Below are 57,671 nucleotides of genomic sequence, written 5' to 3' on the forward strand. Positions count from 1 at the left end.
AGTTCCGCGAAAACTTTGGTGATTTCGTTTGTTGGTATGCAAACCCAAGAAGTAACGATTAAACCTCATGTAAAGGTAATTTTGAAATCCGATTCTGAGCTGCTTGAAGAGGTTGTGGTTACCGGTTACGGTACATTTAAAAAAGCATCATTTACTGGAGCTGCTTCTACTGTAAACACTTCCACCTTGGAAGATGTACCTGTTCTTTCTGTTGCCGACAAACTTTCTGGTAATGTCGCTGGTGTTACTTTTGGCTCAAGTTCAAGTAATCCGGGTTCTGTAAGCAGTATCCGTGTACGTGGTATGGGTTCCATCAATGCCGGAAACAATCCGCTTTATGTTATTGACGGAACACCGGTCACAAGTGGAGACTTATCCGAGTTCACTTATAGTGATGCAGGAACTGATATTTTGTCTTCACTCAATACCAATGACATCGAGTCTATCACAGTTATCAAAGATGCGGCGGCTGCCTCTCTTTACGGCTCGCGTGCTGCTAACGGTGTTGTGGTCATTACGACGAAAAGCGGAAAACAAGGCAAAACAAATGTAAGTTTCCGTTCCGACTGGGGTTTCTCAAACATGGCAATAGATTATCGTCCTATGCTCGACGGTGACTCGCGCCGCGAACTCTTATGGACCGGTCTCAAGAATTACGGGTTATACACCGGAAACATGTCTGATGCAGATGCCGCAACTTTTGCAGACCAGAACATCGAGGACTTTGCTTCAAAACCCTCGACCGGATGGACGGATTGGAAAGACCTGCTTTTCCGTAACGGTTCTCATCAGAACTACCAGTTGAGCGTATCTGGCGGTAACGACCGTACCAAGTTCTACACCTCAGCTGCTTATACCAATCAGGAAGGTATCATTTATAAACAAGGTCTGGAACGTTTCACTGGTAATGCAAACCTCACTCATAAGTTTGGAGACTTTGAAGTTCAGGTTACAAGCCAATTCTCAAAAGTAAGACAAAACAAAACTAATGAAGCTACCTCCTATGATGGACCTGTGGCCAATTACGCATTCTTCCAAAGCCCCTCATCAACCCCTTATAATGAAGACGGCACATTAAACAATGGTTGCGGCGTATTTGGAGTCAATCCCTTGTATGAAAGAGAACACAGCTCTGACGTTTATACCCTGATGAAGGCATTCAATACAATCAAGTTGACCTATAATATTTGGGACAAGTTGAATTTAAGTGAAAAGATTGCTTATGATTACGCACAAGGTACCAATGATGTCCTTTGGGACAGACACTCAAACAATGGTGCCCCCGGTGGTGTCATGCAGCGTATCGTCAATCGTAATGACCAGCTGAATACACAAACCCAGCTCTCTTACATCAACTCTTTCGGTCTGCACAATATTGATGCCCTGCTTGGTTTTGAAACACAAGATACGGAATATGCTTTCAACTACATGGCAGGCCAAGACTATCCGGGTGATTTGTACGAATTGACAAATGCCGGTTCAACAAGTGCCGAAACCAACAGACAGAGCTATCGCATGACTTCGTTCCTCGGACGTGCCAATTATAACTACGCAGACAGATATTATCTCGGTCTCAGCTATCGTACCGACGGAAGTTCACGTCTGGCAAGAGAAAACCGTTGGGGAAGTTTCTGGTCGGTTTCCGGAGCATGGAGATTCATAGACGAAAGTTTCCTAAATCCCGTCAAGAGTGTATTGACAGATGGAAAGCTCCGTGTGTCATACGGTGTAAACGGAACGCAACCATCAGACTATTACGCTTATATGAATCTTTATAAATATGGAATCATATACAATGGACAGTCAGGAATGTCAATCGTCGGAATTGCAAACCCAGACCTGAAATGGGAAAAGAACAAAACATGGAATATCGGTCTCGACCTTTCATTCATTGACCGTATCTCTGTAACATTCGACTACTATCAGCGTAAAACCAGCGACCTTATATACGACCTCCCCGTATCACAAGTTGGCGGATATTATGATGGCAATTATGGATATACCACTCCGCAAAACATCGGTTCACTGAAGAACTCCGGTTTTGAGTTGACCATTACATCAACCAATTTCAGAAACAAGGATTTCACGTGGACCACTTCTCTGAACATGGCACACAACAGCAACAAACTGACCAAATTGGATGGCCAGCAGAATGAAATCGTATCAGGACCGCTGATTCACCGTGTAGGCGAACCTTACTATTCATACTATGTTTATGAATACGCCGGAGTCGACACCGAGACCGGTAAAGAAATGTTCTATCTGAATGACGGAACAGAGAATGCCCGCAAGACAACTACAAATATCTCTGAAGCCAACAAAACTATTGTAGGCAAGCATCAGGCTAGTATAGAAGGCGGTCTTACCAACAACCTCAAATGGAAGTTTATCGACTTGGGCTTCACTTTCACTTATTCATTGGGTGGTGATGCTTTTGACTACTCCACTTGGCAGCACTCCAATGGCGGTTCATATCTATACGGTGGTGCCGTACCGACATACTATGACATCTCAAAGATGTGGACCGGCCCGGGCGACACGAATGCCACATTGCCTAAATTTGAATATGGAAGCGCAGCTTCACTGTCTTCACGCTGGCTGATGCCTACTGATTATCTACGTCTGAAGAACCTCACATTAGGTGTAAGCATTCCGCAAAACTATATCAGCAAGCTTGGACTCAGCAAGGCCAGAATCTACTTCTCTGGTTCCAACCTGCTTACATGGAAGTCTAAAGACTTATTTGTAGATCCGGAAATGCGTGTAGACGGACTATGCACATTTGAGACTCCGGCTTTGAGAACATATACATTCGGAATAGAATTGAATTTCTAACTAATAAAGATACGAAAATGAAAATATTAAAGACATTATACACAGCAACGCTTTGCGCAGCTATGGCAGTCAGCACTTCATCATGCCTCAACAGTTGGCTGGATCAGTCACCCGCAGACGGAATAGACGCTGAAACCGCAATCAAGAACAGCGATGATTTGGCCAATGTGCGGACGGGACTTTATGCTGCCGTTAAAGGTAACAGTAGCCTGATTAATTATTATGGACGCCTCATGTTCGTATACGGTGACATGAGAGGGGAAGATATCCAATATGAATATAACGGTGGAAGTGGAAGAGCAAACTTCTACTATTATATGGAATATACAACTGCCGACAATTTCACCACCTCAACAGCCGTATGGCAGATGCCTTATGTAGTCATAGCACGCGCCAACCGTCTGATTCAGGCAGCAGAAAGTGGCAACCTGACCGACGCGGCAGAGGCAAAAGCCACTATTGACCAATATGATGCAGAAGCAAAAGTTCTGCGCGCCATGGCACTGTTTGACCTTACACGTATCTACGGTAAACCTTATACGGTAGATCAAGGCAGCTCACTCGGTGTGCCCATCGCTACCTCCCCGCTGGAATCGACAGAAAAGCCAAGCCGCAGCACGGTAGCCCAATGTTATGAGGCTATTGAAAAGGATTTGACAGATGCAATCAACTCAAATGCACTGCCCAAAACCAATGAAGTGGGTTATGTCAACCTTTGGGCTGCCAAAGCCTTGCAGGTACGTGTATATATGACAAAAGGCGAATGGAGCAAGGCTTTATCCGTAGCAGAAGACATCATATCAAACTCGTCTTACAAACTTTGGGAACCGTCAGAATATGTTGCTGCATGGAGCAAAAGTGATGCCAATCATTCAAAAGAAATCATGTTCGAGATTTCCATCAACAACAATACTGACTGGACAGACCGTGAAGGCATTGCCTACTTATATGCCGACAAGGCTGGCGCTTCTCCCGGATATGGAGATGTAATTGTCACAAAAGACTTCTCTGACATGCTTACATCCGACCCGGCAGACATCCGTAACGACATATTATTGGCTGCGGCAGCAGGAGGATTTGACAAACGCAAAGTTTACATCAACAAAATGCCTGCTGTAAACGGAGATGTACGTTACTCCAATGTCCCATTGCTACGCTTGTCAGAAGTTTACTTGTCAGCAGCAGAAGCAGCTTTCCAAGCCGGAGACAAGAACAAGGCTGCCAACTTGCTGAATGATATCATCTCCAACCGTACAACGGATGAAAGTAAACAAGTAACCAGCGGAAACATCACATTAGACCGCATCTACATTGAACGCCGCAAGGAACTTGTAGGTGAGGGACAGCGCTATTTCGATGTTATGCGCCGAGGTGAAACTGTTACACGCTACACAGACGTTAATGCCAGAGGATGGCACGACGTATTGAGCGAAGAAGCGCGTACATTCAATCGAGATTCCAAGAAAGCGCTCCCATTGATTCCCGTAGGTGAAATCAATGCCAATCCGAACATAGAACAAAATCCAGGCTATTAATCAATAGTAGCCTAAAGAAACTTGGGAATTTTCCCAATGTGTTTTTATAAATAAAGTGTTTAGAGGAGGTGTGCCAGTGATGGTATGCCTCCTTCTTTCAATATATCCACCAATATCGGTTTCACTCCGCTGACAAAACACTCAACGGCAATAACCATCAGAATAAGCCCCATCAGACGCATCATCACATTGTTTCCCGTCTCACCCAAGATTTTGACCAGCCGTGTGGAAGCACGCAATATGAAAAAGGTAATCAGATAAATAAAGGCAATCATTCCTATAAGAACTCCTTTCATCTGAATGGTATGGGCATCCTGCATCAGCACAATGGCATTGGCTATGGCACCTGGACCACAAAGCATCGGAATTCCAAGAGGAGTAATGGAAATATCATCGGCATAAGTCTTGATTTCCTCGTCTTTCAGCTTCATTGGGGTATAACGGGCTTGCAGCATATCGAAGCCAATCTTAAAGATAATAACTCCACCGGCAATACGGAAACCATTGGTAGAGATACCGAAGAACTTAAAGAGGAACTGTCCCGCAAACGTAAAAACCATAATCGTAATAAAGGCAACCAAAGTGGCGCGCGATACTACCGACTGCCGTTCACGGTCTGTCATTCCATGCGTCATGGTCAAAAACACCGGCATGGTGCCGAGAGGGTTTGTCAACGTAAAGAAGGAGGTAAAACAAAGTAAAGCGAAAGGTAAGATTGTGTCCATAGCTGTATAATATACGTTTCTGCAGACAAAAGTACAACTAAAAATTTCAATGTCACAAAATCTGCATCAATTCTTTCAGATTACTGATATGATAAGTCGGTTGGAAAGGCAGTTCTTCCTTCCCTGTTACATTATAAAACACTTGGTGCATGCCCACTCCTTTGGCTCCTGCCACATCATTCTCCCAACTATCGCCTATCATCAAAGAATCACGCACTTCGGATTGTGTGGCAGAAAGTGCAAAATGAAAGATTTCGGGCCAGGGCTTCAAGACACCGATGTCATCAGAGAGAACAATCTTCTTAAAAAAGCGGTCGATATCCGCCGAACGCATCTTATGACATTGCAGCTCTTGGAAACCATTGGAAAGGATATAGAGGTTGTATTTCTCTGCCAAATATTCCAGTACCTCATACGCATGCGGCATCAGCCTGCTTTTTGTGGGAATGACCGAAAAGAAATCATCAGAAAAAGCCTCGGCCAAAGCTGCATCCCCCGCCCCTACTGCCTCCAGAGGATATAGGAAACGCTGGCGGTTCAACTCTTCCTTACTGACCTGCCCCCTACCGTATTCTTCCCATAGCTCTACATTGCGATACTGATAAAGTGTATAGAAATGCTGGAAAGACCGAAAGAAACGGTCATAATCATACTTCTGATACATCTCTTCGAATGTATCGCGTGCATTAAGGGAAAATGCCCAAAGCGTATCGTCCAGGTCAAAAAATAGGTTCTTATATTGGGATGCCATAATTTAAAGGAAAGGGATATATAAAAATAGACGCAGATTATCAATTCCAATAACCTGCGTCCGTTCTGTATCAGTCTATAACAGTATTATTTTACCTGGATTACCAAATACTTGGACACACTCCAGAAGTCTTTCGGATTTGTAATCTTCAAAGTCAACTGTCCTTTATCATCCTTCTCCAACGCATAAGAGCCAGCAGGATGAGTAGTCAAGATATCAGCATCTTTAGAGTATAGTTTAATCTCTTTTGTCGTACGGATATCCACTTGTGTAAAGTAGTCCTTGTTGATATCAGAATCTTTCAGCACTTGGCCTTTTTTGAAAAGGCCGGTATTTGTCAATATCTTCTGGTCTTTCAGCTCCTTCTTTGTGCCAAACACAAACCAAGCTGTGTTAAGTGCCTTATCTTGCTCGGCAACGGTTTTGGCCTTCGCCTCATTTTCGGCAGTCAATTCCTCCTTCTCACTAGACAAGCCGGTTACGGCAGCATCCAGTTCCTGGATACGGATATTCTTGGAAGCCAGCTCAGCCTGCAATTCTTCAATACGCTGGGTCTTTGCCACCAACTCCTGAGTCAAAGATTCTACAGCCCTCTTCAACTGGGCAGAGTTATTCTTACTGTTCTTCAACATAGATTGCAGTTTGGCAATCTGTTCCTTGTTCTCTTCCATCTGTTTACGGATAAATTCAATGTCCGACGCAATCTGCTGCTTGGCATTCAAAGAGCCTTCTGCCACAGCACCACGCTGCAAATCCACACGGCTCTCTGCTGCATTAATCTGGCGGAATCCCTCTGAAATATCATTGAAAGTGCCCATCATCTCGTCCAATTCAGCATTACGCTGAGTCAGTTCCATCAATAAAGAATCATTTTCAGCTTTCAGCTGGTTCTTACTGCCACCAGAAAAGCTGTCACACGAAGCCATTACAGCCGCGCATACAATTAAAACTGCTAACTTTTTCATACGCTTTCGTTTTACGTTTGGTTAATGAAGTTATTTAATCGTCTATTCCTGCTACTACAATCACAATTTCACCGCGCGGTTCGTTCGCCGTGAAATGTTCAATCAATTCTGTAAGCGTTCCACGCACCGTTTCTTCGTGCATCTTTGAGATTTCCCGCGAAACAGAAGCCTGACGTTCGGCACCGAAATGTTCGGTAAACTGCGTCAAAGCTTTTACCAATCTGTGGGGAGACTCATAGAACACCATGGTACGACGCTCCTCGGCCAATGCCTTCAGGCGGCTCATCCTTCCTTTCTTCTGTGGAAGGAAACCTTCAAAACAGAACTTCTCATTCGGCAGTCCGGAAGCCACCAATGCCGGTACAAAAGCTGTCGCTCCCGGCAGGCATTGCACTTCGATGCCGTTACGCACACACTCTCTGACTACCAGAAAGCCCGGGTCGGATATACCCGGCGTACCTGCATCCGAAATCAAAGCTACAGTTTCTCCCCCCTTTATTCTATTAATAACACTTTCAACCGTTTTATGTTCATTAAATTTATGGTGAGATTGCATCGCATTCTTTATTTCGAAGTGTTTCAGCAATATGCCGGAGGTACGTGTATCCTCAGCAAGTATCAAATCCACTTCTTTCAGAATCCGGATAGCACGGAATGTCATATCTTCCAAATTTCCTACCGGGGTAGGTACTACATAAAGTTTTCCCATACTTATCGGTTGTTTAGCTGAAATATTTTTTGAGGAGTTCCATAAAATCGACGGCGGCTTCATTTTCTTCATCCGGGTACACTTCCGAAGCAAAAATATCCATAGCCTTGTCCAAAGAAGGAGCCTCACCCAAACGTCGTACCACTTCATTCATCCGTGCAGCATCGCCTGCGAACAGTTCGCGGACAAAACGGAATGAATCGTTCAGACTGATGGCATGTTTCAAATCCTTGGCAGGCTTGATACGTTCTGCCAAAATAGGAACTGTTTCCGGTTCCTCACATACCATCTTCACTGTATCAGGAACGACTGGTTCGACCGGAGAAATCGGTTCGGTCAAAGGAGTAGTAACAGCAGGGGAGTCCTCCAGGGGCGACACAACAGCCGTTGGCGCCTCCTCAAGCAGTTCTTGCAACGCCTCCAAGCGTGCCTTCATCTGCTGGATATTCCGTTTTGCCACAATCTTCAATGTCGGATTGGCATCACTTGAAATGGCCTGCATCAAACATTTCAATTCCTGAATATCTAATTCTATGTCGTTTAATAGGGTTTGCATATCCTTTACACAGTCCGTGTTAGCGCTACAAATGTAGAAATAAATAATGAAAAAATATCGGAAAGCAAACAAAAGTGTTACTTTTGCGCTTAAATATAACACTCAAAAACATGGTATTATTTTCAGAAGATCATATACAGGAAACCAAACGCAGGGGAAGAATTGAGGTCATTTGCGGTTCCATGTTCTCCGGCAAAACCGAAGAGCTGATAAGGAGACTGAAACGGGCAAAATTTGCCAAACAACGCGTAGAGATATTCAAGCCTGCCATAGACACCCGTTATTCCGAAGCCGATGTCGTATCGCATGACAGTCATTCCATAGCCTCCACTCCCATCGACTCGTCTGCCAGCATTCTGCTCTTCACTTCAGAAATAGATGTAGTGGGCATTGACGAAGCCCAGTTCTTTGACAGTGGCCTGATTGATGTATGCAACCTGCTTGCCAACAATGGTATACGCGTCATTGTAGCCGGACTGGATATGGACTTCCGCGGTATTCCATTCGGCCCTATGCCGGGACTGTGTGCCATTGCAGACGAAGTTTCCAAAGTACATGCCATCTGTGTGAAATGCGGACAACTCGCCTCTTTCTCCCACCGCACCGTCAAGAACGACAAGCAAGTGCTGCTGGGAGAAACCGAAGAGTATGAACCGCTATGCCGGGAGTGCTATCAGCAAGCCATCCAAACCGACCAAAAGGAAAGCGGTCATTAAAGAATACAAAAAACAGAGCATTATGGAACGCAAAAAGATTACATTCGACAGTTTTATCCGCGGTGTCATACTCGGTGTCATCATTATCGGCATCCTTATGCTCTTCAAGCGTCTGAGCGGCGTATTGCTGCCATTCTTCATCGCATGGCTCATTGCCTATCTGATATACCCCCTGGTCACCTTCTTCCAGTACAGATTAAGGCTCAAGAACCGGGTCATATCCATCTTCTGCGCCTTGTTCAGTATTCTGATTGCAGGAGGAGCCGCGTTCTATCTGCTTGTGCCTCCCATGATGGACGAATTCGTCAGGGTAAAAGATTTGGTAATAGACTACTTTTCCAACGGAACCCACGACGGCAATGTACCCAAAACACTCTCTGAATTCCTTCGTGAGAACATAGACACCCAGTTCGTCACCCAATTGTTCAAGGAAGAAAATATGCTGAACGCCATCAAGGAAACCGTTCCCCGACTCTGGTCCTTGTTGTCAGAATCCGTTAATCTGCTGTTCAGTTTCTTCACTTTCTTCCTCATTCTTCTCTATATAGTTTTCATATTGCTGGATTACGAAAGCATTGCCGAAGGATGGACCCACCTGGTACCGCAAAAATACCGGCCTTTCGTAGTCAGTGTGATGAACGATGTAAAAGACGGCATGAACAGGTACTTCCGCGGACAAGCGTTCGTGGCATTGTGTGTCGGTATTCTGTTCAGTATAGGTTTTCTGATTATTGATTTCCCACTGGCCATTGGGCTCGGCTTGTTCATCGGCGCTTTAAACCTAGTGCCTTATTTGCAGATTATCGGCTTTATACCTACCATTGTACTGGCCATACTGAAAGCAGCGGATACGGGAGGGAACTTCTGGATTATCATTGCATCGGCCCTTGCTGTATTCATAATAGTACAAGTCATTCAAGACGGATTCATCGTACCGCGTGTCATGGGGAAGATTACGGGCCTGAACCCTGCCATCATCCTACTGTCTTTATCAATTTGGGGCTCATTGATGGGTATGCTGGGTATGATTATAGCACTTCCGCTTACCACCCTTATGCTCTCCTACTATCAACGTTTCATCATAAACAGAGAAAAAATTCATAAGTTTGAACAGACTGATAATCAACAAGAAGAGTAAAAGCAGAAGTCGTTCCCAAAACTTTTTCCCTTAATCCATTTGTTTTTTAAACAAAAGTACCTATCTTTGCACCCGCTTAACAGCAATAAGGTCTGAATCGCTAGCTCAGCAGGTAGAGCACAACACTTTTAATGTTGGGGTCTTGGGTTCGAGCCCCAAGCGGTTCACTTGAAAATCAAGCAGTTATCTAAATCAGATAGCTGCTTTTTTCGTTTAAAACACTATATTTTGCTACGTTTGTGTAAGCGGGGAGCAGTAGAAATCTGTGTGTAAACCGGAAACCGAATGAGCGAAACAATTAAAGTTCTGTGTTACAAGTCTAAAGCTCTTAATAATGGAGAATATCCACTTATGTTATGTTTCTGTAAAGACCGCAAAAGTAAGTTTCAAAGTCTTGGTATATCCATAAAAGCGAAATTATGGGATTTCAAGATAAACCCGCCAAAAACTAAATGCCCGAATCGTGAGAGAATAACCATTCTCATCAACGAAAGAATCAATGAGATACAAAAGGCCGCTTTGGATAAGAGAATAGCAGGTAAGGACTTCCCTATTACAAGAATCTACGGTTATCTGCGATTGTTATCAGTCCCATTCACATAAAGTTACCAAGCTAAGCAAGCAGACCGCCCAAAGAGCACTCCACAAAAAGGAGATACTGAAAATCATGCAATATAAAGGCAACTCCCCTATGAAATGTATTACAGTGGACTTATTTGTGTTTTCATGCCTCACCGCCGACATTAATTTTATAAACATAGTTAATAGAAAAAAACGAAAAAAGGCACTATAAGATATTTTGCATTTACACAAATATCTTACAGTGCCTTTTTCTTAGAAGACATCTACAACATTATGAACCGAACCGAAAGTTTAGAAGCTGTCAACAAGCCCGATTTAAACTTAGTTCTTTGGCTATTCTGCAATTATACCGACGCTACAGAACACAAAACAGTACCAACAAAGTTTTCGAACCTCTAAAAACTCAATACTCGCTTTTCTGCTTTGCCATATTGCTTTAATAGTACATCCACCTTACCTTTCAATAAATCAGGAGATGCTTCTATCCTAATTTCTTTCTTTTCGCCCGGCATAAGCGTGATATAATTATCAGACATTATGATAGGGAGTATGCGCTGTCCACTTGTTCCATTTACCAAACGTAAACGATTAGCAAAAGACACAGTTTGCGAATGATTCTCCAGAACAAGAGTCATAGTTCCTTTTGAGATTAAGGCATTACGCAATGTACAAATTAAATTTGTTTCTGGCAATGCATTGAAATCTTTATAATCCAAATCATTCATTCCATTTCTCCAATAAAAATTTTCAGACAACAAATAGCCCTTATCATCCAATAACTGCAAACGGATAAAATGAAGGGGAGTCAACTCATGAGAGGTTGTAAAATCCAAAACAAAAGCTTCTGCCGTATTACTAGCCGATATATCTAGCCATTTTGTCTGACTACACTCAACGGCTTCATCTCCATTCAGACTGTATACAGCCGCCTTAGCACAAATATTCTTTAAATCTTTAGCTGTTGTATTGATGACCTTAATGCTATTATTAGAAGCATTCCACTGAATATGTAAATGCTCACAAGCCTTTTTAGCTCCCCAATATGCACCAGTAAGATCATAATAGTAATCATATGTTTGCCATACAAAAGATGGATAAGCGGGATGACTCATCCAAAGTAGCAATCCAGAAGCATCATTCCACATCTTATCATTCCAAGCCTCATACATGCCTTTCACCACTTCTATATTCAGCAACTGAGCTTTTTCGCAAAATTCTTCCAAATTATCAGATTCCCCGAATTGCTCATTTACAGCTTTCTTATAATCTGTAGGCTTGGCATTCCAAGCCTCTTTTCCAAAAAAGTGTTTATTCCATATTGTATTAGGATCATTCTGCAACTGCTCATCTGTAGGCAACGGCCACCAGTCTTTTTCAGGAATAAATTCACGTACACTTTCGAAAGTAGGAAATGTAGCTGTCCCTATTTCTGAGCGTAACCCATATCCATGATCCATTCCATACGGATAAGCAGGTTGCGCAAATGCCAAGTTACTAGCAGAAGTTTCAAAATGATGTTTCGGAGGGAAATTTGCCCACCAACCACTACCGGACAAACCATCTTTATTGGAACAAGATTTATACAAACGGTCATTGTTGTCTTCCCGTGCAATCATTTCGCGCAAATAACTATCCAAATCAGGATTAGGGTGCGTTTCATTGGCTCCACACCATAAGGCTATGGAAGCATGGTTGCGCAAACGCCTCACTTTATCAAGTGCGTTAGCTTTAAAAGCCTCGGGCTGCGCCACATTATTGTATGCCACATATATCCAAAAATCATCCCAGACCATAATACCATATTGGTCACAATAATCGTAAAATTCATCATCAGTTACACAACCAGTCCATAACCTAATCATATTATAATTCAAATCTTTGTGCAATTTTATAACGGTCTCGTATTCTTTTCCATGACGACGAAGTAAATATTCGCTCATCCCCCAATTACCACCTTTAAGAAAAATACGCTGTCCATTAATATAAAAATGCATCACAGGATAACCTACAGAATTATCCACCATTCTGTAATCATATTTACGAATACCAAAAGTTATATTCTGTTTATCGGATACTTTTCCGTCTATTTTACAAGTTAACTCACAATTATAAAGATTAGGTTCTCCATAACCATTAGGCCACCACAATTTGGGAGTATCTACAACTAACTGTTTAAATTCACTTGCAGAAAAACTAATATTCTCTATTGTATCAGCTGCCAATTGAATCGTTTTAGAAAAACGAATATTACCAGGTTTAATTATTCCAGATAAGGTAACATCTATAGGAGAATCGGATGTATTTTTCAAGTTTGTTGAAATAGACAACTTCGCCCGTTGCAAGGATGGCAAATCTGAACGTACCCAAGGATCCACCATCACTACGTCACCTGTAATAGCCAAATAAACATTCCCCGTTATGCCGGCCAAACGTCCAGGTACATAGGGCATCCAATCCCAACCGGCACCAGCCAAATAACTAGGACTACAAGCTATTCCATAAGGATCTTTAGCAGTGCGGGTTTTCTTTTGATCAGCATCGGCAATTAAAACAGCTACTACATTTTCACCATTTCGGTTCAATAATTCCGTTACATCAAATTTGGAACGCAACATGTGTCCACTCACATCTTTTGTAGATGTTTGGCTACCAGAAATCTTGATTCCATTAAAATAGAAAGTTGCAAAACGGTTTGTATTATCAAAACATAACCAAACCCGTTGTCCTTTAGAATAACTTTTAGGAAGCTCAAATTTTGTACGATACCAAAAAGGTCGATTATAAAATGTTTCATCCACTTTATAAATGTTATCTGCATAGTTAGGATCCTGCTCCTTGCCAGATTCAACATATGCAGTAAATATAATACCTGGTACAACTCCTTGTACACAATCCTCCATTTCAAACTCTGATGTAGATATATGTTCTCCCTTTACCCCCTCTAAATCTGCTTGAGGTTTTACTTGCCAAACGATCTCATCAGAACTGTTAAGAGACATTTTTATTACTTGAGCAAGTGTAGGCTGAAGAAATAAAAACATACTACTCAAAATTAAAATTAAATCTTTTCTTTTCATATTTACATTCTAAATATCACTTAACACATAAATTCTTTATATACAAAGTCTTAAATCCAAACGATGGAATAGTTAGTTGAATTTCATCCCCCAACTTGACAACTTTGGTAGAACGTCCATCCAGCTCTACCCATCGCAAATCTTCATAGTTACCTCTTATCCGCAACTCTGCGATTTTATTTCCAATTCCTGTATTGGCAATACGAAGGCATGTATTGTCTTTATCTATATAGCAAGCCATGATTTCATATCCTTGTTGACTAAATTCAAATAAAGAGGCTGAAGCTTTTTGAACATTGGAAACATTCAATGTAAGCAAAGGCTCATTCCAGCGAATATTATGTTGAGGAACATCAGCAGATCGCCAATCCCCAGAATGAGGAAGAATCGCATAATGAACAATTGTAGGCTCTGCTATTTTGTAATTACGTCCCCATAAGCCTATCCCTGAATACTGGACTGTCAATCCTAAAGGATAGTTTTTGCCATGCAAATAACTCGTCGTATGATCGGAAAAAAGAGAGATTCCATTTTGTGCAGTTTCATCAATGTTATCTACCCAATTCAAAATAATATTATGCTTTATTTCATCCCATGAATTAAAAAATGTATCTTCTTCCCGACTTCTGCAAACATCCAGTGGAGCATTTTTATCAAGAATACCTCCATTCACTATAGAAGGAAAAAGCAAATGAAGCTTATACTTATCATTATAGAAAGCCTTCACTGGATTTTCAGCTTTAAATTCCCCTATAGTCTCTTTTCCAATCTGTACATTGCTTTCCCAATTAATATGTAACTCACAGTCTATCAAATCTCCATCTTTAGTAAAAGAAAGAATTTGCGAATACGGTTGTCCTGCTATTTTACTATCAATTTGTACTTTTGCCTTGAAAGGATTATCAACTAGAATTGTTACTCTAGCCATTGTAGAAGAAGAACTTATAAACTTTTTTTGTTCTGCAAAATATCCGCGCAAAGTATTAAAAAAGTAAGGTGATGATTTATCAATAAATTCTTTATTGCCCAAGTACTTGACCTTCAAGCTTTCAATAGCCCCCCCACATCTAGGATTAATAACAACACAATATTTCTCTGTATCTATTACATATTTCCCATTTTTTTCGGAAATCATGCCACCTTTAATATTCTGAGATTGATTTATTATCTCTTCCCATAGATAAATGGTATAGCCCATTGCCGGAACCTCAGCATCAAATGTGTACTCTTTATGAGTTTTAGGGTGACTAACTGTTACAATTTCCTTTCTTGGATAACCAAGTGTATTAAATATCAAAACGCCATCAGTCCCAATGACATTATCACAAAACGAATGCGCAGAGCTATTTATGATTTTGTTTCCATAATTCTCCGAAACAGAAGTCCAGTCACGAACTTTATCTGCCCAAGTCTCTCCTTTCCCACCATTATAGGGCACTATCCAACAGTCGTGATGTTGGGAAAGTAATAAGCCTCTCCAAGCTTCCCTAAATTTCCAATAATCCCAATTTAAACCTTTCCACAAATGCGCCATTGTAGCTATTTTTTCGGATTGAGGCAATAAATTCTCTATATAACGTACGCGCTGAGCTATTTTTTGTAACACTTGTGCTCCCCAAACCAAACTAACCCGAATATCTTCTTGTGACATTCTCCATTCTTGAAGCTGAGTAGTAGGTTCATATTTCTTAAAATAATCACTCCACAGAGTAAACTCTACCGGCATATAATGCCCTGACATCTTCAACCAAGGTCCTCCACGCCATCCAGCATCTTGCAAGCACATTCCAATAGGATATTTCACTCCCGATTTAAAAGCATCTCGTACATATTCCTTAGAATGTCTCCAAGCATTGGTTTGCCAAGTAGATTTTTTTTCTAATTTTTCTGATTCATAACGAGGTACACACAAAACTTCGCTTCCATCTGCCGCTTTCCAAACTATAAAATTCTGATTTCCAAAGGCTGTTGTATATCCTCCCCAACAAGTATTTGGATTTTTAGAAGATGCATATTTTACACCAAATGAAATTAAAATTGCAGGTAAAGCAGCTGTAAAACAAGGTTCTTCACTTGAGTAAGTGTGAAAAAGAACATCAGGAAAATGTTCTCTCACCTTTTCCAGCCCTATTGAAAATTGACGAATTGTACTTTCAGCAGAACAATTGAATAAATAACTCTGAGCATAACTTGGGTTGACATATTCAATGCGTGAAATCGAATCTTGTATGATTTCAGCAAAGGCATTATAATATAATGGATCTTCTATTCGCTCTTTGTCCCATGTTTCTGGTTCTATTTCCAGATTAATTTTCCAATTTGAATGTTTCTGTAATTGCTTCACTATAAAACGGGTATACCCTTTTGGATAGTGACCATAAACTCCCCCATGATACCCATCTATAAAATAACTTTGTTGGGCCTCCAAAGTCATTGTTATCAATAAAAGTCCCAAAAGCGGCAATGCTTTCCATTTATTCTTCATAAAATTATAAGTTATAAGTTTACAATAAAAATATCAATATAGCCAAACAGTCTTTTAGTTTTACACGTAACTTTTTTAATGCAATACCAATTTGGTTATCTACTGTGCTGACAGACAAATGGAGTTTTTCTGCTATTTCAGAATATTTCAAACCTTCAACTCTACTTAACATAAAAATCTCTCGACATTTTTCAGGAAGTGATTGAATAGCTTCATCTATTCTCTGTTCTAAGTTATTGTCTGACATTAAATTTTCATCGATTGCTTCCAAAGCTTCCAAATTCAGTTCATACTCCATCATTTCCAATAAACAATAATAAGTTCGTCCTTTACGCAATTGTTGTCGTAAAAAATCAATCGAGCGATTCTTAATTAAAGTAAATAGAAAAGCGTTGAGATTAGTTACTGTATCAAGATAAGTAGAGTTGTCCCACAGATACACGAATATGTCTTGCACCAGATTTTTAGCATCTTCCACATTACCTACATATTCTGTAGCGAAACGACATAACCTCGGATAATAAGAACTATATATTTCCGAGATTTTTTTTCTACTTTCACTTATTTCCATTATAAATTTAAAACTAACATAAGCTTTTTACTTACAGTCTTTGATAAAATAGTAAATGCAAACAATACATAAACCCAAAAATAGTTAATAAGGTTTCTAAATAGTTTCTATGGAATCAAGCCCCATTTTTTATTGGGTTTATCCCCCATAAAAAGTTCCAAAGTTGATCCATTCAATATGTCTTCATGCATCAGATAACATTTATTATAATTCATCCCATTTAGCTTAGCAGATTGTATATACATATTTTCTACAGAATTGTTATGCACTTTAATGGTGAAAATCTTGTTAGTAGCAGGTACCTCAAAAAGGATTTCAGAAAATATAGGAGAAGATATCTCATAGCGATTATCACCGGGACATATAGGATATAATCCGGAAGAAGCCAACACATACCAAGCCGACATCTGCCCGGCATCTTCGTTGCCCACTAAACCTTCTACTGAATTGAAATATGCATTATTACAAATAAAACGGGCCCAGTACTGTGTCAACCAAGGTTTACCCAAGCGATTAAACAAAAACGGCACATGGTGTACTGGTTCATTAGCATGATTATAAAAACTGTTCCACAACAGATCTTTAGGAGTTTTAGAAAAGAAATCTTCCAGTTTTTTCAAGATATTTTCTTTGCCACCAACCAATTCTATCAGTCCTGGTAAGTCGTGTGGCACAAACCAGCCCTGCTGCAATGGATTACACTCCATACAACCATAAAACTCATGTAACATACCATCTTTCGGCCAACTCACCCAATCCCCATTTGCTTTACGAGGACGAAACCATTTTTTTGAGTGATCAAAAATATTACGATACATTTGAGAACGATTCAGTAAAGTATCGGCTTCAATATTATATCCTAAATCTTTAGCATACTGTGCCGCACACCAATCAGCATAAGCATACTCCAACGTATTGGATATAGATAAAGCTGTAGTATCATAACCGATCTTCCAGGAAGTAAATTTGTTTGATGAATTCATAGCATAGCGCATTGCCTTGTCAGTATCATAATTCCTAATTCCTTTTCTGTAGGCATCAGCTAAAACAGATAAAGCAGGATTGCCTAACATACATCCACTATAAGCATTTAACAATTCCCAACGTTCAAAATACTCGCGCCCACTTTCCTCTGCCAAAGTGATCAAAGAATTCAATTCATCATTAACCAGTTTCGGATTAATTATAGTTTGCAATGGCATTTGAGAACGAAAAACATCCCAACCGCTAAATACAGTACGTTTAGTAAAACCATCAGCTCGGTGTATTTTACCATCTCCCCCTACATAACGTCCATCAACATCAGTAAATATACGAGGATCTATCATAGTATGATACAAAGAAGTATAAAAAATAGTTTTCTCATTTTCTGAGACTCCTTTTATTCTTATTTTAGCCAACGCTTTATCCCATAACTCTGCAGCACGTTTACGCACAGTTTGAAAATCAATTCCTTCAATTTCTTTCTCGAAATTGTTTCGAGCCCCTTCTAAATCTACAAAAGAGATTCCAACTTTAAGTGTTACCTCTTCACTTCCATAAGTTTCAAAATCAGAAAAGAAACCGATATGCTTACCTGAAAATTGTTTCTTGCCGTGAAAAATTTTAGCTTGTGCCACTCGTTGCAGATATTTCAAGCTTTGCACCTCATCGCGCTTACGCACCCATCCATTAGGTATATCAGCACTCCAAAAACCATATTTCTCCAAAGGTTTACTAAATTCTCCATAAAAATATAACATATAAGAAACATTGCCTTCTCCATTTCCCCATCCCCCTTCTTCGGGTGTACATTCGATATAGCCAGCTATATGATGCTCATCCAACACTTCGAGATACTGAAAACGAGAAGCCCCTCCCACACGACGAGCAAGATCTATTTGGATACGTGACTGTTTATTTTGCGGATAAGTAAATTTCATGATACCGCAATGAGGAGTAGCCGATGTTTCAACCTTGATCCTATAATCTGTTAATTCAGTATAATAATAACCGGCTTCAGCTTTCTCAAACTCTTTAGAATACGACGAACGGAAACCTTTAATGGAACCATCTTCTTTTCCTGCTACTGTCTGCAAAACACCAGTAGTAGGCATCACCAAAAAATTACCTAACTCACCGAACCAGCCTACACCGCTCATTTGTGTTAAAGCAAACCCCTCAATTGTATTATGTTCATAGCTATACCCCGAACCATTATCTCCACCAGAAATAGTATTTGGACTAACCTGCACCATACCGTAAGGAGTTGTGGCGCCCGGAAAAGTTTTTCCTAATCCATGATAAGTACCAGCAGCACTAATGCTTGTACTTGCTCCAATAAATGGATTTACATAAATAGACAGATTATCCTTTTCATCCACATGATTATCACAGCTACTCAGCGTCAGAGCTACTACACAAAGTAAACCACTCAAATTCTTACAACCCAACCTTATATTCTTTAAAAAGCTGTCCATTTATTCTGTTTTTTACTGCAGTTTGAAATTGTCAATCTTACTCTTTCCCTTATTCTTATTTCTACAAATCTTCCCTTATTATCTCAAAAGCAACTTAATATCTTACGAGCTCAAGCCTTCTTTTTCGGACATATAAATATTTGTTTATTCAAGATTATCATTCTTAGGATCATATATTGCAACCGCTACACGAGAATCTGCGCATCCGTAATACAAGAACCATTTATTTTGATGATAGACCAATCCTTCAATAAACACGGTACCAGCAGGGTATTGGCCACTTTTCTCAAAAGAATCGCTGGGAACAAGAAAAGGCTTGTCCAGTATTTGCAAAATCTTTGTCGGCTCTTTTAAATCAAACAATATTTGTCCTGCACAATAAGCATTAGCTGCATAATTAGAATCGCCCCCTTCACCAGCTTTATTCTTTCCATTATATAACAAAATAATGCCATTCTTCCCGATCACTGCAGGAGGACCACATTCGGTCAGGCTACTATCAAAATAGCCTTTCCGAGGGGTATGAAGTTTTAGTAACTCCCCTTTTTCATCCAACATTGGAGTCCAGTCCACCAAATTTTCAGATGTAGCAGCACAAATAGCCTTTTCTCCCCAATACATCAAATATTTACCATTTACTTTAGTAATTACCATTTTACCATCTTTTAACGAAGTAACAATTGAAGCCGATTTAGAAAATGTGTTGAAAAAGCGTCCATCATAGGCTTTGGCAAAAGCTGGACCATATTTCGTCCATGTACGTAAATCTTTGGAAGTGGCAACAGCTAGACGAGGTAACTTTTGATTCCATTGTGTATACAGCATCACGTATAAACCGTCCTCAGTAACTGCAATACGAGGGTCTTCACAACCGCCTGGCCATTCCAAATCTTTTTGACTGTCATTAGCCGGATAAAATATAGGGTATCGTTCGCACTTAAAATGAATTCCATCTTCCGAATCCGCATAGCCCAAACGAGAAGTACGTTGACCGATACCTTTACCCAGGCAGTCCTCTGCACGATAAACAACTACTATTTTATCACCATAGGTAGTTGCTGCCGGATTAAAGGTATCATTTGATTTCCATGCTACAGAATCTTCCGTTAAAGGACAGTAAAAACGAGTCGTAGAATCAGGAGAGATAATAGGATTTACATTAGCTGGCCGTACAAATTCTGCAAGTGGAAAAGAAGGCGTATAAGTCCCAGTCATATCTTTTTTATTGATATTCTGGCAAGCAGTCAACAATAATGTCCCTAAATACAATGTAAAATATAATTTTATTCTCATAATAATATTCTTTAAAGCTATATTAATGATTTTATTGGAAAGAAGGTGGCGCAATCTTCGTCCCCCAAACCTCATTCGGCTTATCTCCCAATTTAAATTTCAAGATACCTCCTTTTGAAAAGGTCTTCCAGTCTATCCATGTATTGTCATACTCATTGCCATTCCATTGCAATGAGTGTACAAACTCTTTCTTTTCAGAGCCTCCCTCTATTCTTACTTTCGAATTTTCAAGATGCACAATTACAGATTTGAAAATAGGACTATGAATGGAAAAACCTCCTACTGCAGGGATTTCAGGATAGATACCTAAGCAAGCAAATACATACCAAGCCCCCATAGAACCTAAATCATCATTTCCTGGTAATCCATTATCCGTAGCAAAATACTGTTCATTGAGTACACGACGAATTATCCGTTGAGTTTTCCAAGGTTTTCCAATCCAATTATAAACCCAAGGGATTCCGAAACTTGGTTCATTACCTGCTGCAAACCAAGGATCATTATAGCTGGCATCTAAACGCACAAACATTTCATCCAAACGTTTTTCCGCTTCCTTTTTCCCTCCAATAATATCGATCAAACCTTTATAATTATAAGGAACCATCCAAAAATAGTTCTTATATGTAGATTCACGAAAATCTTTATTTAAAGGTTTCCATGAACCATCGGAATCTCGAGACTGTATCCAGCCTGTTTCTGGATTATATAAATTCCTCCAGGAATCTGCTCGTTTCATATAATGCCAACTAGTGGGTTCATTGTTACAAGCATGAAGAGCAAACTGAGCTATAGCAAAATCGGCAGATGTATATTCTAAATGAATGGATGCATCATAATATCCTTTTTCCAAATATTGCTTCAAACCGGGACGAGTATACACATCTTGTGAACGAGTATTCGGTATTTCAGCTCCACGTTTCATTACAGCTAAAAGAGTACGCGGATCATAATTTCTTGCACCAAAAGCATATGCATTTGCGACAACCAAAGTTGTTGGATCCCCTTGCATTACTCCCGTTTCAATATTTGCCAGTACCCAACGGGGCCACCCTCCCCCACTTTGCATAGCAAAATCATAATGAGAAGCAACTACATCCGAACATACATCTGGAGCTAACATTGCCAATAACTGGGTTTGCCCACGATATGTGTCCCAATTGCTGAAAGATGTATATTGCTTGCTGTGAGTTTTGTAGATTTTATTATCTGCCCCCATATAATCACCATTTATATCACTACAAATATTGGGGTGAATCAACGCATGGTATAAATGAGTGTAAAACTGAGTCAATCTTTCATCATTATCACTCTCTACCTCAATTTTTCCCAAATAGAAATTCCATTTGTTCACAGCTGCAGTTTTTATTTCATCAAAGTTCCATCCATTATTCTCAGCTTTCAGATTCTCTTTTGCATTTGCCACCGACACATATGAAACTCCTATTTTATATAACAAAGGAGAATCTGTTCCTTCAAATGTGAAAAATACGCCTGAATTTTTACCTTCTGAGAATGTATGTCCTTTATAAATATTCTTTTCTTTCCAGACACCTGATTCGATACATTCTTTATTAAATTCTGCCACAAAATACACTTTATAAGGAGTAGATATTCCACAAAAGCTTCCACCTTCTGCATAACCCTCACATGTATTTCTCCCTGTTATAACGACAGAAGCCACCTCTATCGGTGTCCCCGCTACACCACCAGCTATTATTACCGTATTTTTATTTTCATTACCATTAAAAGCGATACGCGCCATACCTGTACGTTCCGTTGTTGACAGTTCGACTTGTGCATCGCCGTTAACACAAGCTTGATAATAGCCTGCACTTCCTTTTTCTTGCGAGATGTCCAAACGCAACCCTTTTAGATTGTCGGGAGAAACTTTCAATTCTCCCGACAAAGGGAGCATCGGAAAATTCCCCATATGATCACAACCCGCTCCGCTTAGTTGGTTAATCCCGAATCCCAAATGAGGACAAAAATAAGAACGAGTAAACTGTACCATTCCAAAAGGATAGGTAGCCCCAGGATATGTATATCCCGAGGCCCAACCCGTTCCTTTCGTTCCTATCATTGTATTCACCAACTTTGCATACGATACTTTGTGCTTGTTAGCTCCTAACGGAAGCACATAAAATAAGAATAAGGCTAATACTATATTTCGAAAGGTTTTATTCATTACCATTAAAGTTCGATATTTAACTCTTGTATATTACTATAATTATAATATTCCGTACCAGCATATTTGGTTACCACAACGGCGCGCACATAAATCTTATTACCATTGGCTTTGATAAAGTGAGCATATTTATTGATATTCGCACTATTTATTTCCATAGATACTTGTTGCCCACCGGATAGAATATCGGCGTCACTCATGGTTGAACAATTTAAATTTCCAGTACCCAAATTATGTCCGGCATCCCTGTCAATATGGTTAGAGACATTCCAATATAACTTAATGGCAGTAATTTTACAATCTTTACTATCTGTTTGCCAATTCCAAGTACGACCAACTATAACATCAGCATTTATTATCAAATCTTTTAGAGATATATTTGCAATTGACACATTTGCATAAGGAACAACTTCTACTATTACATTAGTTTGTCCGTTAATAGTAACAGATTGTTCTTCCACTGGAAAGAAATTTGTTTGTTCCAACACCATAGTATATTCCCCATTGAACAATTGTCCATTGATAAATTGTCCATTTTCTTGCGCATAAAATAATTGGGATTCCGCTTCTACTTTCCAGTCTTGTTGCGTCAGACGAACGCGCATACCAGTTGTCGCATTGACCGGTTGAGGAACCAACTCACCTGTTGCTACATCTACAACTGAACCATTAATACCTCCATCGGGAGTATCATAGTTATCCAAACTACATGCTGTAAGAGATAAAATACAGCATACCAACATCGTATATTTTAATTTCATGATCAATATTATTTTTAATTAGAAATGAGGATTCTGTACTAATTTAGGATTCGTCTTCAAATCTGTATCACTTAATTTGATGTAATAGTGTCTTTCTAAAAATTGTTTATTCGGGCGATTTACGCGGTCATAGCCACTTTCTCTTGAAAAAATATAAGACTTAGGAACGACACGTCCATCAATGTCGCTTATTTTTGTACCATCTTCATAAACAGCCCATGGGAACAATGAGGTGATAGGACTATCATCGAGCACACCTTTGCCTCCGTTATCAGCGCGTGGAGTAGCAGCAATTCTCCAACGTCGCAAATCCCAATAACGATGACTCTCGTAAGCTAATTCTACACGACGTTCATTACGTATACGGTCCAATGTTACTTCCATATCATCCAGTTCCTTTATACCTGCACGGTGGCGAACCATATTTACAGCCTTCTTGGCTGCCGATAGGTCACCCAACTCCATTTTGGCTTCGGCCAAATTAAGGTAGATCTCAGCAAGGCGAAATACCGGCCAAGGATTAGAGCACATATTATAGTCTGCAACATCTTCATCCAAAAACTTACGTGCATAAAAACCGGTCTTTGTCGGATTTTTTGCAACTGTGGGACCATCTTTACCTAATACCGTAATTTCTTGCCCATCAGCCAAGGTCTCTGTTTTAGACTGGTCATTTACCCATGTACTCTTATCTGGAATTTGCATCCCTCTAGCTATTCCACGTCTAACTTCTATAAAACTAGTCTGAAAATTATCGCCAGGTAAACATACCGTAGCTGCCAAACGGGGATCTTTGTCTTTGAATAAGTCTTTCATATCTCCGTACTTGATATAACTTCCATCTTCATTCTGCACATTCAGTTTTCCGTTACTTCCATCAATATATTCAAATGCTTCAACAAATTCCAAAGTAGGAGTGCCTGAACAACCATAACCATTACGAGTAAAGCTAAAAGGAACATAATAGCGTGTATAATTGTGCTTCACATCCGGTAAAGCATATCCCTTTGCCCAAATCATTTCTTTATTAGCCGCCGATTCATCAAAAAATATTTGACGGAAACTTTCTGTACGCTGTTCTGCAGCAACATTATATCCATATAATTCATAACGACCACTGTTTATTACCTTTTCAGCTGCATCTGCGGCAGCCTCCCAATATGATATAGCCTTAGCAGGAGGTACACCTACACAATGCTCATTATCCAACTTTCCATATTTTGCAATAGAAGCAGCATATAGACAAGCCCTGGACTTCAAGGCATAAGCCGCGTAGCGAGTAATACGGTATTTTTCGTTTTCACTGCGAACTTCGGGCAAATCATCTGCAATATCATCCATTTCAGTACGAATGAAATCCCAAATTTCATCTTCCTTATTACGTGGGACTTGCAGAGCAGTCAAATCATCATCATATTCTTGTACTTCAGTAATTAATGGTACCCCACCTAAGCGTTTTACCAGGTTAAAGTAATGAAAAGCACGAATGAAACGAGCCTCTGCCACAACAGATTTTTTTTCAGACTGCTCTATTGCTGCTGTTTCCGACTGCTTGATAAACGTATTACATTGACGAATACCTTTGTAAGTATCTCCATACATATAAAACCAATCATCACCATATATTACCACATTGGGAGTGTTGGCAAAAACCCCATTAGCCCACGAAACGGCAGCTTCATCCGAACAATAGGTTAAATCCACATGCGAAAAGTCAAAAAAACCGTTAGCGTAAAAAAACAATTCAAGCTGCATGCTAGAATACATTTCAGCAATGACAGAATTTACAACATCTGGATCATTCCAGACATTTTCTGCCGGAATAAAAGTTGCAGGCTTTATGTCAAAAAAGTCATCGCAAGACACCAAAGACGAAGCCAACAATAATGAAAATAGAGTATATTTAATTGATTTCATAAGTATCAGTTTAAAATTCCAAGTTAAAACCAAAATTCACAGTCCTCGTTTGAGGATAATACATACCGTAGGACGCATTGCCTTCCGGGTCCATACCATCTACCGAAGAAGGAGCAAAAGTCAACAAATTATAGCCACCTACATAGAAACGTAGATTTTGTACGCCACACTTGTTCACCCAGGTCTTGGGTAATGTATAGCCCAACTCTATGTTTTTCAACCGCAGATAATAGATATTGGGAGTCCAAAAAGTTGATGCCTTCCCATTTGAAGCAGGGTTACTTTCTGCACGGATAGCCGGAAAACGTCCAGGAATCCATTGGCTGTTCATGTCATTCATATCAGTACGATGCCATCTGTCTTCATACATTCGATAACCATTACCCCTGCCACTTTGTTGGTAAGGCTCCTTGTGAGAAATGGTAAATGTATAATTACTGGCTCCCTGCCATAACATGGAAAAGTCAAATCCTTTATACGAAGCTAGCATATTTAGTCCAAAGAATATTTCCGGTGTACCGCTTCTTGTAATAGGCTGTTCATCAAGCTCATTGATAATACCATCATGATTATAGTCTTCAAATTTAATGTCACCAGGCATCAGTGACAAGTTTCCATTATTGTCTTGTACTGGTGAAGTTAAAACTTCCTCCCAGCTTCCGAACTGTCCGATAGCCTTATAGCCCCATCCAATATTTTCCCAGCGATGGGCACCGTTATGCCTCCAATTGTCATAAGCATTTTTAAATGGCGCCTGTTCTCGATACAAGTTTTTCTTACGAGTATACGTAAAATTACCCCTTACCTCATAGTGAAAATCATTAACTGTATTTCTATGTGATAAAACTAATTCAAAGCCTCTGTGAGAATCACTATTCAAGTTTTGTTCCGGCAAATTCGCTCCAAACGAAGTCGGCAGTGTAGCTCCTAATGTAGCCTTTAAGCCAGTACGTTTACGATAGAATGCGTCAAATTCTAAGCCCAGTTTTCCTTGCCACATCGAAATGTCTACCCCCACATTAGTCAGACGAGATTCATACCAGGTAAAATTCGGATTAATTAAGCCTTTATCTTTTGCACCGGAAATCACATTACCTGGACCAAATACGTAACGGTTGCCACTCGGATAGGTATATCCTTCCAAATAATTCCCCGGATTAGCATCCACCTCATCACCTATCACTCCAAATGAAGCCCTCAATTTGATATTATCGAAAATATTTGTACTGTTTTTAATGAAACTCTCCTCAGACAATCTCCACCCAACAGATACGGCAGGAAAGAAATTCCAACGTTTATCTTTAGCAAATTTATAAGAACCATCATAACGCCCACTTAATTCTATCAGATATTTGGCATCATAAGCATAGTTGATACGAGTTACCAAACCTGCCCACGCCTTCTCTTCAGAAGAACCACTTATCATACGATTATTGGAATTCGAAGCATCCAATTCAGGAATCAAAGTATTATCCAACTCACCCTCAGCTTTAAAGTATTCACGGTCATACTTTTTGGTTTCCCATACAGCCAAGACTGAAATGTCATGCTTCCCAAAATTATTATTATAATCCAACGTATATTGTTGTGTAAGCCAACTATTGGTATCATGATAACGATTTATCTTATTTGTAGAACTTTGCTCTTTTTCTACATAGATATCATTCACTGCATCGTACGAGTAAGTACTGAACGCTTTGGGATTTTCTTTTGCCAATGTCGAATTACGTTCGTAATTCACTACAGCACGGGCAGAAAGTCCTTTCACCCACTTGGAAAAATCATACTTCAATTGGAATTGACCGGCAAATTGTTCCCCATGAGATATTTTTGCACCTACAACATCTTCGTCCAATGCCACCAAGGGATTAATCACACCATCCTGTACAGAATTATAATACTTTCTGTTCCCATTGGCATAGGGTTCATAGTAAGGTAAAGCCGTACGCATATTGGTGAACACACCCGATGAAAATTTATCGTCAAATGCCCCACCAGTTCCTATTGCTACGGGAGAATGGCGATTTTCACGGCGTGCACTCAAGTTCAAGTCTGCTGTCAGGTTCTCTATGATATCCATACTCAGATTGGAACGCACGTTCAAGCGTTCATACGTATCGTTTGTACGAACAATACCGTCTTGATGCAGGTAGCCAAATGATGTAAAATATCTGAACTTACCTGAACCTCCTGATATATTTATATTATGTGTTTGCATAGGTGCATTTTTACGCATAACCAGATCATTCCAATCTGTGTTAAAATACTGAGTGCTTGTACCATTGGCAACATCTTGAATAACATCCGGAGAAAAAGCCTCGGACAAACCACGATTGGCATTAGACTCATTCATGTAAGTCATATACTCTATAGCATCCATCACTTCCACCATGCGTGTTGCACTTTGCAAAGCCATGTTGAAGCTATAGTTTACTTTAGTCTTTCCTTCTTTGCCCTTCTTAGTCGTAACAAGAATAACACCATTCGCACCCTTAAAGCCATAGACAGCTGCTGATGCATCCTTCAATACATTAATTGATTCTATATCATTAGGATCGATAGACTTATAATCGGATTCCACTCCGTCTACTATTACTAAAGCACTACCAAAGCCACGGATATCCAAATCAGCAGCGCCATCCTCACCCGGGCGACCGCTCTTTTGTACAGAACGGATACCAGGCAGATTACCCGCCAATGCACTGGAAAGATTGGGACGGTGTGCTTGTACCAATCGCTCAGTCCCTACAGTAGAAATGGCACCTGTCAAATTTACTTTTTTCTGTGTTCCATATCCCACAACGACCACCTCATTCATCAATACAGCATCTTCTTGCAAAACGATGCTTAACATCTGTTTGCCAAGGATAGTGACCTCTTCTGTTTTCATACCTATATAAGACACTAGTAAAGTCGCATCATCATTTACTTCAAGGGAAAAATTGCCGTCAATGTCGGTAATGGCACCTACTGTACCACCTTTCACCTGAATAGTGGCACCAATTATCGGCTCGCCATCCTTATCAAGGACGCGTCCTTTAATAACTTTCTTATTTTCACTCTGAATCAGATTTGCCACTTTCGAAGACACTTTTCTCAGAGTGATATACTTCCCGGAAAATTCATAAACCAATCCTCTATCCTTACAAATCATTTCAAGGGCTTGTTTCAGTTTAATGCCACGTACATCCAAACTGACAAGTTGATTGATATTGACATCATCCGAATGAACAAAATAGTATCCCGACTGTCTCTCCAAATCATTCAACACGCTCTTCAGAGTAGCGTTTCTTGTTTGAACACTGACTTTTACAGTCGGACTCAGTACATTAACAGCCATTGCCGAATTGAGGGTATTACCCAACAAGAGACAAAGGCTTAATAGCACGCATACTTTCCGCCAACTCCTTTCAGGAAGCCTTCGTAAAAGCATTTCAAGTAAAATGTTTTCCATAACAAAAACCATTTAAAATTAACAATTATATCAAAAACTACTATTATTGTATGTAGACAATCTTATTATCTACACTCAACTTGTACGAAAAACGCCCCGTATTAATCAGAGCATCCAATATCGTCCTTATATCATCACCCACACGAAATTTCGCAGTAAAACGTCCCTTCAAGCGATTGATATTTTGAACAACAAATTTCACATCATAATAGCTCTCCAATCGCAGTATTATATCGCTCAGCAATTGATTATCAAAGTATAGCACCCCCTCATTCCATAAAAGAAGTTCATCACCTTTTACGGATCTCTTAAATATTGTCCCATCATTTAACACTGCTTGCTCGTTGGAAGATAGATATAACTTACCTCCTTTTATTCCGCAATCCACCTCTACCGCACCTTGCAAAAGAGTTGTTTCAAAAAGTGGCTTATCTGAATAGTTAAACACATTAAACTTTGTACCCAGCACGCGCACATCTCCTCTGCTAGTATGCAAAACAAAAGGTTTGCCCTCGTCTTTTGCTACTTCCAAATAAGCTTCTCCATCCAGATAGACTTGCCGTTTGTCACCACTAAACACAGCAGGAAAACGAAATTTGCTCTTTGAATTCAACCACACGGCAGTACCATCACTTAATAACACATGAACTTTCTGTCCTACCGGAACTTCTATTTCCGTTAACTGTTTTTCTTCATTAGTTGACACAATATGCAAAGTCAAAAACAAAGTCATCCCCACTGCAACCAAAGCAACAGCTGCATATCCTAGCACCACATGAAAATAGCGTCTTACTTTGTACATCTTCATTTTCACACTGCCAGATGCACTCATATCTGTCTCATTATCCCAATCCGAAACATAAGCCACCAGCCCCATTACATTCTTCATACGAACATATTTTCGTCGTAATGTAGGGTCGGCTGCAATTTCAGCAAGAAAAGCACGCTTTTCCGCATTACTCATGTTTCCGGTGAAATACCTATTAAAATCATTTTCTTTCATTAGACCTTAAAATCATACTTTTATCATACATTCATTTATAAGACGATATCAAATGAATAATCCCCCAATAAAAATATATATTTTTTCAACTGCCCCGATCAAGAAACATCCGACAAGACAAAACGCAAGATACTTGGAAAACTTAAGGTACAAGCTCTCCAAGTATCAAAACTTATGAATAAAAAAACTAATACTCGTCTATATTCAATTCATTTCTATAACAATCAAGACGGACTTGCAAACGCCGTTGCACTTCTTTATAATTTGAATTACCATAAACATTATTTAGTTCATGAGGATCTTTCTGCAAATCATATAATTCATTATAACTATACGATTTGTTTTTTACATCATAAAAATGAACCAATTTATAGCGTCCATCACGTACTCCATCATGCCGACGTACCTTATGTTGAGCAGGATAATCATAATAGTGATAATAAATATCACGGCGCCATTTCTTTGACACATTACCTTCCAATAAAGGAATTAGGGATTCTCCTGACATATAATTAGGCTTATCAATTCCCGCAATATCCAAAATTGTCGGAGCATAATCAATATTTTGTACCAACTTATTGCATTTTTTTCCTTTTTCCATTCCAGGATAATAAATGATAAGTGGTGTTCTTAACGACTCCTCATACATAAAACGTTTGTCAAACCACCCATGCTCTCCCATATAGAATCCTTGGTCTGACGTATATACAATTACAGTATTATCCATCAAATTATGATTCTCCAAATACTCAATCAACCGTCCAACCTCATCATCTATAGATTTGATACACCGAAGATAATCTTTCATATATGCCTGATATTTCCATTTTTTCAGTTCATTTCCAGTTAGCTGCATATTTTTAAAATCGACAAACCGCTTATCGTAAGCCTCTTCCCATAAAAAGCGTTCTTCCGGCTTCATACGATCAATAGAGCTTTGCATACCTCTTACATTCCACTCCTCACTATAAGGTGCAGTATCCTTCAATTGGTTTAATTTAAGATCATAAACAACAGTCATATCTTTATCTATCTGCATTTCCTGTTCATGAGCCGGTTGGCAACGTGTACCATAATCATCATCAAAAGTATCCGGATAAGGGAATTCCACATCTTCATAAAGGTCTAGATATTTAGGCTCTGGCATCCAATTCCGATGAGGAGCCTTATGATGAACAAGCAGACAGAAAGGAGTATCAGGTTTACGGTGTTCTAAGAAATCAATAGCATAATCCGTTACCAAATGTGTAGCATATCCCTCACGTCTCACATACTTTCCCCTTGTTTCTTTATTTTTAAATTCCGGATTATAATACTCACCTTGCCCATACAACACTTGATAATAATCAAACCCTTTAGGTTCACACTGCAAATGCCATTTACCAACAACTGCTGTTTGATAACCATGCTGTTGCAGTATTTCCGAAAAAAAAGTTTTAGTAGTATCAATCTGCCCAAAAAGCTGCCGTTGCCCATTCTGATGACTATATAGTCCAGTCATCAGACAAGCACGGGAAGGAGCAGAAAGCGAATTCTCTACAAATGCTTGTTCAAAAAGCATTCCTTTTTCCGCTAAACGATCTAAATTTGGAGTGGGCGCCAATTTTGCCAATATACCACCATAGGCACTAATTGTCTGATATGAATGATCGTCTGTCATGATATAAACCACATTCATTTTTGGGGATGGCAACTCTTCTCCCTCCTCCGCATAACCATTTTGAACCCCTCCTATTAAAGAAACCGGTAAACAAAATAGCATAGGTGATAATACATTTTTCATAACTTAATAAATTTTACAATTACTGATACAAGCCAACAATAGGATTACCTTCTCATTTTCAATTATATATATTAAATCTGCAATCTTTTCCCCGAAAAGTATGAACTAACATTTCCTTAGTCATCCTAACTTAAACATTTCAAAATTTCAACATTTAAATACAGTTACTGAAAGCATGTTTTCAAATTTACCGTTTTTTCAAACCATATTTATAGAGAACAGGCTGTGTGATCCCTGGCCAACTATCCGTCCGAAAAGGAGAAGCCAAATAACCGGCACTATTTACCAAATTCATATCATCCGGATTATTTCCCCATCCATAGCGCACTGCTACAGGATGTTTCAGAGTTTCATTGAACACAATAACTTTATCATCTTCGATATAGGCTTTTGCCCAAACAAACTTACGATCATCACCAGCTATAGCAAAGCCATTAAGATAGCCATATTTGTTACCTTTAGCCTTCAGCCCTTTATCCATATTGGTAAAAGAAAGAATTATTTTTCCAGAGGCTAGCTTCATTGAATGATACACTGGTCCAGAAGCAATAGTATCCCTACCGTAAGCAACTTGCAAAGCATTTGCTGCCAAACGCAAACCTACATCTTTTTTATTTTTGGGATGAATATCACCGGCTTCACCAAGGTCTGTAATAACTACTTGTCCAGTACCAGGCAGAGACAGAGCCATGTTTTGCGCCTCACGTAATTCCGCCCATTCACTCTCTTTCGGCTGCGCATCCACTGACATGAAGTTTGCCAACTGTACCCAAATAAAAGGGAAATCGTATCCCCATTGCTTTCTCCAATCTTTTATCATTAAAGGAAACAAACTACGATAAGCATAGGCCTTGTTCACATTATTCTCTCCTTGATACCAGATGACACCTTTAAGATTATACCCCACTAGTGGAGCTATCATGCCATTGTACAGCAAAGAAGAAAATGCGTTAGGACCACTCCCTAAACTTCCCAATCCATAATAAGAAGTGAGAATGGAAGGTTCATAATGCCATTTTCCTGCCAACGAATAACGCTCATCCCCCACTTTGAGAAATAAATTTTCCGGTTTTCCAGTAAAGCCACCTTTCACCTCCATATCTGTCACTTTTACGGTAATACGGTTTCTACCTGGTTTTAGTATACCTGGCTTCAGAGGATACCTACGACCAGAAAACCAATTATTCGTAGCCCCAACTTCGATCCCATTCACAAATGTCACATCTCTATCGTCTATAGTCCCTAATGAAAGCACAGCTGAAAGTTCAGATACAGATTGAGGCAACACAATATCCTTATAAAACCATACAACGCCATCTTCATCAGCCAGTTCTCCACCCCAAGCAGAGGGTAATTTACAAACTTTTAAGTTTGATACATCATATTCTGCAGAATACCAATGTTTTGTCATACCTTTATCCTCCATGCGTAAAGCCTGATTGTAACGTTCCAAATCACGACTTGAGTAGCCTAGCGCCTGCTCTATACTTTTTCCTTCATGTATCATATATGCAGGATTAGCCATGGCAGATTCCCAACTTGTCCATGTTTCAATATCGGTTCCTCCCCACGAGGAGTTGATTAAGCCAATTGGCACTCCCACCTCTTTCTGAAGCGCTTTACCAAAATAATAAGCCACCGCTGAAAAATAGGGAGTGGTAAGAGGATTACATTCTTCCCAATTTCCTTCAGGCAAATCTACTTCTACGGCTGTTTGCTTATTTTTAGGAACGGTAAACAAGCGTATATGTTTGTTATCCGAACGTCGAATGTCCTCACGAGCATTTGTTGAGCCTTTCAGGAAAAACTCCATATTCGATTGTCCACTACATAACCACACATCACCAATCAAAACATTCTCAAATAGAATTTCATTTGCCTTACCTTTTATTTGTAGGGTGAAAGGTCCTCCTGCCTCCATTGCCGGTAAAATAACCTCCCATTTCCTTGTTTTATCTGTTATGGCTGATTGTGAAACACCATTTAAAGTAACATAGACAACTTCTTTCGCATCAGCAAATCCCCAGATACGAATGGGCATTTTTCTTTGTAACACCATATTGTCTGAAAATATATGAGGCAAAGCAACTTTAGCAGATATGAGGGAAATACTCCCAAATAGAACACAAAGTATCAATATAAATTTAGCATATTTCATAACTATATCATTAAATATTCAGTCCAACATTAAACAACAAATTATAAGCAGGCCTCTTTTTCTTTCACCAGCTCTATTCGATGTATCACCGGTTGTGCCAATTCATACATACGGCTTACCAATAGCTCCATCTCGTCTTGCCATGCTTTTCGTATTTCAGGATACATCATTTTGGAAAAGTTATCCAAATGTCCCGCCAAAAAAATATTTTCGTGCACACTAGCGCGCAAAGTATCCATCGCAGCTATGTTATCTTGAAACAATATACCTTTCCGTTTCAGAATACGAAATTCCGTCCAGGCATATTCTCGAAAACGTTTCTCTATGTTCCAACGTTCCTCATTGAGATGCATTACCTTTACAGCTTGCTGATATTGAGGAGTATTATGAAGTACAGCCAAATTAATTCCGTCTGCCAAAGTTTCAGCATCCAAAATCGTAATAAAATTTCCATCGATTTTCAATGCATAGTTACCAGTTTGCAATCCTTGCACTTGTAATATTTCTTGATTTAAACTCTCGATAATAGGGGCATATTGGATTGCTTCAAACTGTGAATGCTTTTTCCCCCAGCCACGCGGTACCGTATCAAGAGGATAAGGCAAAGATTTTGCCAAATAATTAAACGATAACGCATTTCCCATATCATTTTTAAGCCCGCTAACATAGCAATTCTCCCTATTCAATACCTTCTGTGTATCAGCGTTGATGCAAACTTTTGCTATAGGCTTACCAGCCAATCCCTGTGACTTTAGGAAAAAGTAAGCCATCAGCATGTTACCATGATTATCTGGATGAATACGATCCCCTTGAGTCAAAGTGAAAGTCGGGTCTTTTGCTTGCTGCTTCCTATTGACCGCAGTTATCGAACCGAAGAAGTCAACAAAGCTCCAGCCGTTCCGAACTGCTGCCTTCCGCTGCATTTCTACAATTTCAGCCACCGTTGTATTCTTGCCTAAAAACAATTTACTCTTACCACTCAGCCACATTTCATCATAAGGCAAACTACCTGCCAAAATCACCTTGGTATCTTTATGTGCCAACATAATATCCTGCATTTTCTTAAAAGCAGTATCTATACGCGACAAGCGATCGGAAACAAATGTCTCTACATTACCTCTTAAATATTCATCATAACCACTATCATTCATCCCAAAAGAGGCGACAACGACCGTAGGCTTTTTGCCATAAACATCCTCCTCCAGACGTTCCAACATATCCCAAGAGGAATCACCTCCTGTACCTGCGCTATACATCTGCATACGTAACTCAGGGAAACGAGTAATATAGTAAAGCCAGATGTAAGAATGATAATGTCCTCCTTCAGTAATACTATTTCCTAAAAACACCACCCTATCACCATTTTGAAAAGGCATAGGTAACTTTTGTGCCTGCAGATTCATATAGGATAACAAGACACAGAATACATACAATCCCCATTTCTTCATTCTTAATCAGAATTTATAATTCAACAACTCATCTAATTATTTATACTCACCGAGAAAGGTCTATCTTCCTTGCCTATACCTCTTTGCTTATTAGGTTTATCATCCATTTCCAAGGACAAAGAGCCTCCTTTAGCTATATCTTGATAAGTAATGTAGTTTTTGGTATAGTTTTTCCCATTCAAGGTAGCAGAACGGATATACATATTCTTACGGTTGTTATTTCTGGCTTCAATTACAAATTTGTTACCATTTTCCAAAGTTATAGTCGCCTTGTCAAACAGAGGGCTTCCCAAAACATATTGGTCTGTTCCCGGACATACACTATATATCCCCAAAGCACTTAACACATACCAAGAAGACATACCCCCTTGATCTTCATCTCCAGGATATCCTTTCTCCGTACTGTTATACAAACGATCCATCACTTGTCGTATCCAATATTGGGTTTTCCAAGGAGCACCTGCATAATTATATAAATAGATCATATGCTGTATCGGTTGATTTCCTTGGGCATACTGTCCCATATTTCCCAATTCCATTTCTAACATTTCATGGATTTTAGTGCCGTAAGTTCCATATTTTATGATGTTGGGTACAGAGAAAACTGAATCTATTTTTTCCACAAATTTATCATCCCCTCCTAGTAAGTTTATCAGACCTTGCACATCATGGAATACAGACCACAGATAGTGCCAAGCATTTCCCTCACAGTAAGGGCCTCCCCATTCATAGGGATCAAACTCACTCCAGTCACCATTAATCTTTCTTCCACGCATAAAACCAACAGAAGGATCATATACGTTTTTGTAATTGAACATATTCTTGGCAAAAATATCACGATAAAAATTATTGCCAGCAGCCTTCGCCATCAAATAGCCACAAAAATCATCATAAGCATATTCTAGCGTTTGGGAAGTAGCCCCCATGGATTCTGGATAAGAAACAAATCCCAACTGATAATACTCTTTCCACCCTTGACGGCCATTAGCTCCTCCCCACGGTCCTTTATTCATAGCCTCATGCACATAAGCATCCAATGCCCGTTGGGGACTAAAGGAACGAATACCTTTCGCCCAAGCATCCGCAAGTAAAGAGATAGCATGATTCCCCAGCATACCGCCCGTTTCAGAAGGAAAAGACCAAGAGGGCAACCAACCACACTGCTCCTGAGCATCAAGCAAGGCATTCATATAGCGCCCTTGCATGGTAGGATGCAAAATGTTAGTTAAAGGAAATTGTGAACGAAATGTATCCCAAAATCCATTGTCTGTATACATGTAACCAGCATGTATTTTCCCATCATAAGGGCTATAATAATAAGGGCTTCCATCACTCCTTTCTTCATAAAATTTATGAGAAAACAAGTTAGCCCTAAACATACAAGAATAGAACGTAGCTTTTTGTTCTTCACTGCCGCCCTCAACTAAAACACGATTAAACAAATTGTTCCATACCTTAAAAGCATTACGTTTAGTATCTTCCAAAGATGTAAATTTTCCTAATTCCTCATGTAAAGCAAGTTCAGCTTGTTCTAAACTTATATAAGAAGAAGTTACACGGGCTTCTACCTTCACACCTTTGATAAATTCAATATATGCCCCTACACCTTTTCCTTCATCTCCAACATTTCCTTCTTTAATTGTATTCTGTTTATTCTCCCAAGTACCATACGAGACAAACGGCTTATCAAATTGAATTATAAAAAAGGCCTTAAAGGATTTGGGTGCCCACCTCCCATTGTTTACATAGCCCGTAATACGACGTTTTTCCACATCTATTTTGACGCTACTCAAATTGGTATAGCCATCAAACACAAGATAAGCTCTTTGAGAATCGGGAAAAGAAAAGCGTAGATGCCCGCATCGTGTTGTTGGCGATATTTCTGCCATCATACCATTGTCAAACTTCACACAATAATAATGCGGCTTAGCAATTTCATTCTTATGACTAAAAGAGGATGCACGTTTATTCTCATCTACTTCCAAGCGCCCAAGCACAGGCATCATGGAAAACACGTTATAATCGCCTACCCATGGACTACATTGATGTGTTTGCTGAAATCCTCGGATAGTAGTCGATGTATATTGATATTTCCATCCACTTCCATTCTTACCTGTCTGTGCAGACCAAGCATGCATAGGATAAGGCAAGGCCGTTGTGGGGTATGTATTCCCCCGACTCAGTTTAAAGTTAGAATCTGTACCCTGCAATGTATTAGCGTAATTCACCAAGTCTTTTGCTAAAGCACTATTGATTGAAAACAAGAAAACAGCATAAAAAAGCAAAAAAAATCGAATCATAACATTCCTTTTCATATGGGAAAACATTTAATCATTTATTAATATGACGAATAACAAACAGAAATCCCCCAAACAGAATCAAAGAATAAATGACACAACGTCATGGTTCTAAAGTAATCAATGATAATATTGTATCGATGATACTCCACTAAAATGAAACTAATTAAATAGCGCGACCTGTTTTACGTTTCCCCCAAAACATATCTAAACCATCCTTGTTACTATTCATATAAAAAACTTCCCTCCAACCGTGTGGTACGCTCACGACTGGCAAGAAGTTTTTATCAAACGTCTTTTATCATTTTGGTATGTGATGCTTTACGCCGGAGTTTTTGCAATGGGCAAGATAGACACGGCTTACATTGTCATACTTGTTTCTGAGACGGCAGATGCCAAGACTCTGACAGCCCTTGCAAAAGATGGCGGTAAAACCATTCGACACTTTTCCACAGCAGCTTTATATCAGTGAGTTGCAGATGTAACTTTCATTACAAGTAGCGTCAGTCATGAATAGCTTTCTCAGTCAAGAATAGAATCCTTAAATTTCATATCTTTTGCAATGGATGAGAAAAGAAAAAAATGAATGGATACGGCACAACTCATTGTTCTCAAAACTTTTCCGATATTTTTTTAGAATATCAAATTCCATAAAGCCTAATATAGGCTGAATCTCTGAAATTCCGTTTTTTGCCATATCCAAGTTTGGAATTTCTCAGTTTTGACAGCCAAGCCTTATTTGCGGGGTATTGAACATGAATCAATTGACTAATCTCATAATATTTTCTGAATGTCCCTAAAATATTCGTCTTTGCCTATCGTCTTTTTCTGTCAGTAATAGAAGATTATTCCATAAAATTAGTACCTTTACAGTGGTTAGATTATGTTTTTAGACATGAAAAATGACCATATCAACGTAATTTATTGATATACAATTTCATTATAAAATGATTGGTTTTACCCAGTCATCTTATCCGACATTTTTACAGCCCTCCGATGAGGATTACAAAACTCTTTTGGTTTTCTAATTCGCGTGCAAAGGTGGGACTTATTTTTCAAGTATCCAAATATTCATGATTTCTTTCACTGAAAAAGCAGCAAAACATGAACATTATCCACTACCATATCACTCTTTTGAAGGTAAACACACAGCCAATGAAAGACAGCCTATCAGTCTTTTATTGCTCTAACATAGGCTGTCAATACACTGAATAAATGACAGTTAGACATGCGCACTATTGTGGTACGGCTTCTCCACAAGCATGAAGAAGCCGTACCACAATAGTGAAGAAGTTTCATCACAACCGTGCACAATAGTCATTAATAAGCTTTTAGTAGGAGAAAGAGCTGTTCTTTGCGGAAAGAAGACCAGCCATTTGCACAAGAAAAAACAGCATGCAAGCAAAGTTTGCCTACATACTTGCATAGCGTCTGCTTACATACCGTAAAATGCGGTATAACAAACAATTAGAAAGCACCATGCAAGCATGTAAGCAAAATGTGTGGTAAACCTATTGTATATCTTTTCATTTTGCGATGACCCCATAGTAAACCATATTATCAATACGCTTCTGATAAATCTGGTTATTCTGCAGCAGATATCCCAAGGCCAAACACAAATCCACATCCCTGAACTTCGTCAGTTTCTGTAATTCAAAGATTGTACACTTCTTAAGATTGCACAGAATGGAATATACCATTTTCATATTATTGGTCGCCTTCTCAATATTCTTCATATTATTATCTTATTATTAGTTCCTTTCTTAAAATGATATCCTATATTATCTACTCAAATATAAGATAAAGACAGAGCAATGACAAACATTGCCCATTCTTTTCATTTCAGATAACATTCTTTGAACTACATATACCTAAAATCTGCAAAAAATATAGAACTTTATAAATATCAACACTTTATAGAAAGGTATATTCACATTATACTATATCCGGAAACGATTATGTTGGTATAATCAAGGTACTATTATATGCTTGCCTTCGGGAGTGACTACTACCGAGCCCATTTTGATGTAATGTTTCCCTTCCGGCGAAACTATTACCTTTGTTTCGCTACTCTTGTCGGAAGATTCTTTTTTCTCATTCATGAAACTCTTGTCCCGCGAAGTGGTAACCGGATAAGTATCCTCCAGATAGCTCTTCATTTCGTCCACTTTTCCGTCTTTGAACCACACCTTGACAGCCGACCACCCCGCAGGAGTATAAGCGCGGAATGTCCAAGCCTCTCCCTCCTTATTCAAATCTCTAAATGCAGGCTCTCCTAAAATGGTACACACCTCTTTAAAGCTCATACCACGTTCAATGCTGCTCAACTGCTTATAATCAAACCCGTAGCTTTCATAAATGCCACAGCCCATCACCAAGACAGCGAGTAACAAGCCTAAAACAACTGACATCTTTTTCATAATAGAAAGTTTTAGTATTTATCCATACAGCAAATGTAGTATGATAAAAACCTCCTTTTCCGTGATTCTCTCTATTTATACATAGGGATTTCCCTATCAGTTTATCTGTATCTTTACAACCTATAAAGAATATCATCCCAGCCCCGTTCCAATGAGCAATATCAAGTCGGAAGGGGCCACCACCGTATGGTTGGCAACCGGCAAAGACAGTCTTAAAACAAAGGTGCAGCCAATCCGAAAGCAGGTTTGTGCTTTCAGGAAGAAGGAAACAGCGTAGTGCTCACCGGTAAGGTGGAGATAAAGGCCCGGCAGCTCCCAATTATGTATTACTGAAATTCAAAGGACACCATGCCACCATTTGGATTGACGGACATTTTGTACGCAGAAATCTTTAAGAAGAGCATTCAGTTCCTCATCTGATGTCTTGCATGGGGGGATGAAAACTATAGCCCCTTCGTTATCACCGGCAATCCGAAACCTCCTTTCTGCAAAGTCAGGACTTTCGGTTTGCCTTTTCGTGCTTTGTTGTATGTGGCTGTGGAAACATGCAAGGTCTCTATCGCTCCATCCTCGAAAGCCACCTTTAAGTAATATTCCTTACGTACTCCGTCCGACACATAACGATGCTTGCCTACTTTACGTCTCTTTTCATGTTCTTTTATCAGCTTCTCAAGTACGGTAACCGTCACCTCCTTTGTCGAAGCAGGAGCCGCCATCCGATAATTCCCTACCAGAAAAAGCGAACAACTGATGACACCCACGCACACCACATGGCACAATATATTCACTGCCTTTTGCTCCATCGTTGTCAGCCATATCCATTTTTTATATAGAGGAAGTGTAACGACTGCCACCACAAGTCCTACCCCTACGGGTATCCACACAGCAGCCAACGTATCTTCATAGATGTTATATCCGATGCAGCCCAAAGCTACGACCAGTACAAACATCAGAAAACGGAGTATTTTTATAAACAGTTCTTTCATTGCCGCGTTTATATTTTTTGCAAATATAGGAAAAATATCATTCGACCGACTGTCAAATCTGTTCAATCTACATGAACTTACTTGCTTGATAGAATGTTATAACTACAATAACTAAAACAGAAAATATCATGGAAAAGAGCTTAATTCATAGTAATGAACTGCATTTTATCAGTAAGAAACGCATTCATCAAGCAGTAGAGAAAATGGTTGAGTCATTGGATTTGGCTGCGGGTTCCACAACCGGCTTCAACATCTATGCAGTAGTGGAGAGCTATTTCACGGATTTGGAAAAACGAAAAGAAATCAATCAGCTGCTCAACCTGGAGCAAGATGTCTGCGAAGAAATAGAGGCAGAATTAAGTTATAAATAAATTACGGAGTTACCGACTACTATTAAGTTACGGGCTACAAGCGTCCTGCAGTATGATAATGCAGTACACTTGTAGCCCGTAACTTATAGTAGCTGATAGCCAGTAAATTGAAACTTGTAGCCCACTCAGTCTTTCGCCTGATGCACCGTCAACTGCGGGAATGGGAAGTCGATACCTTCCTCATTGAATACGGAGTAAATCTTCTTGTTCATATCAAAATAAACGCCCCAGTAGTCTCCGCTCTTCACCCAAACACGAATCACCACATTCACACTGCTGGCATCCAAGGCATGAAGAGCTACAAACGGTTCGGGAGTATTCAAGATACGGCTGTCTTCGGAGATGATACGACGCACGGTGCTCTCTACCTTGTCATAATTCTCACCATATTCTACACCGATCACCCAATCTACACGACGCGTATCCTCACGGCTGTAATTAGTCACTGTACCACTGCTCAACGCACCGTTAGGGATATAGATTACCTTATTGTCGGCTGTGGTCAGAATCGTATGGAAGATTTGAATCTCACGTACCGTTCCGGACACTCCCTGGCTTTCAATCCAGTCGCCTACCTTGAAAGGACGGAACAACAGTACAATCAATCCACCCGCAAAATTCTGCAAGTTTCCGGAAAGTGCCATACCGATAGCCACACCGGCAGATGCCAACAAAGCTGCAAAAGAAGTAGTTTCCACTCCCAATTTGCCGATAACGGCAATAATCAGCAGAATGGTCAGCAAGATATTGACTAAACTTTTCACAAAGCTCTGGATACTGGCATCCACATGTCTTTTTGCCAATAACCTCGCCAGCATTTTCCTAAGAAAGGAAATCAAGAACCGTCCTACCACAAAGATGATGACAGCTCCAATAATACGTCCACCGGCACTTACGCCCCAATCTATCAATTGCTGAAGGAATATCTGCAGTTTGCTGAAACCATCGTCAGCAACTTGGGCAGCAAAGGCTGCCATGAATAAAGATGATAACATAACTATACTCTTTTTTTAAAATTAATGCTGCAAAATTAACAAATAACTCTGACTTTCGTTCACTTAACTTGCCACTTTCGACGAAAACTCCTACCTTTGCTCCCGATTTCAACTAAGGGGTGCCCTAATACGACGGGCTGAGATCATACCCATTAACCTGATCCGGGTAATGCCGGCGGAGGGAAAAGAAGAAAAGTTCCCCTTTTCTGTATTCATCTAAACGAAACAATTGCAAATGAAGAGACATGCAATGGCGACCTGCCTCCTTATGGCAGCACTGGGTGTCTGTGCGCAGACACAAGAGCAAGACAGTCTGCGGGTGATAAACCTGCAGGAAGTGGAAGTCATCTCCACACGTGCCACAAACAGCACACCGGTGGCATTCACCAATATAGGCAAAGAACAACTGAAAAAACAGAATTTCGGACAAGACCTGCCGTATCTGTTGAGTATGACACCCTCCGCCATTACTACCAGCGACGCCGGTGCCGGGGTGGGTTACACCACACTGAGAGTCCGCGGAACAGATGGCACACGCATCAACGTCACCGCTAACGGTATTCCCATCAACGATGCGGAAAGCCACACGGTATTCTGGGTCAACCTGCCGGATTTCGCCTCCTCCGTCAAGGATATGCAGGTGCAACGCGGAGCTGGTACCTCAACGAACGGTGCAGGAGCTTTCGGTGCCAGCATCAACATGCAGACGGGTGATTTCTCCATGAAACCCTATGCAGAATTCAACGGTTCCTACGGCTCCTTCCATACGCACAAGGAGACGGTGAAAGTGGGAACGGGACTCATCAACAATCATTGGTCGTTCGACGCGCGGCTCTCCAACATCAGTACGGACGGGTATATAGACCGGGCATCTGTGGGACTGAACTCCTATTATCTGCAAGGAGGGTACTACAATGACAACACTTCTATCAAGCTGATAACCTTTGCCGGCAAAGAGCGCACTTACCACGCATGGAACTATGCCAGCAAGGAAGAGATGGAACGTTACGGACGGCGTTATAATTCCTGCGGATTCATGTACGCCACCGACCGGGACGGCCATGTATACAACAAAGAATATTATAAAGACGACAACGGCGAGAAGCATTACCTCACGGACGAAGGAGGTGCACTGCATTTCTATGACGACCAGACCGACAACTATACGCAAAAGAATTACCAGCTGCTATTCAACCACAATTTCACCCCACAATGGAACCTGAATATCGGCCTGCACTACACCAAAGGCGACGGATACTATCAAGAATATAAAGGTGAACGCTCGTTGGCAGAGTACGGTATGTCGCCTTTCGAATACAATGGCGGCAAGGTAGAAGTAAGCGACCTTATCCGCAAGAAGGCAATGGACAACTGGTTTGGCGGTGGAATCTTCTCCGTAAGCTACAAAGCCGACCGTCTGCATGCCTCGCTAGGCGGTGCACTGAACCGCTATGACGGCGACCACTTCGGAAAAGTGCTTTGGGTAAAGAACTATATCGGCGAACTGAACCCCGACCACGACTACTACCGCAACAACGCCACAAAGAATGACGGAAATATTTATCTGAAAGCCAATTATGAACTGGTAAGCGGCCTCAGCGTTTACCTCGACCTGCAATACCGCCACATCAACTACAAAATAAACGGACTGAACGACAAGTACAACTGGACTGCCACCACTCCGGGAATGCAAAAATTGGACATTGACGAAGACTTCGACTTCTTCAACCCGAAAGCCGGACTGTCCTGGCAAATCGACCGCAACCACCGCTTATACGGTTCGTTCAGCGTAGCCCATAAAGAACCTACGCGCAACAACTACACCGACGGCTACTTCACCGAACATCCCAAGGCTGAGCGTTTGCTTGACTACGAACTGGGATATATCTTCGCCAACTCATGGCTCCATGCGGGTGCCAACTTCTACTATATGGACTATAAAGACCAGCTGGTACTGACGGGAGAGCTGAACGAGATAGGCGAAGCCATGGCCAGCAACGTGCCCGACAGCTACCGTACGGGTATTGAACTGATGGCTGGCATCAAACTGGACTGCGGCTTGCAATGGGACATCAATGCCACACTCAGCAAGAACCGTGTGCAGAACTTTACCGAGACACTTTTTGAAAACGAGGAGGCTGGGTCGGAAGCATGGGTCATCAAACACGGGGATACCCCCATCGCATTCTCTCCCGACTTCATACTGAACAACCGCTTCAGCTATACGTTCAAGGGATTCGAGGCCTCGTTACAGTCACAATATATCAGCAAGCAATACATGAGTAACGCCAAGCAAGAGGAGTGCACACTGGATGCTTATTTCGTAAGCAACCTGAATCTGTCCTATACCTTCAAGTTGCCTAAAGTAAAGTCGGTAACCGTAGGGTGCACCATCTACAATCTGTTCAATGAAGAATACGAAAACAACGGATACGCAGGCAGCGGATACTATCACGACGACAACGGAGGAAAAGTCCGTTACAACTATGCCGGCTACGCTGCCCAGGCGGGAACGAATGTATTGGGACATATAGCAATCAATTTCTGATGGAACATACTCTTGAGATTATAGGCACTGTGGTCGGGATTCTCTATCTCTGGTTGGAGTACCGGGCAAGCATTTATCTTTGGATAGCGGGCATCATTATGCCTGCCGTCTATATTTTTGTCTACTATGATGCGGGGCTGTATGCAGACTTCGGCATCAACATCTATTATCTGGGTGCTGCCATCTACGGCTGGATGATGTGGAAGTACGGAGCATTTCTGCGCTGGACTATCTTGCGGCGGAAAGGTGCAGGACAGAAAGGAGAGGACACAAGAACAGAAGAACAAAAACTGGAACTTCCTATCACCCATATGCCGGCGCGCTACTTGCTGCCGCTTACCGCCGTATTCATCGCCGCTCTGCTTGGCATTGCCTGGATATTGATAAACTTCACGGACAGCAATGTGCCCTGGCTGGACTCCTTCACCACCGCACTGAGCATAGCCGGCATGTGGATGCTGGCACGGAAATATGTAGAGCAATGGTGGGCATGGATTGCGGTAGATGCCGTTAGCGCCGGACTGTACATCTACAAAGGACTTGATTTTACAGCCGGACTATATGCCCTTTACACAATTATAGCTATCTTTGGCTACTTCAAATGGAGGAAAATGATGAACAAGGATGAAGGATTAGAGATTAGGGATTAAGAAAGACATGAAAGACGAACTATCAACGAGCAACGAGCAATTATTAACTATTGATGCCGTAGTTTTGGCGAATGGGGAATATCCTGCAAGTCCCCTACCTTTAAAGATATTGGCGGAAGCGCCTTACGTGGTTTGTTGCGACGGCGGAGCGGACGAATACATCCGCCGGGGCCATACTCCCGACGTAATCATCGGCGACGGTGACTCCCTCAGTGATGAAAACCGCCGGAAGTTCGGACATATCCTACACCGTATCAGCGACCAGGAGACCAACGACCAGACTAAAGCCGTCAACTTCCTGCTGGCGAAAGGCAAACGCCGTATCGCCATCATCGGTGCCACGGGCAAACGTGAAGACCATACACTGGGAAATATCAGCCTGCTCATCGACTATCTCCGTGCCGGAGCCGATGTACGTACCTATACCGATTACGGCATCTTCATCCCCTGCCGGAGTACCCGCACCTTCCCAAGCCATCCCGGACAGCAAGTATCCATCATCAACTTCACTGCACACGGTCTGCATGGCAAAGGACTGGTCTATCCCCTCAGCGATTTCACCAACTGGTGGCAAGGCACACTCAACGAATGCACCAGTACAGAATTCACCATCGAGGCGGAAGGGGAATACCTGGTATTCGTCACTACTTCTTCGCTTCCGCCACTTCAACAAAGTACACGCTGATACAAATCATGGCAATGGCAGCGGCTTGCGTCCAACTGAAACGGTCTTGCCCCAAGGTGAGGGAAACAACGGTAGTCACCACCAGTATCAGATAGCTGTACATGGCTACAACCGTCGTCTTGAGATACTTCAAGCCCACCGGAACCAGAAAGTAACTGAGGTAAGTAGGGAAAACCAGCACAAACGCCAGCACCGCCCACGGCACCCAGTGCCACTCCCCATGCAAGGCATCCGTAAGCAAGGGTGCATCCCAGCCTATAATGGACGACACAATCAATCCCGTTACTGCCGCACCGCCAAAGATGTACTTCATCATCGTCACTACCCCGACCTCTTCCAGCAGTTTCTTGCTCACAATCAGGTAAACGGCAAAGACCAGCGAGCTCACCATACAGAGCATGTTGCCCGTAAACGCATCGTGCGCCAGGTCATCACTGCCTTGCGTAAGGATACACAACAACGCACCGCCAAAACCCAGCGCTATGCCGATTATCTTCATCAGCGTAGCCTTTTCGTGCAGGAAAAAGACAGATATCAGAAAGACCCAAATGGGCTGCATGGAGTTGAAGATGGCACTGGAAACCGGAGTCGTCTTACTGATGCCCAGCAGATAGCAGAACATGAACCCGTAGAGTCCGAAAGCTCCCAGACAGAACAGCCCTATCCGCTGCCGCCTTGTGACCGGTGCCTCCTTTACAAACCAGCTTGTTATCCAAAATGCCACGGCAGCAAAGACACAACGCACCGTGACACCTGTCAATGCACCCAGCCACAAAGGGAGCAGAAATTTCAATCCATTCATATTCAACCCCGCCATGACGCGCGATGCAACCATACTGAGATTGGCTTCCAGTTTCTTATCTTTCATCAGCTTCGTATTTTTCCCCTCAAACAATTCATTACTTTGAAATGTTTTAAGGAAAAAGGAGATAACGTTATGGCAAAAGTTAAAGAAGAGCAATCGTCCCAGCAAACAAAGCAAGTCCTCGCATTCTCCACCCGGCTACGCCATGACCTTAAGAAAGCCTGCCGGCAACTGGATGAGGGAGAAGGACAAGAGGACGTCACAATCAGTAAGGAGGTGAAGGCATGGCTAAACAAATAATATGGTCGCCACTTGCCAAAGAAGCTCTGAAGGACTTGCTGATTTCCTCGCAAGAAAGAGATGGCAACAAACGGTGTGGCGGGACTCTGTACACCTTGTTCCAAAATGCATTGTACCGTGTCACGCTGAATCCGTTTATCGGACAGCCCACCGAAGCAGAGAACATACGGTACATCATCCCGCATCCCGACTATACGCTTCTTTACCGGCACAGTCTCCGGAAGATTGAAGTGCTTGTGCTATGGAACAACCATCATAAGTTGGGCAGCATGATAGACCTCATCCGGGAAGAACCCGATACAGAATAAAGCAGCCAATCTTGTCAAGAGCAAATTTATGGAAGATTAACGGAACAGACGTATTATCGTCCGTTCATATAGCCGGAACAAACCATGTATCCGTCCCGAACATATCATCTGTTTATCCTCGACATACCGTCTGTCGGCGCTGAACATATCATCCGAAAGCCCGGAGCTTTTCATCCGAAACATCCGAGCTTTTCGTCAAAAACACCGGGATTTTCCAAGCAAATGCCTGCCATTCCGCTTGCTGAAGTGGAGGATTAAATCTGTAAAGCACCGGTTTAGGAGAGTAAACCCTAAGCTTTGGCTAATGAAGTGGCGGAAGAAGACAACAAAAAAGGAGAAGCGACGCCTCTCCTTTTATGCTAATTTAAAATTGAATCTGAACTAAGATTGCAGTTACAAAGATACAACATCCGAAAGGCAATGTCAAGCAATCCGGTGTTTTTCTTTACGGACGTCCCATTCTTTATACATGCATCAGATATTGCTTGAAGTCTGCAAAATCCTTTGACATCGGCAGGCTCTTCTTCTCACCGCGCATAAAAGCCTGAAGCTTGGCAGGTATCTCTACCGCTTCACCGATAATCTTCTCCACTGTATCCTTGAACTTCGCCGGATGGGCCGTCTCCAGGAATACGCCCGTTTCGCCGGGTTTCAGTCCTTCGGCCAGGGCCCGGAAGCCGCAGGCTCCGTGCGGGTCGAGCAGGTAATGGTCCTTCTTCCACACTTCCCGCATGGTTTCGGCAATCTGCTCGTCGGTATAAGTGGCACCGCTGATTTCGGCAGAGATGGCGGCATGGCTGCCTCCGTAAAGGTCGAGTACACGGGCAAAGTTGCTCGGGTCGCCCACATCCATCGCGTTGGCAATGGTGGCAATACTGGGACGCGGCGTATAAACACCCGTCTGCAAATATTGGAAGAAGATATCATTGCGGTTATTGGAAGCGATAAAGCGTTCCACGGGCAGTCCCATACGCTTGCCGAAGAGGCCGGCAGTGATGTTACCGAAGTTACCGCTGGGTACACACACGACGGCATTGCCTCCCTTGCCGGCACGTTTCAGTTGAGCATAGGCATAAAAGTAATAGAATGCCTGCGGCAAGAAACGCGCCACGTTGATGGAATTGGCACTGGTCAGTTGCAGATGTTCGTTGAGCTCGCGGTCCATAAAAGCGGATTTAACCAAAGCCTGGCAATCGTCGAACGTACCATCGACCTCAATAGCCGTGATATTCTGCCCTAAGGTAGTGAACTGTTTCTCCTGGATTTCACTGACTTTTCCCTTCGGGTAGAGCACATAGACGTGTATGCCTTCCACACCGAGGAAACCATTGGCAACAGCACTCCCCGTATCACCGGAAGTAGCAACGAGAACATTGACTTGCTTCTTGCCCTCTTTCTTGATAAAGTATCCCAGCAAACGCGCCATGAAGCGACCGCCTACATCCTTAAAGGCAAGCGTCGGACCATGGAACAGCTCAAGCGAATAAATATTCTCCGTCACCCGGACCAGAGGGACATCGAAACTGAGTGTGTCATAAACAATCTGTTTCAGCGTATCGGCAGGAACATCCTCGCCAAAGAAAGCATCTGCCACGCGATAGGCTATCTCCTGAAAGCTGAGTGTATCGATGCTATCGTAAAACTCTTGTGGCAGAGTTTTGATTGTAAAGGGCATGAAAAGCCCCTTGTCTGCGGCAAGCCCCTTTACCACGGCCTCTTCAAGAGTGGCTTCGGGGGCTTGTTTGTTGGTGCTATAATATTTCATATTAAATTAAAAATTAAAGAATTAAAAATTAAAGGCTGCGCTATGATGCTGAATGGTAATCAGCACATTGGCATATTGGCACATTAGCGCCACATTATTCCTTCATAAATTCATTGATAAACTCGTCTTCTTTCATCAGTCCGTAACTGCCTTCGCAGGCTGCCACTTCATCGAATGTTTGCACGCCGTCAGGCTCTATACCCGGATACCAGATGAGAAACGGAATGGGTTCGGCCGTATGCGTACGGAGCTCGCAGGGAGTGGGATGGTCGGGCAATACGGCGATGGCAACGGGTTCCTCCCAATCCTTCACAGCCTCGTAGACAGGACCTACGGCACGGCTGTCCAGATTCTCAATCGTCATAATCTTCAAGGGGACGTTTCCTTCGTGACCGGCCTCATCACTGGCCTCGATATGCAGGTAGACAAAATCATCCGTCCGCAATGCATCAAGGGCGGCAGCCACCTTATTCTCATAGTTGGTATCATAAAGCCCCGTCGCACCTTCTACGGTGATGCGCCGCAATCCGGCATAGTAGCCGATGCCGTTAATCAAATCCACGGCAGAAATCACAGCACCACGCTTCACCTGCGGAAACTTGTCTGAAAGGCGCTCCATCTGCGGACGATAACCGGGACTCCACGGCCAGATGCTATTGGCAGAGTCCTTACCCTCGGCCTTCCGCTTCACGTTGACCGGATGGTTTTCCAGCAACACTTGCGAACGGAGAATCAAATCATTAATCAAATCGGCAGTCTGCTTCGGAGTAAGCTCTGCACCGCCTTCGGGGACCGAAATATTCTCCGTACCCTCCATCGGCTTCACCATCAACGGACGGAAAGGCCTCAAAGGGACATCGTGGGGCGGCGTACAGTCAATGCGCTTGTCCCCTCCTTTTATTACCAGCAGATGGCGGTATTGCACGCCCGTATGGAAATGCACGCGGTCATCACCCAAATGCTCCTGAAGGTATTTTACCAACACATCCGCTTCCTCTGTAGTAATGTGCCCGGCAGAATGATTCTTGATATTGTCTCCCTCGATGCAGATAATGTTGCAGCGCATCGCCATCTCACCCGGCTGCAAGTCCACACCGATACTCGCCGCCTCCAATGGACCGCGGCCTTCGTACACCTTCGGCAGGTTATAGCCCAGAACGGACATATTCGCCACCTCACTGCCGGGATGAAATCCCTCGGCCACCGTCACCAGCCTTCCCACACGTCCCATGCGTGCCAGCTTGTCCATATAGGGAGTTGCAGCCGCCTGCAGCAAGGTTTTGCCTCCCAGAGCCTTCACGGGCCAGTCGGCCATACCATCACCCAATATAATGATGTGTTTCATCTTTCTATATTACGATTTGGATTAAACGTTTGCAATGCTCATAATATCCGCAAATACCCCCGCAGCCGTTACACCCGCACCGGCTCCGTAGCCTTGTATCATCATCGGATATTCCTTATAACGTGCCGTGGTCAGCAGGATGATGTTATTGCTGCCTTCCAGCCCGTAGAACGGATGGTTGGCGCCGACTTCCTGCAAACCGACAGATGCTTTGCCATTTTCCAGTTTGGCTACGAAACGCCAATGCTTGTTCTCGGCTTCCAACACCTTGCGGCGGGCTTCGAAATCGGCATCGAGGCTCGGCACTTTCTTCCAGAAGTCATCCAGGGAGCCTTCAAAGAAGTCATCGGGCACAAAGAGGTTCTTCTCAACATCGCTCTGTTCCAAACAGTAACCGGCCTCGCGTGCCAGAATCACCAGTTTGCGGATAACATCCTTTCCGCTGAGGTCGATACGCGGATCGGGCTCGGAGTAACGTTCCTCCTGCGCCATCTTAATGGTCTTGCTGAAAGGAATGTCGGCACTGATTTTATTGAAGATATAGTTCAACGTACCGCTCAGCACGGCTTCAATCTTCAATATCTTATCACCGCTATGGATAAGGTCGTTAATGGTATTGATGATGGGGAGTCCGGCACCTACATTGGTTTCAAACAAGTACTTCACACCGCGTTGGCGGGCAATCTGTTTCAGTTCACGGTAGTTCTCGTATTCGGAAGAAGCAGCAATCTTGTTAGCAGCCACTACCGAAACATTGTGCAGCAGCAAGTCCTTGTAAAGGGAAGCCACGCCTGCACTTGCCGTACAGTCCACAAAGACAGAGTTAAAGATGTTCATACCGATAATCTCATTACGCAGCGTTTCCAGAGAGCTGTCCTTTCCCTTCTCCTGCAGTTCTTCACGAAAACGTCCCAAATCGAAACCTTCGCGGCTGAACATGGCTTTGTTTGCATCGGCAATGCCCACTACATTCAGCTGCAGGCCGTTCTCCTGCATCAGCTTCTGGCGCTGGCTGTGGATTTGCTCTATCAAGCTGCCGCCTACGGTTCCTATGCCGCAGATAAAAAGATTCAGTACCTGATATTCCGACAAGAAGAAAGAATCATGGATGACATTCAGCGATTTGCGCAATGATTTGCTGTCCACTACAAACGAGATGTTGGTTTCCGAAGCACCCTGCGCACAAGCAATCACATTGATACCGTTACGCCCCAACGTACCGAACAGCTTTCCGGCAATACCCGGCGTATGCTTCATGTTCTCGCCTACGATGGCCACGGTAGCCAGGTTCTTTTCTGCCTGAATAGGAGAAATTTCTCCCATCTCTATTTCTTTGGCAAACTCCTCGTTCAGCACCTCGCAAGCCAGATCAGCATCCGCATTGCGCACACCGATAGACGTTGAATTCTCCGAAGAAGCCTGGGACACAAGGAATACACTGATGCCATTTTTTGCCAGCGCCTTGAAGATACGGTAGTTCACACCGATGACACCTACCATACCAAGGCCTTGCACTGTAATCAGGCTCGTATCATTGATGGATGAAATACCCTTGATGGCCTTGCTTTGCGGGTCGGAAACCTCTCGCTTGATGACAGTTCCCGCCCCCTCCGGGTTGAAGGTATTCTTTACCAGAATGGGAATGTTCTTGTGGCAAACCGGATAGATTGTAGGCGGATAGACCACTTTCGCACCGAAGTTACAAAGCTCCGTAGCTTCCACATAGCTCAATTCATTGATAGTGTATGCCCTGGAAATCACACGCGGGTCAGCTGTCATGAACCCGTCTACATCCGTCCAGATTTCCAGACTGTCAGCATCCAGTGCGGCAGCAATGATTGCCGCTGTATAGTCGGAACCACCTCTACCCAGGTTCGTTACCTCTCCCGTCATTTTGTCTGTGGAGATAAACCCCGGAACCAATACGCGTTTGGGCAGGCTGCTGAATGTTTCGCGCACCAACGAATTTGTCAGCTCCGTATCCAGCACATGCTTGGAATGCTTCTTCTCCGTCTTGATAAACTTGCGTGAGTCAAACCACTCCGCTCCCGCCAGTTGTGCCACGATGATAGATGAAAGCCGTTCGCCATAGCTCACAATCGTATCGGACGTCTTCTGCGAAAGGTCTTTTATCAGATAAATACCCTGAAAGATGTCCTTCAGCTCGTTGAGCAGCTCACCAATCTGGCGTTGCAAGGCAACCTGCGCCTCGCCTGCCGGAATCACTTCCTTAATCATTTCCACATGACGGTAGACAATCTCCCGGAACTCATTCTCGTAAGAAGCATCACCGGCTGCCGCCATTCTAGAGGTGTTTATCAACTTGTCCGTGATGCCGCCCAATGCGGACACCACCACGATAACCGGTTCATCGACTGCTTCTACAATTCTCTTGACGCTCAAAATACTGTTCACGGAACCTACGGACGTTCCGCCGAATTTCATTACTTTCATTTCTCTTTATATTGTTGAGATGGTTGATACAATGTGTCGGAAACAAGCTGCTACGGCTTGCATTGACTTTAATTAAATGGAAAAACTGCTTGAAAATGGTGTAACACGTAGAAACACAAAATACTATCCCTAACCCCTAAGGGTCATGGTCCACATGGATGTGACTGTATGTTGATAGTACTTGTTCATAGTCTCTTGTTTCTATCATTTATGATAAGTGTTGCAAAAGTAACAATAAAAACATTCAATCTATCACTTTTTGCGACTTTTTTGCGATAAAAATACAGAAAGCCTCTAAAAAGGCAAGAAATATGCACAACTTACGGCTTACACTTTCACACTTTCCATACCTTTTTTCTGTATATCCGTTTATTCTTTTCTAACATTTTGCTATCATTCTCAATATATATCATTATATTTGCATGGAAAACATGAAAGAAAAGTGCGCATGAACCCAGAAAACACTTCCGTTTTGCTAATATACACCGGTGGAACTATCGGAATGATAGAGAATGCAGAAACCGGCGCCCTGGAAAGCTTCAACTTCGAGCAGTTGCAGAAACATGTTCCCGAACTTCAGAGATTTGCGTTCCGTATCGACACTTATCAATTCGACCCACCCATGGATTCCTCGGACATGGACCCCGATGCCTGGCGCAAACTGGTACGCATCATCAGCAACAACTACAACCAATATACAGGCTTCGTCATCCTGCATGGCACAGACACCATGGCCTACACAGCTTCTGCACTCAGCTTCATGCTTGAAGGGCTGAACAAGCCCGTCATCCTAACCGGCTCGCAACTGCCCATTGGCGTGCTCCGCACAGACGGCAAGGAAAACCTGCTGACCAGCATCGAAATAGCCACCGACCGCCACTCCAACGGACAGCCCATCGTACCCGAAGTCTGCATCTTCTTCGAAAACCACCTGATGCGCGGCAACCGTACCACCAAAATGAACGCGGAGAACTTCAATGCTTTCCGTTCCTTCAATTATCCGGTACTCGCTTCCGCCGGTATACATATTAAATATAATAATGTGCAAATTCATACGCACGGCACTCCCCACGAACTGGAGCCTCATTATCTGCTTGATACCAACATCGCCATACTGAAGCTTTTTCCAGGTATTCAGGAAAATGTCGTGGCAGCCATACTTGCCACTAAAGGACTGAAGGCCGTAGTCCTCGAAACCTACGGTTCCGGCAACGCTCCCCGAAAGGAATGGTTTCTACGCCGCCTGCATGATGCCTGCGAACAAGGCATCATCATTGTCAACGTCACCCAATGCAGTGCCGGCACTGTTGAAATGGAGCGCTATGAAACCGGTTACCAACTGATGCAGGCAGGAGTTGTCTGCGGATATGACAGCACAACGGAATCTGCCGTAACCAAGCTGATGTTCCTTCTGGGGCACGATTATCCACCTGCCGAAATACGCGAACTGATGGGACGACCGCTGGCAGGGGAAATTACCGTGTGAAGCACAACTATCACTGCACCGGGGTCAATTCTCCCGTCACAGAATCTATTATGAAACCGCTGACATTGATATCATTCGGTATCAGCGGATGATTGATAATAGCTTCCACCGTACCTTTTACCGATTTCTCCGTATCTTCGAATCCATACAGCCAAGACTCGAAATCCACTCCGCAGAAACGAATCATATCAATCGTCTCCTGCTTGATGCCCCGGGCCTTCATATGCTCTATCATCTGGACGCTGCTCATGTGGCACGCACCGCAATCGGAGTGGGCAATAACCATCACTTCCGTCACGCCCAACTCGTAAATGGCCACCATCAGGCTACGAATGACACTACCGAACGGATGTGAAATGATTCCACCCGCATTCTTTATCATCTTCACATCGCCGTTCTTGATGCCCAAGGCTGCCGGCAGTAAAGCGGTCAAACGGGTATCCATACAAGAGAGGATGGCAATCTTCTTATCCGGGTATTTATTCGTGATGTATTTCTCATACCCCTTCTCGGCTACAAAACGCTTGTTGTATGCAAGAATATCTTCTATCATGGCTTTTATAACATGTTATTGTTTTCTACTCACAAAAATAAAAAAACTCTATGGGAGTCTGCAAGCCCTGCATCGAAAAATTGTACCTTTGGGCAATCATTTTAGAAGAGAATGCACAACTATGGCTAAAGAGAAGACGGTTTATGTATGCAGCAACTGCGGACAAGACTCTCCCAAATGGGTAGGCAAGTGTCCGTCGTGCGGAATGTGGAACACGTATGTGGAAGAGGTGGTACGGAAAGAAGTGGTGAACAAGCGTCCCGTATCGGGCATAGAGACCGCCAAAGCCAAACCCATAACCCTCCATGAAATTGTAGCCGATGACGAACCGCGCATCGACCTCCATGATGCCGAACTGAACCGGGTACTAGGTGGTGGTCTTGTACAAGGATCTCTTGTTTTGATTGGCGGCGAACCGGGCATCGGGAAATCCACCCTGGTGCTACAAACCGTACTCCGCATACCGGAAAAACGCATCCTCTACGTCTCCGGCGAAGAAAGTACCCGCCAATTGAAACTGCGTGCCGACCGCTTGACAAGTGCTTCCAGTGATTGCCTCATCGTATGCGAAACTTCCCTGGAACAGATTTACGTCCATATCAAGAACATCCGCCCGGACATCGTCATCATCGACTCCATACAGACGATTTCTACCGAAACCCTTGAATCGTCGCCGGGAAGCATCGCCCAGGTACGGGAATGTTCCGCCTCCATCCTGCGCTTTGCCAAGGAAACGCATACGGCGGTTATCCTCATCGGGCATATTAATAAGGAAGGAAGCATAGCCGGCCCCAAGGTACTGGAACATATCGTGGATACCGTACTCCAGTTCGAGGGCGACCAGCACTACATGTACCGCATCCTGCGTAGCATCAAGAACCGCTTCGGAAGCACTGCCGAACTGGGTATTTACGAAATGCGGCAAGATGGATTACGGCAGGTGAGCAACCCATCCGAACTACTGCTGAGCCAGGACCATGAAGGTATGAGCGGCATAGCCATCGCCTCCGCGATAGAAGGCATCAGACCGTTCCTCATCGAAACGCAGGCATTGGTCAGCAGTGCCGTATATGGTAACCCACAACGCTCTGCCACAGGGTTCGACATCCGCCGCATGAATATGCTGCTGGCCGTATTGGAAAAACGTGTAGGCTTCAAACTGGCACAGAAAGATGTATTTCTCAATATTGCCGGTGGATTGAAAGTGAACGACCCGGCAATAGACCTTGCCGTCATCAGCGCCATCCTCTCCAGCAACATGGACACGGCCATAGAGCCAGAGGTGTGCATGGCAGGAGAAATAGGTCTGTCGGGAGAGATACGCCCGGTAAACCGCATTGAGCAGCGCATCGGAGAAGCAGAGAAACTTGGCTTCAAGCGTTTTATACTTCCCAAGTATAATATGCAGGGACTCAATACCCAAAAGATAAAAATAGAATTAATACCGGTACGGAAGGTAGAAGAGGCATTCCGTGCCTTATTCGGATAATCGTTATGATACAAGAATACCAACTACGCGTATTGCCCGAAGTAGCGGCAAACGAGCAACGCCTGAAAGAGTACTTAATACACGAAAAAGGACTGAATGCACGAGAGATAACCGCAGCGCGTATCTTGAAGCGTAGCATCGATGCCCGCCAGCGGACCATCTACGTCAACCTCAACGTGCGTGCCTACTTGAACGAAATGCCAAAAGAGGATGAATACCAACATACCTTATATAATAATGTAGAAGGAAAGCCCCAAGTGATAGTGGTAGGTGCCGGCCCCGGAGGACTTTTTGCCGCCCTGCGACTGATAGAGCTGGGGCTGCGCCCCGTCATTGTGGAACGTGGAAAGGACGTACGGGAACGCAAGAAAGACCTGGCGCAAATCAGCCGCCAGCAACTCGTTAACCCAGAGTCCAATTACAGCTTCGGAGAGGGAGGTGCCGGAGCCTACTCGGATGGCAAGCTGTACACACGCAGCAAAAAGCGCGGCAATGTAGACAAGATTCTGAATGTCTTCTGTCAACATGGAGCCTCCACTTCCATACTGGTAGATGCACATCCGCACATAGGTACGGACAAACTGCCGCGTGTTATTGAAAACATGCGGAACACTATCATCCAGTGTGGTGGCGAAGTCCACTTTGAAACACGCATGGACGCCCTGCTCATAGAGAAGGATGAAGTCAAAGGCATTGAAACAAATACCGGCAAGACTTTCCTTGGCCCGGTGATACTTGCCACCGGTCACTCTGCCCGGGACGTATACCGCTGGCTTGCCGCCAACAATGTAGAGATTGAAGCTAAAGGCATTGCCGTAGGCGTACGACTGGAACACCCTGCCACCTTGATAGACCAAATACAATATCACAACCGGAACGGACGGGGAAAATATCTGCCTGCCGCCGAATATAGTTTTGTAAACCAAGTGGACGGACGAGGAGTATATAGCTTTTGCATGTGTCCCGGCGGCTTCGTTGTGCCCGCCGCCAGCGGTCCCGAGCAGATTGTAGTCAACGGGATGAGTCCCAGCAACCGCGGTTCCCGTTGGAGCAATTCGGGAATGGTGGTAGAGCTACGCCCGGAAGACATAGAGCAATTTACTATTGA

Annotated in this window: 44 protein-coding genes, 1 tRNA gene, 1 pseudogene and 1 riboswitch (1 of these 47 cut by a window edge); of the genes and pseudogenes, 18 read left to right on the forward strand and 28 right to left on the reverse strand. The window is 42.4% G+C overall.

Annotation, left to right across the window (positions count from 1 at the left end; translation table 11 throughout):
* Positions 1 to 2,835 (forward strand): SusC/RagA family TonB-linked outer membrane protein (locus tag DWZ67_RS15275; protein ID WP_262697312.1); only part of this gene is annotated, 2,835 nt, incomplete at its 5' end.
* Positions 2,836 to 2,852: 17 nt separating this feature from the next.
* A complete protein-coding gene (locus tag DWZ67_RS15280; protein WP_120139246.1) occupies positions 2,853 to 4,370 on the forward strand; it encodes a RagB/SusD family nutrient uptake outer membrane protein in 1,518 nt (505 codons plus the stop codon).
* A 59-nt stretch (positions 4,371 to 4,429) separates the two neighbouring features.
* Here DWZ67_RS15280 and DWZ67_RS15285 read toward each other — a convergent pair whose 3' ends face one another.
* The 5 genes from DWZ67_RS15285 to DWZ67_RS15305 all read right to left on the reverse strand — a co-directional run bounded on the left by DWZ67_RS15285 (position 4,430) and on the right by DWZ67_RS15305 (position 8,076).
* Positions 4,430 to 5,095, reverse strand: coding sequence for a MarC family protein (locus DWZ67_RS15285; RefSeq protein ID WP_008665785.1), 666 nt, complete (start codon positions 5,093 to 5,095; stop codon positions 4,430 to 4,432).
* A 52-nt stretch (positions 5,096 to 5,147) separates the two neighbouring features.
* The gene (locus DWZ67_RS15290) at positions 5,148 to 5,846 is read right to left on the reverse strand and encodes a YjjG family noncanonical pyrimidine nucleotidase (RefSeq protein ID WP_120139247.1); all 699 of its coding nucleotides are present in this window, start codon (positions 5,844 to 5,846) and stop codon (positions 5,148 to 5,150) included.
* Between the two features lie 86 nt (positions 5,847 to 5,932).
* Positions 5,933 to 6,811: a hypothetical protein gene (locus DWZ67_RS15295; protein ID WP_057087082.1), complete on the reverse strand. Its 879-nt coding sequence runs from the start codon at positions 6,809 to 6,811 to the stop codon at positions 5,933 to 5,935.
* Between the two features lie 34 nt (positions 6,812 to 6,845).
* Positions 6,846 to 7,520 (reverse strand): 16S rRNA (cytidine(1402)-2'-O)-methyltransferase, encoded by a 675-nt coding sequence (gene rsmI, locus DWZ67_RS15300; protein WP_120139248.1) that lies wholly within the window; start codon positions 7,518 to 7,520, stop codon positions 6,846 to 6,848.
* A 13-nt stretch (positions 7,521 to 7,533) separates the two neighbouring features.
* Positions 7,534 to 8,076, reverse strand: coding sequence for a hypothetical protein (locus DWZ67_RS15305; protein WP_120139288.1), 543 nt, complete (start codon positions 8,074 to 8,076; stop codon positions 7,534 to 7,536).
* 110 nt (positions 8,077 to 8,186) lie between these two features.
* On the opposite strand from DWZ67_RS15305, the gene DWZ67_RS15310 reads away from it, so the two are divergent.
* From DWZ67_RS15310 to DWZ67_RS15325, 4 genes are all read left to right on the forward strand, one after another.
* On the forward strand, positions 8,187 to 8,792 hold the full coding sequence (locus DWZ67_RS15310) for a thymidine kinase (RefSeq protein WP_120139249.1): 606 nt from the start codon (positions 8,187 to 8,189) through the stop codon (positions 8,790 to 8,792).
* A gap of 22 nt (positions 8,793 to 8,814) precedes the next feature.
* Complete coding sequence (locus DWZ67_RS15315; protein WP_016274192.1) at positions 8,815 to 9,930, forward strand: AI-2E family transporter; 1,116 nt, start codon at positions 8,815 to 8,817, stop codon at positions 9,928 to 9,930.
* 94 nt (positions 9,931 to 10,024) lie between these two features.
* A tRNA-Lys gene (locus tag DWZ67_RS15320) sits at positions 10,025 to 10,097 on the forward strand.
* A 184-nt stretch (positions 10,098 to 10,281) separates the two neighbouring features.
* Positions 10,282 to 10,533 (forward strand): Arm DNA-binding domain-containing protein, encoded by a 252-nt coding sequence (locus tag DWZ67_RS15325; protein WP_229075241.1) that lies wholly within the window; start codon positions 10,282 to 10,284, stop codon positions 10,531 to 10,533.
* Positions 10,534 to 10,907: 374 nt separating this feature from the next.
* On the opposite strand, the gene DWZ67_RS15330 is transcribed toward DWZ67_RS15325, so the two are convergent.
* The 14 genes from DWZ67_RS15330 to DWZ67_RS15395 all read right to left on the reverse strand — a co-directional run bounded on the left by DWZ67_RS15330 (position 10,908) and on the right by DWZ67_RS15395 (position 37,421).
* Positions 10,908 to 13,589 (reverse strand): glycoside hydrolase family 2 protein, encoded by a 2,682-nt coding sequence (locus DWZ67_RS15330; RefSeq protein WP_165852484.1) that lies wholly within the window; start codon positions 13,587 to 13,589, stop codon positions 10,908 to 10,910.
* 16 nt (positions 13,590 to 13,605) lie between these two features.
* The gene (locus tag DWZ67_RS15335; protein ID WP_120139251.1) at positions 13,606 to 16,074 is read right to left on the reverse strand and encodes a hypothetical protein; all 2,469 of its coding nucleotides are present in this window, start codon (positions 16,072 to 16,074) and stop codon (positions 13,606 to 13,608) included.
* Between the two features lie 19 nt (positions 16,075 to 16,093).
* Positions 16,094 to 16,645, reverse strand: a complete 552-nt coding sequence (locus DWZ67_RS15340; protein ID WP_120139252.1) for an RNA polymerase sigma-70 factor — start codon at positions 16,643 to 16,645, stop codon at positions 16,094 to 16,096.
* 107 nt (positions 16,646 to 16,752) lie between these two features.
* Positions 16,753 to 19,104, reverse strand: a complete 2,352-nt coding sequence (locus DWZ67_RS15345) for a GH92 family glycosyl hydrolase (RefSeq protein WP_120139253.1) — start codon at positions 19,102 to 19,104, stop codon at positions 16,753 to 16,755.
* Between the two features lie 144 nt (positions 19,105 to 19,248).
* Complete coding sequence (locus tag DWZ67_RS15350) at positions 19,249 to 20,397, reverse strand: glycoside hydrolase family 130 protein (RefSeq protein ID WP_120139254.1); 1,149 nt, start codon at positions 20,395 to 20,397, stop codon at positions 19,249 to 19,251.
* A gap of 31 nt (positions 20,398 to 20,428) precedes the next feature.
* Positions 20,429 to 22,582: a GH92 family glycosyl hydrolase gene (locus DWZ67_RS15355; protein WP_120139290.1), complete on the reverse strand. Its 2,154-nt coding sequence runs from the start codon at positions 22,580 to 22,582 to the stop codon at positions 20,429 to 20,431.
* Between the two features lie 5 nt (positions 22,583 to 22,587).
* Complete coding sequence (locus DWZ67_RS15360; RefSeq protein ID WP_120139255.1) at positions 22,588 to 23,343, reverse strand: DUF3823 domain-containing protein; 756 nt, start codon at positions 23,341 to 23,343, stop codon at positions 22,588 to 22,590.
* An 18-nt stretch (positions 23,344 to 23,361) separates the two neighbouring features.
* Positions 23,362 to 25,260, reverse strand: a complete 1,899-nt coding sequence (locus DWZ67_RS15365) for a RagB/SusD family nutrient uptake outer membrane protein (RefSeq protein WP_120139291.1) — start codon at positions 25,258 to 25,260, stop codon at positions 23,362 to 23,364.
* Positions 25,261 to 25,270: 10 nt separating this feature from the next.
* Entirely contained in the window at positions 25,271 to 28,714 is a 3,444-nt protein-coding gene (locus DWZ67_RS15370) for a TonB-dependent receptor (RefSeq protein WP_243635174.1), read from the reverse strand.
* 43 nt (positions 28,715 to 28,757) lie between these two features.
* Positions 28,758 to 29,717: a FecR family protein gene (locus DWZ67_RS15375; protein ID WP_120139256.1), complete on the reverse strand. Its 960-nt coding sequence runs from the start codon at positions 29,715 to 29,717 to the stop codon at positions 28,758 to 28,760.
* 187 nt (positions 29,718 to 29,904) lie between these two features.
* Positions 29,905 to 31,500 carry a sulfatase gene (locus DWZ67_RS15380; RefSeq protein ID WP_120139257.1) on the reverse strand — a complete coding sequence of 532 codons (1,596 nt, stop codon included), beginning with the start codon at positions 31,498 to 31,500 and terminating at the stop codon, positions 29,905 to 29,907.
* Between the two features lie 187 nt (positions 31,501 to 31,687).
* A complete protein-coding gene (locus DWZ67_RS15385; RefSeq protein ID WP_120139258.1) occupies positions 31,688 to 33,658 on the reverse strand; it encodes a sialate O-acetylesterase in 1,971 nt (656 codons plus the stop codon).
* 41 nt (positions 33,659 to 33,699) lie between these two features.
* Entirely contained in the window at positions 33,700 to 35,106 is a 1,407-nt protein-coding gene (locus DWZ67_RS15390) for an SGNH/GDSL hydrolase family protein (RefSeq protein ID WP_120139259.1), read from the reverse strand.
* Positions 35,107 to 35,138: 32 nt separating this feature from the next.
* Complete coding sequence (locus tag DWZ67_RS15395) at positions 35,139 to 37,421, reverse strand: GH92 family glycosyl hydrolase (protein WP_120139293.1); 2,283 nt, start codon at positions 37,419 to 37,421, stop codon at positions 35,139 to 35,141.
* A gap of 235 nt (positions 37,422 to 37,656) precedes the next feature.
* On the opposite strand from DWZ67_RS15395, the gene DWZ67_RS15400 reads away from it, so the two are divergent.
* On the forward strand, positions 37,657 to 37,875 hold the full coding sequence (locus DWZ67_RS15400) for a hypothetical protein (protein ID WP_120139260.1): 219 nt from the start codon (positions 37,657 to 37,659) through the stop codon (positions 37,873 to 37,875).
* A 1,054-nt stretch (positions 37,876 to 38,929) separates the two neighbouring features.
* On the opposite strand, the gene DWZ67_RS15410 is transcribed toward DWZ67_RS15400, so the two are convergent.
* Positions 38,930 to 39,139: a winged helix-turn-helix domain-containing protein gene (locus DWZ67_RS15410; RefSeq protein WP_025834937.1), complete on the reverse strand. Its 210-nt coding sequence runs from the start codon at positions 39,137 to 39,139 to the stop codon at positions 38,930 to 38,932.
* A 234-nt stretch (positions 39,140 to 39,373) separates the two neighbouring features.
* Entirely contained in the window at positions 39,374 to 39,823 is a 450-nt protein-coding gene (locus tag DWZ67_RS15415) for a hypothetical protein (protein WP_005828472.1), read from the reverse strand.
* Positions 39,824 to 39,926: 103 nt separating this feature from the next.
* Between DWZ67_RS15415 and DWZ67_RS20485 the strand changes: the two are divergent.
* Positions 39,927 to 40,218: pseudogene (locus tag DWZ67_RS20485) on the forward strand (pyridoxamine 5'-phosphate oxidase family protein).
* 48 nt (positions 40,219 to 40,266) lie between these two features.
* Here DWZ67_RS20485 and DWZ67_RS15425 read toward each other — a convergent pair.
* Complete coding sequence (locus tag DWZ67_RS15425; RefSeq protein ID WP_005828477.1) at positions 40,267 to 40,809, reverse strand: hypothetical protein; 543 nt, start codon at positions 40,807 to 40,809, stop codon at positions 40,267 to 40,269.
* 128 nt (positions 40,810 to 40,937) lie between these two features.
* Here DWZ67_RS15425 and DWZ67_RS15430 point away from each other — a divergent pair, with 128 nt between their 5' ends.
* Positions 40,938 to 41,180, forward strand: a complete 243-nt coding sequence (locus DWZ67_RS15430) for a hypothetical protein (protein WP_005828479.1) — start codon at positions 40,938 to 40,940, stop codon at positions 41,178 to 41,180.
* A gap of 125 nt (positions 41,181 to 41,305) precedes the next feature.
* Here the strand turns inward: DWZ67_RS15430 and DWZ67_RS15435 are convergent, their stop codons facing one another.
* Positions 41,306 to 42,175 (reverse strand): mechanosensitive ion channel family protein, encoded by an 870-nt coding sequence (locus DWZ67_RS15435; protein WP_034528887.1) that lies wholly within the window; start codon positions 42,173 to 42,175, stop codon positions 41,306 to 41,308.
* Between the two features lie 105 nt (positions 42,176 to 42,280).
* A riboswitch (TPP riboswitch) is annotated at positions 42,281 to 42,377 on the forward strand.
* Positions 42,378 to 42,410: 33 nt separating this feature from the next.
* Between DWZ67_RS15435 and DWZ67_RS15440 the strand changes: the two genes are divergently transcribed.
* Genes DWZ67_RS15440 through DWZ67_RS15450 form a run of 3 tightly spaced genes read left to right on the forward strand, consistent with a single transcriptional unit; the run spans position 42,411 to position 46,058 of the window.
* Positions 42,411 to 44,723: a TonB-dependent receptor gene (locus DWZ67_RS15440; RefSeq protein ID WP_120139262.1), complete on the forward strand. Its 2,313-nt coding sequence runs from the start codon at positions 42,411 to 42,413 to the stop codon at positions 44,721 to 44,723.
* Complete coding sequence (pnuC, locus tag DWZ67_RS15445; RefSeq protein WP_120139263.1) at positions 44,723 to 45,373, forward strand: nicotinamide riboside transporter PnuC; 651 nt, start codon at positions 44,723 to 44,725, stop codon at positions 45,371 to 45,373. Before DWZ67_RS15440 ends, pnuC begins: the two co-directional genes overlap by 1 nt.
* 7 nt (positions 45,374 to 45,380) lie before the next feature.
* The gene (locus DWZ67_RS15450) at positions 45,381 to 46,058 is read left to right on the forward strand and encodes a thiamine diphosphokinase (protein ID WP_009037242.1); all 678 of its coding nucleotides are present in this window, start codon (positions 45,381 to 45,383) and stop codon (positions 46,056 to 46,058) included.
* Here the strand turns inward: DWZ67_RS15450 and DWZ67_RS15455 are convergent.
* The gene (locus DWZ67_RS15455; protein ID WP_005834988.1) at positions 46,018 to 46,926 is read right to left on the reverse strand and encodes a DMT family transporter; all 909 of its coding nucleotides are present in this window, start codon (positions 46,924 to 46,926) and stop codon (positions 46,018 to 46,020) included. The two genes, DWZ67_RS15450 and DWZ67_RS15455, sit on opposite strands and share 41 nt — an antisense overlap.
* 69 nt (positions 46,927 to 46,995) lie before the next feature.
* Between DWZ67_RS15455 and DWZ67_RS15460 the strand changes: the two genes are divergently transcribed.
* The 3 genes from DWZ67_RS15460 to DWZ67_RS20160 all read left to right on the forward strand — a co-directional run bounded on the left by DWZ67_RS15460 (position 46,996) and on the right by DWZ67_RS20160 (position 47,729).
* Positions 46,996 to 47,163: a hypothetical protein gene (locus tag DWZ67_RS15460; protein WP_016274202.1), complete on the forward strand. Its 168-nt coding sequence runs from the start codon at positions 46,996 to 46,998 to the stop codon at positions 47,161 to 47,163.
* Complete coding sequence (locus DWZ67_RS15465; RefSeq protein WP_117749367.1) at positions 47,148 to 47,471, forward strand: type II toxin-antitoxin system RelE/ParE family toxin; 324 nt, start codon at positions 47,148 to 47,150, stop codon at positions 47,469 to 47,471. Before DWZ67_RS15460 ends, DWZ67_RS15465 begins: the two co-directional genes overlap by 16 nt.
* Positions 47,472 to 47,555: 84 nt before the next feature.
* Positions 47,556 to 47,729 (forward strand): hypothetical protein, encoded by a 174-nt coding sequence (locus tag DWZ67_RS20160; protein WP_155238479.1) that lies wholly within the window; start codon positions 47,556 to 47,558, stop codon positions 47,727 to 47,729.
* A gap of 205 nt (positions 47,730 to 47,934) precedes the next feature.
* Here the strand turns inward: DWZ67_RS20160 and thrC are convergent, their stop codons facing one another.
* From thrC to thrA, 3 genes are all read right to left on the reverse strand, one after another.
* Positions 47,935 to 49,236 (reverse strand): threonine synthase, encoded by a 1,302-nt coding sequence (thrC, locus tag DWZ67_RS15470; RefSeq protein WP_016274204.1) that lies wholly within the window; start codon positions 49,234 to 49,236, stop codon positions 47,935 to 47,937.
* Positions 49,237 to 49,330: 94 nt separating this feature from the next.
* Positions 49,331 to 50,581: a cofactor-independent phosphoglycerate mutase gene (locus tag DWZ67_RS15475; protein ID WP_120139264.1), complete on the reverse strand. Its 1,251-nt coding sequence runs from the start codon at positions 50,579 to 50,581 to the stop codon at positions 49,331 to 49,333.
* A 21-nt stretch (positions 50,582 to 50,602) separates the two neighbouring features.
* On the reverse strand, positions 50,603 to 53,035 hold the full coding sequence (gene thrA, locus DWZ67_RS15480; RefSeq protein ID WP_120139265.1) for a bifunctional aspartate kinase/homoserine dehydrogenase I: 2,433 nt from the start codon (positions 53,033 to 53,035) through the stop codon (positions 50,603 to 50,605).
* 448 nt (positions 53,036 to 53,483) lie between these two features.
* Here thrA and DWZ67_RS15490 point away from each other — a divergent pair, with 448 nt between their 5' ends.
* A complete protein-coding gene (locus tag DWZ67_RS15490; RefSeq protein ID WP_005834979.1) occupies positions 53,484 to 54,521 on the forward strand; it encodes an asparaginase in 1,038 nt (345 codons plus the stop codon).
* A gap of 10 nt (positions 54,522 to 54,531) precedes the next feature.
* On the opposite strand, the gene DWZ67_RS15495 is transcribed toward DWZ67_RS15490, so the two are convergent.
* Positions 54,532 to 55,074: a beta-class carbonic anhydrase gene (locus DWZ67_RS15495; RefSeq protein ID WP_120139266.1), complete on the reverse strand. Its 543-nt coding sequence runs from the start codon at positions 55,072 to 55,074 to the stop codon at positions 54,532 to 54,534.
* A 121-nt stretch (positions 55,075 to 55,195) separates the two neighbouring features.
* On the opposite strand from DWZ67_RS15495, the gene radA reads away from it, so the two are divergent.
* Positions 55,196 to 56,563: a DNA repair protein RadA gene (gene radA / locus DWZ67_RS15500; RefSeq protein ID WP_044467715.1), complete on the forward strand. Its 1,368-nt coding sequence runs from the start codon at positions 55,196 to 55,198 to the stop codon at positions 56,561 to 56,563.
* A gap of 5 nt (positions 56,564 to 56,568) precedes the next feature.
* Positions 56,569 to 57,671 carry the 5' portion of an NAD(P)/FAD-dependent oxidoreductase gene (locus DWZ67_RS15505; RefSeq protein WP_120139267.1) on the forward strand. The gene runs 520 nt beyond the window's last position, so only the first 1,103 of its 1,623 coding nucleotides appear in the window; it begins with the start codon at positions 56,569 to 56,571; the stop codon falls past the right edge of the window.

The organism is Bacteroides sp. AF34-31BH (assembly GCF_003602795.1).
Lineage (GTDB): Bacteria > Bacteroidota > Bacteroidia > Bacteroidales > Bacteroidaceae > Bacteroides > Bacteroides uniformis.

Excerpts from the sequence above, each read along its gene's own strand:
- DWZ67_RS15280 (WP_120139246.1), top strand. The coding sequence starts at position 2,853 with ATGAAAATATTAAAGACATTATACACAGCAACGCTTTGCGCAGCTATG.
- DWZ67_RS15285 (WP_008665785.1), bottom strand. The coding sequence starts at position 5,095 with ATGGACACAATCTTACCTTTCGCTTTACTTTGTTTTACCTCCTTCTTT.
- DWZ67_RS15290 (WP_120139247.1), bottom strand. The coding sequence starts at position 5,846 with ATGGCATCCCAATATAAGAACCTATTTTTTGACCTGGACGATACGCTT.
- DWZ67_RS15295 (WP_057087082.1), bottom strand. The coding sequence starts at position 6,811 with ATGAAAAAGTTAGCAGTTTTAATTGTATGCGCGGCTGTAATGGCTTCG.
- rsmI (WP_120139248.1), bottom strand. The coding sequence starts at position 7,520 with ATGGGAAAACTTTATGTAGTACCTACCCCGGTAGGAAATTTGGAAGAT.
- DWZ67_RS15305 (WP_120139288.1), bottom strand. The coding sequence starts at position 8,076 with ATGCAAACCCTATTAAACGACATAGAATTAGATATTCAGGAATTGAAA.
- DWZ67_RS15310 (WP_120139249.1), top strand. The coding sequence starts at position 8,187 with ATGGTATTATTTTCAGAAGATCATATACAGGAAACCAAACGCAGGGGA.
- DWZ67_RS15315 (WP_016274192.1), top strand. The coding sequence starts at position 8,815 with ATGGAACGCAAAAAGATTACATTCGACAGTTTTATCCGCGGTGTCATA.
- DWZ67_RS15325 (WP_229075241.1), top strand. The coding sequence starts at position 10,282 with ATGTTATGTTTCTGTAAAGACCGCAAAAGTAAGTTTCAAAGTCTTGGT.
- DWZ67_RS15330 (WP_165852484.1), bottom strand. The coding sequence starts at position 13,589 with ATGAAAAGAAAAGATTTAATTTTAATTTTGAGTAGTATGTTTTTATTT.
- DWZ67_RS15335 (WP_120139251.1), bottom strand. The coding sequence starts at position 16,074 with ATGAAGAATAAATGGAAAGCATTGCCGCTTTTGGGACTTTTATTGATA.
- DWZ67_RS15340 (WP_120139252.1), bottom strand. The coding sequence starts at position 16,645 with ATGGAAATAAGTGAAAGTAGAAAAAAAATCTCGGAAATATATAGTTCT.
- DWZ67_RS15345 (WP_120139253.1), bottom strand. The coding sequence starts at position 19,104 with ATGGACAGCTTTTTAAAGAATATAAGGTTGGGTTGTAAGAATTTGAGT.
- DWZ67_RS15350 (WP_120139254.1), bottom strand. The coding sequence starts at position 20,397 with ATGAGAATAAAATTATATTTTACATTGTATTTAGGGACATTATTGTTG.
- DWZ67_RS15355 (WP_120139290.1), bottom strand. The coding sequence starts at position 22,582 with ATGAATAAAACCTTTCGAAATATAGTATTAGCCTTATTCTTATTTTAT.
- DWZ67_RS15360 (WP_120139255.1), bottom strand. The coding sequence starts at position 23,343 with ATGAAATTAAAATATACGATGTTGGTATGCTGTATTTTATCTCTTACA.
- DWZ67_RS15365 (WP_120139291.1), bottom strand. The coding sequence starts at position 25,260 with ATGAAATCAATTAAATATACTCTATTTTCATTATTGTTGGCTTCGTCT.
- DWZ67_RS15370 (WP_243635174.1), bottom strand. The coding sequence starts at position 28,714 with ATGGAAAACATTTTACTTGAAATGCTTTTACGAAGGCTTCCTGAAAGG.
- DWZ67_RS15375 (WP_120139256.1), bottom strand. The coding sequence starts at position 29,717 with ATGAAAGAAAATGATTTTAATAGGTATTTCACCGGAAACATGAGTAAT.
- DWZ67_RS15380 (WP_120139257.1), bottom strand. The coding sequence starts at position 31,500 with ATGAAAAATGTATTATCACCTATGCTATTTTGTTTACCGGTTTCTTTA.
- DWZ67_RS15385 (WP_120139258.1), bottom strand. The coding sequence starts at position 33,658 with ATGAAATATGCTAAATTTATATTGATACTTTGTGTTCTATTTGGGAGT.
- DWZ67_RS15390 (WP_120139259.1), bottom strand. The coding sequence starts at position 35,106 with ATGAAGAAATGGGGATTGTATGTATTCTGTGTCTTGTTATCCTATATG.
- DWZ67_RS15395 (WP_120139293.1), bottom strand. The coding sequence starts at position 37,421 with ATGAAAAGGAATGTTATGATTCGATTTTTTTTGCTTTTTTATGCTGTT.
- DWZ67_RS15410 (WP_025834937.1), bottom strand. The coding sequence starts at position 39,139 with ATGAAGAATATTGAGAAGGCGACCAATAATATGAAAATGGTATATTCC.
- DWZ67_RS15415 (WP_005828472.1), bottom strand. The coding sequence starts at position 39,823 with ATGAAAAAGATGTCAGTTGTTTTAGGCTTGTTACTCGCTGTCTTGGTG.
- DWZ67_RS15425 (WP_005828477.1), bottom strand. The coding sequence starts at position 40,809 with ATGAAAGAACTGTTTATAAAAATACTCCGTTTTCTGATGTTTGTACTG.
- DWZ67_RS15430 (WP_005828479.1), top strand. The coding sequence starts at position 40,938 with ATGGAAAAGAGCTTAATTCATAGTAATGAACTGCATTTTATCAGTAAG.
- DWZ67_RS15435 (WP_034528887.1), bottom strand. The coding sequence starts at position 42,175 with ATGTTATCATCTTTATTCATGGCAGCCTTTGCTGCCCAAGTTGCTGAC.
- DWZ67_RS15440 (WP_120139262.1), top strand. The coding sequence starts at position 42,411 with ATGAAGAGACATGCAATGGCGACCTGCCTCCTTATGGCAGCACTGGGT.
- pnuC (WP_120139263.1), top strand. The coding sequence starts at position 44,723 with ATGGAACATACTCTTGAGATTATAGGCACTGTGGTCGGGATTCTCTAT.
- DWZ67_RS15450 (WP_009037242.1), top strand. The coding sequence starts at position 45,381 with ATGAAAGACGAACTATCAACGAGCAACGAGCAATTATTAACTATTGAT.
- DWZ67_RS15455 (WP_005834988.1), bottom strand. The coding sequence starts at position 46,926 with ATGAAAGATAAGAAACTGGAAGCCAATCTCAGTATGGTTGCATCGCGC.
- DWZ67_RS15460 (WP_016274202.1), top strand. The coding sequence starts at position 46,996 with ATGGCAAAAGTTAAAGAAGAGCAATCGTCCCAGCAAACAAAGCAAGTC.
- DWZ67_RS15465 (WP_117749367.1), top strand. The coding sequence starts at position 47,148 with ATGGCTAAACAAATAATATGGTCGCCACTTGCCAAAGAAGCTCTGAAG.
- DWZ67_RS20160 (WP_155238479.1), top strand. The coding sequence starts at position 47,556 with ATGTATCCGTCCCGAACATATCATCTGTTTATCCTCGACATACCGTCT.
- thrC (WP_016274204.1), bottom strand. The coding sequence starts at position 49,236 with ATGAAATATTATAGCACCAACAAACAAGCCCCCGAAGCCACTCTTGAA.
- DWZ67_RS15475 (WP_120139264.1), bottom strand. The coding sequence starts at position 50,581 with ATGAAACACATCATTATATTGGGTGATGGTATGGCCGACTGGCCCGTG.
- thrA (WP_120139265.1), bottom strand. The coding sequence starts at position 53,035 with ATGAAAGTAATGAAATTCGGCGGAACGTCCGTAGGTTCCGTGAACAGT.
- DWZ67_RS15490 (WP_005834979.1), top strand. The coding sequence starts at position 53,484 with ATGAACCCAGAAAACACTTCCGTTTTGCTAATATACACCGGTGGAACT.
- DWZ67_RS15495 (WP_120139266.1), bottom strand. The coding sequence starts at position 55,074 with ATGATAGAAGATATTCTTGCATACAACAAGCGTTTTGTAGCCGAGAAG.
- radA (WP_044467715.1), top strand. The coding sequence starts at position 55,196 with ATGGCTAAAGAGAAGACGGTTTATGTATGCAGCAACTGCGGACAAGAC.